Annotated in this window: 58 protein-coding genes (1 of these 58 running past the window's edge); 18 read left to right on the forward strand and 40 right to left on the reverse strand. The window is 59.0% G+C overall.

What is annotated here, in order from left to right; genetic code table 11:
- On the reverse strand, positions 1-174 hold a 174-nt coding region (locus tag ABJP42_RS00770; protein WP_348338038.1), incomplete at its 3' end, for an NUDIX domain-containing protein.
- Between the two features lie 168 nt (positions 175-342).
- Here ABJP42_RS00770 and ABJP42_RS00775 point away from each other — a divergent pair.
- A complete protein-coding gene (locus ABJP42_RS00775) occupies positions 343-2,370 on the forward strand; it encodes an FAD-dependent oxidoreductase (RefSeq protein WP_348337968.1) in 2,028 nt (675 codons plus the stop codon).
- A 170-nt stretch (positions 2,371-2,540) separates the two neighbouring features.
- Here ABJP42_RS00775 and ABJP42_RS00780 read toward each other — a convergent pair whose 3' ends face one another.
- The 3 genes from ABJP42_RS00780 to ABJP42_RS00790 all read right to left on the reverse strand — a co-directional run bounded on the left by ABJP42_RS00780 (position 2,541) and on the right by ABJP42_RS00790 (position 3,861).
- Positions 2,541-2,891, reverse strand: a complete 351-nt coding sequence (locus ABJP42_RS00780) for an antibiotic biosynthesis monooxygenase family protein (protein WP_348337969.1) — start codon at positions 2,889-2,891, stop codon at positions 2,541-2,543.
- Positions 2,892-2,902: 11 nt separating this feature from the next.
- Positions 2,903-3,247: an NIPSNAP family protein gene (locus ABJP42_RS00785; protein ID WP_348337970.1), complete on the reverse strand. Its 345-nt coding sequence runs from the start codon at positions 3,245-3,247 to the stop codon at positions 2,903-2,905.
- A 158-nt stretch (positions 3,248-3,405) separates the two neighbouring features.
- Positions 3,406-3,861 (reverse strand): DUF4399 domain-containing protein, encoded by a 456-nt coding sequence (locus ABJP42_RS00790; protein WP_348337971.1) that lies wholly within the window; start codon positions 3,859-3,861, stop codon positions 3,406-3,408.
- Positions 3,862-4,062: 201 nt separating this feature from the next.
- On the opposite strand from ABJP42_RS00790, the gene ABJP42_RS00795 reads away from it, so the two are divergent.
- A complete protein-coding gene (locus ABJP42_RS00795) occupies positions 4,063-4,980 on the forward strand; it encodes an AEC family transporter (protein ID WP_348337972.1) in 918 nt (305 codons plus the stop codon).
- A gap of 144 nt (positions 4,981-5,124) precedes the next feature.
- Positions 5,125-6,042, forward strand: coding sequence for a LysR family transcriptional regulator (locus ABJP42_RS00800; protein ID WP_348337973.1), 918 nt, complete (start codon positions 5,125-5,127; stop codon positions 6,040-6,042).
- 95 nt (positions 6,043-6,137) lie between these two features.
- Here ABJP42_RS00800 and ABJP42_RS00805 read toward each other — a convergent pair whose 3' ends face one another.
- Genes ABJP42_RS00805 through ABJP42_RS00820 form a run of 4 tightly spaced genes read right to left on the reverse strand, consistent with a single transcriptional unit; the run spans position 6,138 to position 9,203 of the window.
- Positions 6,138-7,154 carry an OmpA family protein gene (locus tag ABJP42_RS00805; protein WP_348337974.1) on the reverse strand — a complete coding sequence of 339 codons (1,017 nt, stop codon included), beginning with the start codon at positions 7,152-7,154 and terminating at the stop codon, positions 6,138-6,140.
- The gene (locus ABJP42_RS00810) at positions 7,151-7,723 is read right to left on the reverse strand and encodes a peroxidase-related enzyme (RefSeq protein WP_348337975.1); all 573 of its coding nucleotides are present in this window, start codon (positions 7,721-7,723) and stop codon (positions 7,151-7,153) included. Before ABJP42_RS00810 ends, ABJP42_RS00805 begins: the two co-directional genes overlap by 4 nt.
- A gap of 5 nt (positions 7,724-7,728) precedes the next feature.
- Positions 7,729-8,484: a GNAT family N-acetyltransferase gene (locus ABJP42_RS00815; protein WP_348337976.1), complete on the reverse strand. Its 756-nt coding sequence runs from the start codon at positions 8,482-8,484 to the stop codon at positions 7,729-7,731.
- Positions 8,481-9,203 (reverse strand): competence/damage-inducible protein A, encoded by a 723-nt coding sequence (locus ABJP42_RS00820; protein ID WP_348337977.1) that lies wholly within the window; start codon positions 9,201-9,203, stop codon positions 8,481-8,483. The genes ABJP42_RS00815 and ABJP42_RS00820 overlap by 4 nt, the downstream gene beginning before the upstream one ends.
- Before the next feature lie 192 nt (positions 9,204-9,395).
- Here ABJP42_RS00820 and sfsA point away from each other — a divergent pair, with 192 nt between their 5' ends.
- Positions 9,396-10,097, forward strand: a complete 702-nt coding sequence (gene sfsA, locus ABJP42_RS00825; protein ID WP_348337978.1) for a DNA/RNA nuclease SfsA — start codon at positions 9,396-9,398, stop codon at positions 10,095-10,097.
- A 170-nt stretch (positions 10,098-10,267) separates the two neighbouring features.
- Positions 10,268-11,137, forward strand: coding sequence for a type I methionyl aminopeptidase (gene map / locus ABJP42_RS00830; RefSeq protein ID WP_348337979.1), 870 nt, complete (start codon positions 10,268-10,270; stop codon positions 11,135-11,137).
- 77 nt (positions 11,138-11,214) lie between these two features.
- On the opposite strand, the gene ABJP42_RS00835 is transcribed toward map, so the two are convergent.
- From ABJP42_RS00835 to ABJP42_RS00845, 3 genes are all read right to left on the reverse strand, one after another.
- A complete protein-coding gene (locus ABJP42_RS00835; protein WP_348337980.1) occupies positions 11,215-11,877 on the reverse strand; it encodes an HAD family hydrolase in 663 nt (220 codons plus the stop codon).
- Positions 11,878-11,978: 101 nt separating this feature from the next.
- The gene (gene rsmD / locus ABJP42_RS00840) at positions 11,979-12,539 is read right to left on the reverse strand and encodes a 16S rRNA (guanine(966)-N(2))-methyltransferase RsmD (RefSeq protein WP_348337981.1); all 561 of its coding nucleotides are present in this window, start codon (positions 12,537-12,539) and stop codon (positions 11,979-11,981) included.
- Positions 12,536-13,747, reverse strand: coding sequence for an NAD(P)/FAD-dependent oxidoreductase (locus ABJP42_RS00845; RefSeq protein WP_348337982.1), 1,212 nt, complete (start codon positions 13,745-13,747; stop codon positions 12,536-12,538). Before ABJP42_RS00845 ends, rsmD begins: the two co-directional genes overlap by 4 nt.
- A 99-nt stretch (positions 13,748-13,846) precedes the next feature.
- Here ABJP42_RS00845 and ABJP42_RS00850 point away from each other — a divergent pair, with 99 nt between their 5' ends.
- Positions 13,847-14,335 (forward strand): peroxiredoxin, encoded by a 489-nt coding sequence (locus ABJP42_RS00850; protein WP_348337983.1) that lies wholly within the window; start codon positions 13,847-13,849, stop codon positions 14,333-14,335.
- Positions 14,336-14,377: 42 nt separating this feature from the next.
- Here ABJP42_RS00850 and ABJP42_RS00855 read toward each other — a convergent pair whose 3' ends face one another.
- The 6 genes from ABJP42_RS00855 to ABJP42_RS00880 all read right to left on the reverse strand — a co-directional run bounded on the left by ABJP42_RS00855 (position 14,378) and on the right by ABJP42_RS00880 (position 20,298).
- Entirely contained in the window at positions 14,378-14,671 is a 294-nt protein-coding gene (locus ABJP42_RS00855) for a 4a-hydroxytetrahydrobiopterin dehydratase (RefSeq protein WP_348337984.1), read from the reverse strand.
- On the reverse strand, positions 14,668-15,879 hold the full coding sequence (locus ABJP42_RS00860) for a GNAT family N-acetyltransferase (RefSeq protein WP_348337985.1): 1,212 nt from the start codon (positions 15,877-15,879) through the stop codon (positions 14,668-14,670). Before ABJP42_RS00860 ends, ABJP42_RS00855 begins: the two co-directional genes overlap by 4 nt.
- A gap of 45 nt (positions 15,880-15,924) precedes the next feature.
- Positions 15,925-16,698, reverse strand: coding sequence for a glycerophosphodiester phosphodiesterase family protein (locus ABJP42_RS00865; RefSeq protein ID WP_348337986.1), 774 nt, complete (start codon positions 16,696-16,698; stop codon positions 15,925-15,927).
- A complete protein-coding gene (locus ABJP42_RS00870) occupies positions 16,695-17,153 on the reverse strand; it encodes a RidA family protein (protein WP_348337987.1) in 459 nt (152 codons plus the stop codon). Before ABJP42_RS00870 ends, ABJP42_RS00865 begins: the two co-directional genes overlap by 4 nt.
- A 98-nt stretch (positions 17,154-17,251) precedes the next feature.
- A complete protein-coding gene (locus tag ABJP42_RS00875; protein ID WP_348337988.1) occupies positions 17,252-18,556 on the reverse strand; it encodes an HlyD family type I secretion periplasmic adaptor subunit in 1,305 nt (434 codons plus the stop codon).
- On the reverse strand, positions 18,553-20,298 hold the full coding sequence (locus ABJP42_RS00880) for a type I secretion system permease/ATPase (RefSeq protein ID WP_348337989.1): 1,746 nt from the start codon (positions 20,296-20,298) through the stop codon (positions 18,553-18,555). The genes ABJP42_RS00875 and ABJP42_RS00880 overlap by 4 nt, the downstream gene beginning before the upstream one ends.
- A gap of 194 nt (positions 20,299-20,492) precedes the next feature.
- Here ABJP42_RS00880 and ABJP42_RS00885 point away from each other — a divergent pair, with 194 nt between their 5' ends.
- Positions 20,493-21,254 (forward strand): MlaA family lipoprotein, encoded by a 762-nt coding sequence (locus tag ABJP42_RS00885; protein ID WP_348337990.1) that lies wholly within the window; start codon positions 20,493-20,495, stop codon positions 21,252-21,254.
- 3 nt (positions 21,255-21,257) lie between these two features.
- The gene (locus ABJP42_RS00890) at positions 21,258-21,848 is read left to right on the forward strand and encodes an MlaC/ttg2D family ABC transporter substrate-binding protein (protein WP_348338039.1); all 591 of its coding nucleotides are present in this window, start codon (positions 21,258-21,260) and stop codon (positions 21,846-21,848) included.
- Positions 21,849-21,938: 90 nt separating this feature from the next.
- On the opposite strand, the gene ABJP42_RS00895 is transcribed toward ABJP42_RS00890, so the two are convergent.
- The gene (locus ABJP42_RS00895; protein WP_348337991.1) at positions 21,939-24,206 is read right to left on the reverse strand and encodes a transglycosylase domain-containing protein; all 2,268 of its coding nucleotides are present in this window, start codon (positions 24,204-24,206) and stop codon (positions 21,939-21,941) included.
- A 279-nt stretch (positions 24,207-24,485) separates the two neighbouring features.
- On the opposite strand from ABJP42_RS00895, the gene ABJP42_RS00900 reads away from it, so the two are divergent.
- Both ABJP42_RS00900 and amt read left to right on the forward strand, forming a co-directional pair.
- Positions 24,486-24,824, forward strand: a complete 339-nt coding sequence (locus ABJP42_RS00900) for a P-II family nitrogen regulator (RefSeq protein ID WP_348337992.1) — start codon at positions 24,486-24,488, stop codon at positions 24,822-24,824.
- Between the two features lie 23 nt (positions 24,825-24,847).
- The gene (amt, locus tag ABJP42_RS00905; RefSeq protein WP_348337993.1) at positions 24,848-26,173 is read left to right on the forward strand and encodes an ammonium transporter; all 1,326 of its coding nucleotides are present in this window, start codon (positions 24,848-24,850) and stop codon (positions 26,171-26,173) included.
- A gap of 154 nt (positions 26,174-26,327) precedes the next feature.
- Here amt and ABJP42_RS00910 read toward each other — a convergent pair whose 3' ends face one another.
- From ABJP42_RS00910 to ABJP42_RS00935, 6 genes are all read right to left on the reverse strand, one after another.
- Positions 26,328-27,512 (reverse strand): amino acid aminotransferase, encoded by a 1,185-nt coding sequence (locus tag ABJP42_RS00910; RefSeq protein WP_348337994.1) that lies wholly within the window; start codon positions 27,510-27,512, stop codon positions 26,328-26,330.
- The gene (gene sseA, locus ABJP42_RS00915; RefSeq protein ID WP_348337995.1) at positions 27,512-28,366 is read right to left on the reverse strand and encodes a 3-mercaptopyruvate sulfurtransferase; all 855 of its coding nucleotides are present in this window, start codon (positions 28,364-28,366) and stop codon (positions 27,512-27,514) included. The genes ABJP42_RS00910 and sseA overlap by 1 nt, the downstream gene beginning before the upstream one ends.
- Before the next feature lie 161 nt (positions 28,367-28,527).
- Entirely contained in the window at positions 28,528-28,929 is a 402-nt protein-coding gene (locus ABJP42_RS00920) for a hypothetical protein (RefSeq protein ID WP_348337996.1), read from the reverse strand.
- A 411-nt stretch (positions 28,930-29,340) separates the two neighbouring features.
- Positions 29,341-29,817: an SsrA-binding protein SmpB gene (gene smpB, locus ABJP42_RS00925; RefSeq protein WP_348337997.1), complete on the reverse strand. Its 477-nt coding sequence runs from the start codon at positions 29,815-29,817 to the stop codon at positions 29,341-29,343.
- Positions 29,818-29,861: 44 nt separating this feature from the next.
- A complete protein-coding gene (locus ABJP42_RS00930; protein ID WP_348338041.1) occupies positions 29,862-30,716 on the reverse strand; it encodes a DMT family transporter in 855 nt (284 codons plus the stop codon).
- Positions 30,717-30,777: 61 nt separating this feature from the next.
- Positions 30,778-31,341, reverse strand: a complete 564-nt coding sequence (locus ABJP42_RS00935) for a helix-turn-helix domain-containing protein (RefSeq protein ID WP_348337998.1) — start codon at positions 31,339-31,341, stop codon at positions 30,778-30,780.
- A 128-nt stretch (positions 31,342-31,469) separates the two neighbouring features.
- Between ABJP42_RS00935 and ABJP42_RS00940 the strand changes: the two genes are divergently transcribed.
- Positions 31,470-32,684 carry a benzoate/H(+) symporter BenE family transporter gene (locus ABJP42_RS00940; protein WP_348337999.1) on the forward strand — a complete coding sequence of 405 codons (1,215 nt, stop codon included), beginning with the start codon at positions 31,470-31,472 and terminating at the stop codon, positions 32,682-32,684.
- 120 nt (positions 32,685-32,804) lie between these two features.
- Entirely contained in the window at positions 32,805-34,655 is a 1,851-nt protein-coding gene (gene ilvD / locus ABJP42_RS00945; RefSeq protein WP_348338000.1) for a dihydroxy-acid dehydratase, read from the forward strand.
- Positions 34,656-35,145: 490 nt separating this feature from the next.
- Here ilvD and ABJP42_RS00950 read toward each other — a convergent pair whose 3' ends face one another.
- Positions 35,146-35,964, reverse strand: a complete 819-nt coding sequence (locus tag ABJP42_RS00950; RefSeq protein WP_348338001.1) for a sulfotransferase family protein — start codon at positions 35,962-35,964, stop codon at positions 35,146-35,148.
- Positions 35,965-36,103: 139 nt separating this feature from the next.
- Here ABJP42_RS00950 and ABJP42_RS00955 point away from each other — a divergent pair, with 139 nt between their 5' ends.
- Positions 36,104-37,681 (forward strand): DUF5928 domain-containing protein, encoded by a 1,578-nt coding sequence (locus tag ABJP42_RS00955; protein ID WP_348338002.1) that lies wholly within the window; start codon positions 36,104-36,106, stop codon positions 37,679-37,681.
- A 35-nt stretch (positions 37,682-37,716) separates the two neighbouring features.
- On the opposite strand, the gene ABJP42_RS00960 is transcribed toward ABJP42_RS00955, so the two are convergent.
- The 6 genes from ABJP42_RS00960 to ABJP42_RS00985 all read right to left on the reverse strand — a co-directional run bounded on the left by ABJP42_RS00960 (position 37,717) and on the right by ABJP42_RS00985 (position 42,815).
- Complete coding sequence (locus ABJP42_RS00960) at positions 37,717-38,358, reverse strand: DUF1523 family protein (RefSeq protein ID WP_348338003.1); 642 nt, start codon at positions 38,356-38,358, stop codon at positions 37,717-37,719.
- A gap of 12 nt (positions 38,359-38,370) precedes the next feature.
- Positions 38,371-38,637 (reverse strand): hypothetical protein, encoded by a 267-nt coding sequence (locus ABJP42_RS00965; protein WP_348338004.1) that lies wholly within the window; start codon positions 38,635-38,637, stop codon positions 38,371-38,373.
- A 223-nt stretch (positions 38,638-38,860) separates the two neighbouring features.
- Positions 38,861-39,484, reverse strand: a complete 624-nt coding sequence (locus ABJP42_RS00970) for a class I SAM-dependent methyltransferase (RefSeq protein ID WP_348338005.1) — start codon at positions 39,482-39,484, stop codon at positions 38,861-38,863.
- Between the two features lie 27 nt (positions 39,485-39,511).
- Complete coding sequence (gene pssA, locus ABJP42_RS00975; protein ID WP_348338006.1) at positions 39,512-40,252, reverse strand: CDP-diacylglycerol--serine O-phosphatidyltransferase; 741 nt, start codon at positions 40,250-40,252, stop codon at positions 39,512-39,514.
- 332 nt (positions 40,253-40,584) lie between these two features.
- The gene (locus tag ABJP42_RS00980) at positions 40,585-41,793 is read right to left on the reverse strand and encodes an aminopeptidase P family protein (RefSeq protein ID WP_348338007.1); all 1,209 of its coding nucleotides are present in this window, start codon (positions 41,791-41,793) and stop codon (positions 40,585-40,587) included.
- Between the two features lie 233 nt (positions 41,794-42,026).
- Complete coding sequence (locus ABJP42_RS00985) at positions 42,027-42,815, reverse strand: alpha/beta hydrolase (protein ID WP_348338008.1); 789 nt, start codon at positions 42,813-42,815, stop codon at positions 42,027-42,029.
- Between the two features lie 187 nt (positions 42,816-43,002).
- On the opposite strand from ABJP42_RS00985, the gene ABJP42_RS00990 reads away from it, so the two are divergent.
- Positions 43,003-44,475, forward strand: a complete 1,473-nt coding sequence (locus tag ABJP42_RS00990) for an NAD-dependent succinate-semialdehyde dehydrogenase (RefSeq protein WP_348338009.1) — start codon at positions 43,003-43,005, stop codon at positions 44,473-44,475.
- Positions 44,476-44,570: 95 nt separating this feature from the next.
- Here ABJP42_RS00990 and ABJP42_RS00995 read toward each other — a convergent pair whose 3' ends face one another.
- The 7 genes from ABJP42_RS00995 to ABJP42_RS01025 all read right to left on the reverse strand — a co-directional run bounded on the left by ABJP42_RS00995 (position 44,571) and on the right by ABJP42_RS01025 (position 51,519).
- Positions 44,571-44,996 (reverse strand): globin domain-containing protein, encoded by a 426-nt coding sequence (locus ABJP42_RS00995; protein ID WP_348338010.1) that lies wholly within the window; start codon positions 44,994-44,996, stop codon positions 44,571-44,573.
- Positions 44,997-45,161: 165 nt separating this feature from the next.
- Entirely contained in the window at positions 45,162-45,761 is a 600-nt protein-coding gene (locus tag ABJP42_RS01000; protein ID WP_348338011.1) for a TetR/AcrR family transcriptional regulator, read from the reverse strand.
- A 217-nt stretch (positions 45,762-45,978) separates the two neighbouring features.
- Positions 45,979-46,449, reverse strand: a complete 471-nt coding sequence (locus ABJP42_RS01005) for an Hsp20 family protein (RefSeq protein ID WP_348338012.1) — start codon at positions 46,447-46,449, stop codon at positions 45,979-45,981.
- A gap of 145 nt (positions 46,450-46,594) precedes the next feature.
- Entirely contained in the window at positions 46,595-47,380 is a 786-nt protein-coding gene (locus ABJP42_RS01010; protein WP_348338013.1) for a trypsin-like serine peptidase, read from the reverse strand.
- Between the two features lie 189 nt (positions 47,381-47,569).
- Complete coding sequence (gene glcF, locus ABJP42_RS01015; protein WP_348338014.1) at positions 47,570-48,895, reverse strand: glycolate oxidase subunit GlcF; 1,326 nt, start codon at positions 48,893-48,895, stop codon at positions 47,570-47,572.
- 3 nt (positions 48,896-48,898) lie between these two features.
- Positions 48,899-50,008, reverse strand: coding sequence for an FAD-binding protein (locus ABJP42_RS01020; RefSeq protein ID WP_348338015.1), 1,110 nt, complete (start codon positions 50,006-50,008; stop codon positions 48,899-48,901).
- A gap of 74 nt (positions 50,009-50,082) precedes the next feature.
- Positions 50,083-51,519 (reverse strand): FAD-linked oxidase C-terminal domain-containing protein, encoded by a 1,437-nt coding sequence (locus tag ABJP42_RS01025; RefSeq protein ID WP_348338016.1) that lies wholly within the window; start codon positions 51,517-51,519, stop codon positions 50,083-50,085.
- A 144-nt stretch (positions 51,520-51,663) separates the two neighbouring features.
- Here ABJP42_RS01025 and ABJP42_RS01030 point away from each other — a divergent pair, with 144 nt between their 5' ends.
- Entirely contained in the window at positions 51,664-52,020 is a 357-nt protein-coding gene (locus ABJP42_RS01030; protein ID WP_348338017.1) for a hypothetical protein, read from the forward strand.
- Between the two features lie 115 nt (positions 52,021-52,135).
- Complete coding sequence (gene rpiB / locus ABJP42_RS01035) at positions 52,136-52,585, forward strand: ribose 5-phosphate isomerase B (protein WP_348338019.1); 450 nt, start codon at positions 52,136-52,138, stop codon at positions 52,583-52,585.
- A gap of 53 nt (positions 52,586-52,638) precedes the next feature.
- On the opposite strand, the gene rlmH is transcribed toward rpiB, so the two are convergent.
- Positions 52,639-53,109, reverse strand: coding sequence for a 23S rRNA (pseudouridine(1915)-N(3))-methyltransferase RlmH (gene rlmH / locus ABJP42_RS01040; protein WP_348338021.1), 471 nt, complete (start codon positions 53,107-53,109; stop codon positions 52,639-52,641).
- 113 nt (positions 53,110-53,222) lie between these two features.
- Positions 53,223-53,654, reverse strand: coding sequence for a ribosome silencing factor (gene rsfS, locus ABJP42_RS01045; RefSeq protein WP_348338022.1), 432 nt, complete (start codon positions 53,652-53,654; stop codon positions 53,223-53,225).
- A gap of 240 nt (positions 53,655-53,894) precedes the next feature.
- Here rsfS and ABJP42_RS01050 point away from each other — a divergent pair, with 240 nt between their 5' ends.
- Both ABJP42_RS01050 and leuC read left to right on the forward strand, forming a co-directional pair.
- The gene (locus ABJP42_RS01050; protein ID WP_245602898.1) at positions 53,895-53,993 is read left to right on the forward strand and encodes an isopropylmalate isomerase; all 99 of its coding nucleotides are present in this window, start codon (positions 53,895-53,897) and stop codon (positions 53,991-53,993) included.
- Between the two features lie 58 nt (positions 53,994-54,051).
- Positions 54,052-54,989: the 5' portion of a 3-isopropylmalate dehydratase large subunit gene (gene leuC / locus ABJP42_RS01055; RefSeq protein WP_348338024.1), read on the forward strand. The gene runs 469 nt beyond the window's last position; the window shows 938 of its 1,407 coding nt (coding positions 1-938); its start codon is at positions 54,052-54,054; its stop codon lies beyond the right edge, outside the window.

Here is a 54,989-nt window from a genome sequence, read left to right on the forward strand (position 1 = left end):
CCGCAGGGCGGCAACGCGCGCATCTTCACCCCGGTCAATCCCGCCTTGCGGCATCTGCCAGGCGTCCTGATAGCGGTCTTTACGTTGCGCCACAAAGACATGATTCTCGGCATTGACCATCATCACGCCCACATTGGGCCGATAGGGCAGTTTTGCGATCTCTTCAGGCGTCATCTGGATCTCCTTTGGGGCTGATAAATTAGGTGTCGGACCTCAGCGCTAACTCTGGCTTGCCCCTTAGACCTCGTGTCGTCGGGGCAGGCAAGGGGGTGACGCCGCGTTTCACGGTGACAAGGCCCCGCCAGACAGGCCATTGTGACGTTAACGTCAAGGGAGAGTATCATGACTGCGTACCCAAATCTGCTGGCCCCGCTGGATCTTGGATTTACCACACTGAAGAACCGCGTGCTGATGGGCTCGATGCACACCGGCCTGGAGGAAACCAAAGACTGGAACCGGGTGGCAGAATTCTATGCAGGGCGCGCCCGCGGCGATGTTGGCCTCATGGTTACCGGCGGCATTGGCCCCAACCTCGAAGGCTCGGTCCTGCCCGGGGCCTCGATGATGACCAATGACGAAGAGGTCGCCAGCCACCGCATCGTCACCGACCGGGTGCATGAGGCCGGTGGCAAGATCGCCATGCAGATCCTGCATGCTGGGCGCTATTCCTATGGGCCCAAATGTGTCGCCCCCAGCCCGGTAAAATCGCCGATCTCTCCCTTCCCTCCGAATGAGCTGGACGAAGCGGGCATCGAGAAACAGATCGCCGATATCGTCAATGCCGCGGCGCTGGCGCAAAAGGCAGGCTATGACGGGGTAGAGATCATGGGCTCCGAGGGATATTTCCTCAATCAATTCCTGGTCACCCATACCAACAAACGCGAGGATCGCTGGGGCGGCTCTTATGAAAACCGCATGCGTCTGCCGATTGAGGTGGTACGCCGCACCCGCGAGGCCGTTGGCACCGATTTCATCATCATCTACCGCCTGTCGATGATCGACCTGGTGCCCAATGGCTCCACCCATGATGAGGTGGTGCAGCTGGCGCAAGAGATTGAGAAAGCCGGGGCCACCATCATCAACACCGGGATTGGCTGGCACGAGGCCCGTATCCCAACAATCGCCACTTCTGTTCCCCGCGCCGCCTTTGCCTGGGTCACCAAGAAACTGATGGGCAAGGTCTCGATCCCGGTGATCACCTCAAACCGGATCAACACGCCCGAAGTGGGCGAAGAGGTGCTGGCCACCGGCTGCGCCGATATGGTCTCGATGGCCCGGCCAATGCTGGCGGATGCGCATTTTGTGGCCAAGGCAAAGGCGGGCAAGGGCGCCCAGATCGCACCTTGTATTGGCTGCAACCAGGCCTGCCTGGACCATACCTTTAGCGGCAAGCTGACCTCCTGCCTGGTCAACCCCATGGCCTGCCACGAGACCGAGCTGGTTCTTGGCAAGGCCGATTTAGCGAAATCCGTGGCAGTGGTCGGCGCAGGCCCTGCCGGGTTGTCGACCGCACTGGCGGCAGCAGAGCGCGGCCACAGGGTCACTGTTTTTGACAAGGCCGATGAGATCGGCGGCCAGCTAAATATGGCCAAACAGGTTCCCGGCAAGGAAGAGTTCTGGGGCTTTGTCGATTGGTATCGCACCATGGTCGCAGAAGCGGGGATCACCCTGGAGCTGGGTCGCGAAGTCTCCGCCGAGGATCTCACAGGCTACGATGAGGTGATCATCGCCACCGGCGTGGTGCCGCGTGACCCCGGCATCCCCGGTCAGGACCGGGAGGAGGTGCTCAGCTATATCGACGTATTGCGCCACAAAAAGCCAGTCGGCAAATCCGTGGCGGTGATTGGCGCCGGCGGCATTGGCTTTGACGTTAGCGAATACCTGTTGCACGAAGGCAAAAGCCCCACTGAGAACCTGCCGCTCTGGATGAAGGAATGGGGTGTCACCGACCCGGCAGAACATCGCGCTGGCCTCGCTCCCGAAGGACCACAGCCCGAGGCTCCCGCCCGCGAAGTGACGCTGTTGCAGCGTAAGAAGCAGGCCCATGGCAAGGGGCTGGGCAAGACCACCGGCTGGATCCATCGGGCAACGCTCAAGATGAAGGGTGTGAATTTTGTTGGTGGCGTGAACTACGAACGCATCGACGACGACGGCCTGCATGTGAGCTTTGGCGAGGCGCGGGAAAACCCCACGGTGATTGCGGCAGATACATTTGTCCTCTGTGCGGGCCAGGTGTCAGATCGTAGCCTTGCGGATGCACTGGAGGCCAAAGGCGTCTCGTGCCATGTGATCGGTGGCGCCGATGTCGCCGCAGAACTGGACGCCAAACGCGCCATCAACCAGGGCACCCGTCTGGCAGCGGGGCTCTAGGCTACCCCAAAAGCCAAAAGCAAGCTCTCCCGCGCTCGCAGCTCTCCTGGCTCCGCCAGGCCAGCTTCCGTGCGACCTTGGGGGTAGCGCCGCGCATCAGCGCGGCGCTACCCCCAACGGGAGACGGCTTTGTCAAAAGCCAACGACGGGCGGGAGCCCCCCCCTTTCATTCAATTGCGATCAGTGATCGATCGACTATCCGCTGGGGCCTCTGCACGGTCCTGCATGCCATAGTCACGCAAAACCCCCGCCACTTTGAGACGGTAGTTGGCAAAGATACCCGCCCGTCCCTTGCCCTGCGCCGCACGGTGTTCCGTCAGCTGACGCCAGCGTTGGACCGCCTGTTCATCACGGAAAAAGGACAGGGAGAGCAGCTTGTTCGGAGAGCTAAGGCTTTGGAACCGCTCCACCGAGATAAACCCTTCCACCTCTTGCAACAGCGGCTTCAGTTCAGCTGCGACATCAAGATAGGCCTGTTTTTGCCCCTCAGCGATTTCAACTTCAAAAATAACGGCAATCACCCTGCACTCTCCTATTTCGACCCATGTTCCAGCCCCTGTACCGCGCTCTGCGATCCCGAAGCCAGTTTCAAAAAACTACGCTCTTCTCGCAGAATAAACTTCTCCTGCTGGGCAAAGGCGTAGTTCTCCCGCCCCAATGGGTCTTCGGCCAGTCTGGTGCGATAGCTCTCATAGGCAGCAAGGCTGGGGATATTGTAGATCCCGTAGGCCTGGGTCGCGGATCCTTCATGCGGCGCATAATAGCCGATCAGATCAGCACCATTGCGCGGAATGGCCTCTCCCCAGGTGCGGGCATATTGCCAAAAGGCATCTGTTTTGGTCGGATCGATCTGATAACGAATAATACAGGTGAGCATCTTTGGGTCCTTCTGTTTTGGTCCCTGCTCATAGCGCCTTCTGCTGGCCAAACACTTCGGTGCGGGTCGAAGCCTCCCACCCCCTGGGTGTTGATTTGTGATCAGATGCTCCGCACCAAGGCCCCTGAAGCGCCCAAAATGCGGAGCAGTCGCAGGGGTTATTCCGTAACCGTAATGGTGATCACCTCAGACACAATCGGCGTACTATGCGGCACATGCCCCATATCCCCCATCACCAACTGCAGCGTATGAGTGACAGGGCTCAGCTCCACCGTGGCTTCAGTCTGGCCACCACCAAAATGCATGTGATGCTCATCCGCCGGGATGCCATAGGACAATTCATCCGCACCGTCTTCGCCCTGTCCAAGCGGAGGGCGGTCAATAAGCAGATGATGATGGCCGGTGTTTTCTTTTTCGGTTCCCGCTGGCGCTACGCCCATGCCCGAGAGGCCAAAGACCACCTTGACCGGCGATGTCACCTCAGCGCCATCCGTTAGATTGACGATATAGACCCTGGCCTCCGGATTAGAGGTCGTCTCTCCGCCCGCCCAAAGCGGCGTCGCAAGGCAAGTAGCAGCGCAGATAACAGCGCCAAGGGTTTTCAAACGATTCATAGTTATTCCTCCCAATATACAAAATTCACCAGGGCAGCTTAGCCGATTGGCTCCAAAAACAAAGCCGAGACAGTCGAGCACGGTCCATGCTGCGAAAAGCACGTCATCTTTGGGATGAAGGCCTGGCGAATTGCGCAATCTGCTTGCCCAGCTACGAGCCAGGCATCAGGGTGCAAAAGTAAGAGACATTCTGAGGCCGACATGATCTTTGCGACAATCCTTTTGGGGCTCACCCCAAGTTTTCTCATGGTCGCTATCGGCGGGCTGGTCCGCAATCGGCTCACCCCCGAGGCCTGGCAGGGACTGGACAGGCTGAACTTTGAAGTGCTGTTTCCGGCGCTGCTGTTCTTTGCCGCCTGTGGCCGCCCGATTGCACCCATCGAGATCCTGCGCATTGGCCCAGCAGTCTGGGGCATCATGGGGTTGGCGCTAGGGCTGGGGTATTTGGGCCGCCGCCTGGGCCCGGATCGTTTTCTGGACTTTGCCGGCGCCTGGCAGACCAGCTGGCGGTTCAACACCGCCATTGCCTTTGTGGCGATCCCAGCTCTGGACCCTGGTCTGGTGGGATCCATGGCGATTGCTGTGGGCATGGCGGTTCCCGTGGCCAATATTCTGGCGGTCACTGCCCTGTCACGTGGCGGCAGCCTGTCACTCTGGGCCACGGTCAAAAAAGTCCTGACCAATCCGTTTCTGATCGCTTCGGTTGCTGGCGTAATGGTTGGGCTGTCAGGATACAAGATCCCCGCCCCTCTGCTGGCCCCGGCAGAGATGCTGGCCAAGGCGGCCATTCCCATCGCGCTCTTATCCATCGGGGCCACAATGAACTGGCGCGCCCTCGCTCGGATGGATCGCTTCAACGGCTATCTTTGCCTGGTGCGTCTGATCCTGGTGCCCGCAGCGGTCTTTGGCCTTTGCCTGCTGCTGCAGCAAAGCGCCCCTCTGGCCGCTGTCTATGTGTTGTTTGCGGCGCTGCCGACTGCTTCGGCGGCGCATGTCCTAGCCTCGGGGTTTGGTGCTGATCGCCAGCTGGTGGCAACCCTGATCGCCCAGTCTACTTTGCTCGCAGCGCTGACTTTGCCGCTGTGGATCCTGACTACAAAGCTGGTTTTCCTCAACTAAAGGCCAAAAACACCGCCATTGTAGCACCGTTTCCACCACAGGAACGATTCACGCAAAACCCCGTAATTATCCCACCAGCGCCCCGTTCTTGCCCGATTTCAACGCCAAACCAAGGTCAACGAGACGCAAACCGAGGACCTGTTGATGGATCGACTGACCGAAATGGAGGCCTTTGCCAATGTCGTGGACCAAGGCGGGTTCACAGATGCGGCAAAGAAGATGGGGATTTCAAAGTCCGCTGTATCAAAACATGTTTCCAGCCTGGAAACCCGACTGGGCGCGCGGCTGTTGAACCGCACCACCCGGCGGGTATCGCCAACGGAAATTGGTCTGGCCTATTATGACCGCGCCCGCCGCGTTCTGAATGATGCAGGCGAGGCCGACGCTCTGGTCTCTTCGATGCAATCGGCTCCCTCTGGTCTGCTCCGGATCTCGGTGGCGACAGATTTTGGCGTCAATCACCTATCGCCAGTGCTGTCTGACTTCCTGCGTGATTTCCCGGATATCACCGTCAATATGGTGCTGAATAACCGCTATGTTGAGCTGATCTCTGAAGGGTTTGACATGGCCCTGCGCATTGGGGAGTTGGAGGACAGCTCGCTCAAGGCACGCAAGCTTACCGAGACCACCAAGCGGATGATCGCCTCACCCAGCTATCTGGAGCAGTTTGGTCGTCCGCAAAAAATCGATGATCTGAACACTCACAAGCTGCTGCATTATTCCAACCAGTCCAGCGGCAATGTCTGGAAGATCACGGCACCCTCGGGTGAAAAGCGCCAGGTGCGGACCACCGGCTGGCTGTCGGTGAATGACGGGCAGTCCCTGCTCAACGCTGCGATTTCCGGCCTCGGCATCGCCTACCTGCCCAGCTATCTCTATTCTGAAGCCATGGAAGAAGGCCTGGTCGAAGACGTCATGCCGAACCTGCCGATGGAGACCCAGGGCATCTATGCGGTCTATCCTCCGGGCAAATTCACCCAGCCCAAGGTGCGCGCCTTTATCGATTTCCTAGCGCATTCCTTTGCCGGCAAAGATTCCATGGACTGGCGACAATCAGCCTAGGCTGCGATTGAAAGTTATGGGAACCACCCCTCAAAACGGGGGGTGGTTTTTTGCATCTTTAGCACAACCCTTTAACAAGGGGCCGCAAAGCACCCTCAGGGCTCTTTCGAAATCAGAACCACCTCGACCCGGCGGTTTTTATCTCGACCCTCGGCGGTTAGATTGCTGGCGATTGGCGCGATAAATCCAGCCCCAGCGACCTCGACGCGGGCCGCGTCGATCGCAAAACCCTCAACCAGCCTCTGCTTAACCACCGTTGCCCGCTCCAGAGACAGAGCCTGATTTTTGACAAGACTGCCGACGCTGTCGGTGTGGCCCACGATCAAGATCTTCGCGGTTGGCTCTGCCGCCAAGAATGAAGCCAGCTGCTCCAAGCCCGGGGTCGCACCTTCACCCAACGTGGCAGCGCCAGTGTTGAACATCACGCCATCCAACACCGCATGACCTTGGCCCAGCACTAACTCGGCAAAATCGCCATGATCCGGCGTTTCAGGCGCAACTGCGACCGGCTCGGGTTCTTTGGATTCCGCTTCGATAATCGCAAGCGGCGAGGTCTGGGGCGGCGAAACCTCGATCACTTGGATGTAATTGGTCGTGCCACTGCGCGACACCAACACTGAGACCTGCGGGCGCTCCGCATCTGCGTCAGTCCCGGGTATGGCCGCGACAGGCCCGGCAGCGGCTAGGAAGTGATAATCTGACAGGCTCACCACCATATCGGGCGCCGGGACCACCTCGATGCCAAAGCGGAAATCAAAGCCGCCACATTGGCGCGATTCACATTGGAACAGGATCTCATAGCCCTGTTCCAGCAACTGGGCGCGCAGCACATTCACCACCTGCAAAACAGTGGCATCCCCCTGGAGCTGCCAGGTGCGGCGTAAAATATGCCCCTCTTGCAGCTGTTGGGGTATCCCCGCCTTGCTATAAGGGCCCACCGGCAGAGCATAGGTGCCCAACGCGGTTTCACGCCTGGAGCGCAGCGTTGTTCCCGCAGGCATCTGCAAACCTGCGTTGCCCTGTGCTGTCGCAACCTCGGACTGGGCCAAAGCAGGAGACAGCGGCAGGCTGAGACAGAAGCCCAGCCCCAGGGTGGCGAGCCGATGCATCATCTGGACTGCGCGTGATAGTCGTCGTTTGGCACCATGCCGGTGGCCGAGGCAACGCGGTTGGACATATTGTAAAACCCAGTGACATTGGCGATGTCCCATATGTCACGATCGCTGAACCCAACTTTACGCAGCACTTCACGATCCGCTTCTTCCACTTCGGCGCTGGCCTTGGTGATCTTGACGGCAAAATCCAACATTGCGCGTTGGCGGGCATCCAGCGGTGCCACCCGGTAGTTCATCACCAGCATCTCACCCAGTTTTGGATCGCCAGACAGGGCACGCACCGCAGCGCCGTGGGCCGCGAGGCAATAAAAGCAGCTGTTCACCGCCGAGACCACAACCGCGATCATTTCACGCTCCAGCTTACTCAGGGCGCTCTCGCCCAGCATCAGCTCATTATAGAGCGCGCTAAAAGTGTTGAGCTTGTTCTCATCAAAAGAATGTGCGCGCAGCACATTGGGCACCATGCCCAGCTTGTCCTGGCAAACATCGAAATACTTCTGCATGCCTGCAGGCAGCGGGTCCAGCGGCGGCAGGTCGAGCGCGGTTGGGGGTGTTTGATCGGTCATGTGATTTAATCTCCTGAAGGCAAATGCCGGTAATGATATTCGCCGCTGCAACGCATGCCCAAGGCAGCATAAAGCCCGTTTGCACCGGCGTTTTCCTTGGTGCAGAGCACCGCCATCTCGCGGGCGCCATTCTCAGCCGCCCAAAAGGCAGCCTGGCGCATCATCCAGGCGCCCATGCCATGGCGGCGTTGATGCGGCAGGATTTCCAAAGCATGTACCATGGCTGTGCCGTCATGCACCGCAACAAAACCCGCCCCGGCGGGTTTGTCATCATAGCGCCCCAGCAGGGCCGCCTTGGGGACTGAGACCCGTTCCATTACCGCCTGGCGTTCGGTTCCGATGCCGCCTGCGATCCAGATCTCACGTTGAATTTCCAGCGGTGACCACAGGGCAAAGGTGGTGACGCGAGGGATCTCCACATCCATCAAGGTTTCAATCGGGCAGAGCCACAGGTTGACCGGATCTTTCACTTGATAGCCGCGCGCGGCAAGCTGGTTGTCCAGCGCATCTTGCCCGTCATAGATCATGAACAGGCAGTCCTGCCCCATGGCGCGCATTGCGGCTTCGGCCGCCTCGATCTCAGCCTCGGTGGCGGCACCTGTGACGCTGGCGGCCGATACCCGACTGCCGGCGCCCTGCCCTTCGCGCAGGGAGACCGGGCCAAGGTTGCGTTTTGCCACCGCTGGCCAGGTCGCCTCCACCACCTCATAATACTTGGGATCGGTATACTTGGAATTCGCCTGGGTGGTTTTTGTATTCACAGCCCCATCTCCTGTGCCAGCTCGCGCATCGCTGCATCCACCCCGGCCCCATCATGACCCCGGATCACCACATTGGCCCCATAGGCGCCATTGTGCTGGAAGGGGTAGCAGCCAATCGACAGATCCTCATACCGGGCCGCAAGATCCGACAGGAAGGCAGCAATATCGCCCTCGCCGCGCATCAGACGCAGGCTTTGCGACAACAGGGGCTCGCCACCGGTCAGCCCGGGCAAAACACTGGCCACCATGGCCTGAAACACCGTTGGCACCCCGGCCATCACATGCACGTTGCCCAGGGTGAAGCCCGGCGCCGAAGAGACCGGATTGTCGATCAGCGCCGCTCCGTCAGGAATGCGGGCCATGCGCAGGCGGGCCTCGTTCAACTCCTGACCCGAGCTTTCGTAATGGGCGGCCAGAATCGCACGGGCATCGTCACGCACATCCAGATGCGCTTCAAAGGCCTTGGCAATGCAATCAGCGGTGATGTCATCATGGGTCGGACCAATACCGCCGCTGGTAAAGACATGGTCATACCCGGCGCTAAGCGCCTGCACGGCAGCGACAATGCCTGCTTCATCATCGTTCACCACCCGCACTTCCTTGAGGTCGATACCCTGTTTGGTCAGCTCTCCGGCGATGAAATGCGTATTGGTATCACGGGTGCGCCCGGACAGGATCTCATCACCGATGACCAACATCGCGGCACTTGGGTTGGGCATCTTTTCTCTCCTGTTTGCGGCTCAAAGCGCGAGCTTGGCTGCAAGATAGCTGCTCCTGCATTAAGGGCAAGCGGGCATCCCGTCTCAGGTATCCCGACAGGCAAATTTTCTGACGGGCAGCCTCCTCCAATAACTTTGCGCTTTTCTGGTCCGTGAGATTGACTTCACCACTGGCTGCGCTACCCAAAGGTCATGGAATTTCCAACGCCCCTGATCCGCGCCACCCTGATCCGACGCTACAAACGCTTTCTCGCCGATTGCCGCCTCGAAGATGGCCGCGAGATCACCGCCCATTGTGCCAATCCCGGTTCGATGATGGGGCTGGCAGAGGCCGGCATGACGGTCTGGCTGGAGCCCAATGATGATCCCAAGAAAAAGCTGAAATTCGGCTGGCGGCTGGTGGACCATGAAAACGGCCATTTCACCGGGGTGGATACCTCAGTGCCAAACCGCGCCCTCAAGGCTGCCTTGATAGAGGGTGAAATCCCTGAACTTGCCGCCTACCAAACCGTGCAGCCAGAGGTGAAATACGGCGAGAAAAGCCGGATTGATTTTCTGCTCACCCAGGAGGGGCTGCCCAATTGCTATGTCGAGGTCAAAAGCGTGACGCTTTCACGTCAGCCCGGATTGGCAGAATTTCCCGACAGCGTCACCGCGCGTGGCACCAAACACCTGAACGAGCTGGCAAATATGATCGCCGAGGGCCATAGGGCCGTGATGCTCTATCTGGTGCAGCGCACGGATTGTGCGCGTTTCTCGCTCGCTGCGGATATCGACCCGGTCTATGCGGCTGCATTTGAACTGGCCCAAAAAGCAGGTGTGGAGCGGCTGATCTACGACACCCGCATCTCACCGCAGGAAATCACTATCGGTCGGGCTCTTCCCGCAGCCTGATCACGGCTGCTACCCCGCGCGTCCTCGCGCCCCTTTGCTTTTGCACAGGCCTCCAGCAAGCTGACCGACAGGAGCGGCACTGCCAATGGTTTTACGGCACTGCCTCTGGTTCTTTTAACCAAATCCGCTTACATAGCCTTGCAAGTGACAAGCCTACGGAGCCCAGCTTGATGAGATCGAAAGACGGCCGCACCACCAAAGACGGCATTCGCATTTACCAGGACGGTGATTTTGCCGGCATGCATGTGGCGGGGAAACTGGCCGCGCAGATCCTTGACGACATCGCGCCGCATGTCTTTCCCGGACAGACCACCGGTGAAATCGATCGCCTGATCACCAATATGGTTGATGAGGCCGGGGCCAAATCGGCCACCATCGGCTACAAGGGCTATCAGCACGCCAGCTGCATCTCGGTGAACAATGTCGTCTGTCACGGGATTCCTGGTGCACCTATTCCTCTACACGGCGGGGAAACCATTTCGAAGAATTTGGAGAAACGACGCTCAGATGATTCCCTCAAAAACGGCGATATCCTCAACATCGATGTGACGGTAATCGTGGACGGCTGGTTCGGTGATACCTCGCGGATGTTTGTCGCAGGCAAGCTGTCACGCAAGGCTGAGCGCCTGATCCAGGTCACCCACGACAGCCTTATGAAGGGCATCGAAACGGTAAAGCCCGGCAATACCTTTGGTGACATTGGCCATGCCATCCAATCCTACGCCGAAAGCCAACGCATGAGCGTGGTACGTGACTTCTGCGGTCACGGGCTGGGGCTGGTGTTTCACGCGCCGCCCAATGTGCTGCACTATGGCAAGCCTGGCACGGGTCCCAAGCTCGAAGAGGGCATGTTTTTCACCATTGAACCGATGATCAACCTGGGCCGTCCCGAATCCGAAATTCTGAAGGACGAGTGGACAGCGGTTACTCGCGACAAATCCCTGACCGCTCAGTTCGAACACTCCATCGGCGTCACCTCAGACGGTAGTGATATTTTCACCCTATCGCCCGCTGGGGTGTTTTTCCCAACCTTAGGTTAGTCAGCCAGTTTGGCACCCGTAAAAGCAAAAGCACCGGCTGCAAAGCTGGGGCTTTGTTTTAGCAGCATCCGCCTTGATTACAGCCCGATCAGCGCAGGCACCTGCGGCATCTGTGCAAAAACCTCTGCGCCCTCCGCCACCAGTTTCTGGCCATCGCCTTCGGGCGCAAAACCCAGGCAACGCATACCAGCCCGCGCCGCTGCCGTGGCACCTGTGGCACTGTCTTCGATCACCAGACAGTCACGGGCCTGGATGCCAAAATGGCTGGCGGCGGCCAGAAATAACCCGGGCTCTGGCTTGGACACCCCCAGGGAATGAGCCGAAAACATCGCACTGGGGTGAAACCGCTCCCAGAGCCCGTTTTGCCCCAGGGTGATGCGCATCTTGCCTTCGCTGCCATTGGAAGCAACGCAGGTGGGAATTTGTTCGGCGTCCAGTAGCACCAGCAGATCCGCCACGCCGGGCATCAGATCAACACCCGCCTCCAGCGCCGCATAGCTCTCGGCATAGATTTCATCGACCCAGCCATCATGCAGATCCGCGCCCAGGGTAACTGCCTTTTGCATCACCCCAGTCATGGTGCCGCCGACAAACAGTTCCATTGACCGCTCCAGGGTCAGCTCCAGCCCATGGCGCGCCAGATTGTCGACCAGCGCCAGATTGGACACCCGCTCGCTATCGACCAGGACTCCGTCGCAATCAAAGATAATCAGCTCTGGCGTTGGAAAGGTTGTCGGCATTTCGCAAAGTCCTGTGGCAAATCCTGTTCACTCTGACCCGGTTACCGAAGTGATGCAAACCCGCGCCAGCACAAAACCGCCCGGCTCGCACCGGACCTGTTTCACTCTGAAGCCATACGCAACAACAGGGTGATATGGCTGTCACCATATTTGCGGGCATCGCGCAGCGCGTAGCCTGCGGGCGCAGACATCGGCGCGTTTTCTTCCCAGATGATCAAGGCATCCTCGGCAATCCAGCCACCCGCTTGTGCCATTGCCAAAGCCTTTTCCCCCAAGGATTTGCCATAGGGAGGATCCATGAACACCACATCAAACGGCGCATCCGGGTTTTCGCCGAGCTTGAGCGCATTGCGCCGCAACAGGGTCGCGGCATCGCTCGCGTGACAGATCTCGATGTTCTTGGCAATCAGCCCCTGCGACACCCGCCCATCATCCACAAAGGTGACGCTTTCAGCGCCGCGCGACAGCGCCTCGAGCCCCAGTGCACCGGTGCCGGCAAAGAGATCCAGCACCCGCATGCCGTCAAAATCAACCTGATGCGCCAGCACATTGAACAGACTTTCGCGCACCCGGTCGGTGGTGGGGCGCAGATGGGCGCCCGCATCCCCCTTGCCCAGGGCCGCCAAGGCACGGCCACGGAAATCTCCGGCGATGATCCTCACGCTTTGAGCAGCGGCTTCAGGTCTGCCGCTGGATCCGCAACAACCGATTTATCAGCGGTTTTCCCCATGTCGATCAACCGCTTGCCAACCATATAGGCGCGCGGATCGTTCATCGCGTCGACTGCCACCAGCTGATCGCCCTTGTAATACCAGAACGAAGTGCTGCGCCCTTCACCGGCGCGGGTGACCACATTGTCAAAACCACTGTTGAGCCCAGCAATCTGCAGCTTTACGTCATACTGATCTGACCAGAACCAGGGCGTGGCCACATAATCTTTACCCGCGCCCATCATGTTCTGCGCCACCACCTCGGCCTGATCGATGGCATTGGGCACGCTTTCCAACCGGATGCGCCCGCCTTTGTAGGGGAAGGACGCACAATCCCCTGCTGACCAGATCGTGGGATCAGAGGTGCGCCCCTGGGCATCGGTCTTGATGCCATTCTCCAGCTCCAGCCCGGCCAGTTCGGCCAGCTGCGTGCCGGGGGTGATGCCAACCCCCACCACGACAAAATCCACCTCAAGAGTTGATCCATCGCCTAGAACCGCGCGGGTCACCTGGCCTGCCGCGCCTTCCAACCGGTCCAGCCCGGTGCCTTCCAGAATGGTCACACCATGATCGCCATGCAGGGCACGGAAATAATCCGAGGTCTCGGTTGCCGCGACCCGTTGCAGGATGCGGTCGCCCATTTCCACCAGGGTCACGTCAACGCCGCGCTTGGCGCAGACCGCTGCCGCCTCCAGCCCGATATAGCCACCGCCAACAATCAGTGCGCGTTTGCCCTCACTCACATGCGGTGCCATGGCGTCGACATCCCCCAGGCTGCGAACTACAAAAACGCCAGCCAGATCCCCACCAATGGCGGCAGGCAGATGACGCGGATCAGAGCCCGTGGTAAGCGCCAACTGATCATAGGCGATCACCTCATCGCCGATGCTCACGGCCTTGGCAGTTGGATCAATCGCCGTCACCCGCGCACCAAGACGCAGGGTAATGTTGTTGTCAGCGTAAAAACTCTCAGGGCGCAGGAACAGGCGCTCCAGCTCCATATCGCCCAACAGATAGGCCTTGGAGAGCGGCGGACGTTGGTAAGGCAGGGATTTTTCAGCTCCAATCAGGGTGATCTCCCCGTCAAAGCCATCCTTGCGCAGTTTCGCCACCAATGACGCTCCCGCCTGCCCTGCTCCGATCACGACGATGTGACTCATTTCGCCCCTTGCCTCCCGCGCATGTTCTGGTCTCCTGTTGCGGTGACCCTATAGGGGCCAAGAACCAAAACGCAATCACCACAACAGAGGAAACGCGCAATGATTTCTGCTGGAGAGAAACTGCCTGACGCCACGCTCACCCAAATGGGCGCCGAAGGCCCCGAACCGGTGCAGATGGCCGCGAAGGTAAAGGGGCGCAAGGTCGCCATTTTTGCCGTGCCAGGCGCCTTTACCCCCACCTGCCATTCCGCCCATGTGCCCAGCTTTATCCGCACCAAGGATCAGTTTGCCGCCAAAGGCGTCGATGAGATCATCTGCATCTCAGCCAATGATCCTTTTGTGATGCAGGCCTGGGGCGAAGCCACCGGCGCCACAGCTGCCGGAATTTCCATGCTCGCCGATGCCGAGAGCGCCTTTACCGATGCCATCGGAATGCGCTTTGACGCGCCACCCGCTGGGCTGATCGGCCGGTCGCTGCGCTATGCAATGCTGGTTGAGGACGGTGTCGTTACCCAGCTCAACATGGAAGAGAACCCCGGCCAGTGCGAACTCTCTGCCGGCGAAGGCCTGCTCGCCTCGATGAGCTAGAACAGACGGGGTTGCATGGTTTTTGCCGTGCAGTCCTGACCTTTAGGCCAGGCTGTCCATTTTGCGCGCCAATTTGGCGTCCTGCGCCGACAGTCCCTCCACATCATGGGTGGTCAGCACCACGGTCACCCGGTTGTAGGTATTGCTCCACTCCGGGTGGTGGGTCCACTTCTCCGCCCAGATCGCGGCGCGGGTCATCCAGCCAAAAGCCTCGACAAAACTGTCAAAAGCAAAGGTCTTGGTGAGCGCGTCTCGCCCCTCGACCATCTGCCAGCCGCTTTGAAAAAGGGGATCCAGCAGCGGGCCGCGGGTCGCTTCTGAAAGTTTCTCGGTCATTCCTGTTCCTCCACTTCTGCTTTGCGAAAGGGGCCATAGCTGGTTAGCACTTCGACCTCCTCGGCCACGGCTGCGCGCTCTGCCTCCAGATAGCGGCCAACCGCATCGGCAAACCCCGGATCACCAATCCAGTGCAGACTATGAGTCTCCACCGGCAGATAGCCACGCGCCAGCTTATGTTCGCCCTGGGCACCGGCCTCGACTCGCGCCAGCTGATGGGCAATGGCAAAATCAATCGCCTGATAGTAGCACATTTCAAAATGCAGGCAGGGATGGTGTTCCAGACAGCCCCAATAACGGCCAAAAAGCGTATTCCGCCCGATGAAGTTCAAGGCCCCCGCAACCGGGTAGCCGTCACGCTCTGCCAGGATCAGATGCACATCCTGGGCCATGGTCTCGTGCAGGATCGAGAAAAACTCTCGCGTCAGATAGGGCGTGCCCCATTTGCGCGATCCGGTGTCCTGATAAAAGGCCCAAAAAGCATCCCAATGCTCGGGCCGGATCTGATCGCCGGTGTAGCTGCGGATCTCGCCGCCGAACCCCTGCGCCTGGGTGCGTTCCTTGCGGATATTCTTGCGTTTGCGCGAGGAGAGCGCTGCCAGGAAGTCATCAAACTGAGCATAGCCCGCGTTGAGCCAATGGAATTGCTGACTAACGCGGGGCATCAGCCCCATCTCAGTGCCGATCTCTGCTTCCTCTGGGGTGCAAAAAGTCAGGTGAAGCGAAGAAACCTGATTGTCCGAGGCCAGCTGCACCGCCCCCTGCACCAGCGCCGACTGACCTATCCGCTCATAGCCCGGTCTGACCAGCAGGCGTCGCCCGGTGGCAGGAGTAAAGGGTACCGCCACCTGAAATTTGGGATAGTAGCGCCCGCCTGCCTGCTCATAGGCATGGGCCCAATTGTGATCAAAGATGTATTCGCCCTGACTGTGCGATTTGGCATAGAGCGGCGCGCAGGCAATCAGGGTGCCGTCCAGATAGGCCGTCAGATACTGCGGTTGCCAACCGGTGCCTGGCCCCACAGATCCGCTTTGTTCTAGCGCGCTGAGAAAGCGATAAGTGGTAAAAGGATCAATCGGGCGCTGCCCAGATGGCAGGACTGTCCGTTGCACTGTCGCGTTTTCGGGACAGGCACAGGCGTCCCAGTCCTGGGCATCAATCTGCGACAGGCTGCCAAGCACACGAATTTCAACCGGTTTCTGATCCATCTGCACTCCCTGCCCTGACACTATTTGAGCAGCATGGCGTCATGATCAACCCGCCAGCGGTGAAAGATATTGTTCAAAGGTCACATTATCGACCCATTGGCGCGCCTCTTGCTCCATCTCAGCGGATGTCACCGTCCAGCACAGGATGGGAACCCCGGCGCTGCGCAGGTCCTGCACCCGTTTACGGGACAGATCACCGACCTCGTGACTGATAAAGCTGGACTGGCTGGCGTCAAAATCAGGGATATCACGCAGCCGCTCGCAGGTGGCTTTGGGAACCGGGATCCAATCGGTGGGGTCATAGGCGCTTGTCACCAGACCCCGTGCAATATCAGGCGCGTATTGCGCCAGGGCTGCCGTGGCATGGGGATTGAACGACATCAGAGCCACCGGCCCGGCATAGCTCTGCAAGGCCTTTGCCGTGGCTTCCTCCAATGGCCCCACATTGGGGCCGAGATTGCCGTCCTGGTCCTTGATCTCGATCAGCAGCGGCACCTGGCCTGCAACAAGATCCAGCACCTCGCAGAGGGTTGGGATGCCCTCGCCATCGCCACCAATCAGCGGAGTTTTAGCCAGTTCTGCCTGACTGCGTGCCATGATCCCACCGCGCGCCTCGGCGAGGCGGTCCAGCATGTAATCGTGAAACACCATTGGACAGCCATCGCTTGAGCGTTGCAGATCAATTTCGATCGCATAGCCCGCCTGGATCGCCGCGCGGATGGCCGCGCGACTGTTTTCAGGCCGTCCGTCCGTCACATCATGGAGCGCCCGGTGGGCCACCGGCAAGGACAGGAATTCAGCAGGGAGTTTTGGGATCATTTGATCTGGAATACCGCGTCGATCTCAACCGCAACCCCCAGCGGCAGCGAAGGCGCGCTCACCGCCGAGCGCGCGTGACGCCCCGCATCCCCAAGTGCGGCGACAAGGAAATCCGAAGCCCCGTTCACCACCTGCGGCTGCTGGGTAAACTCAGCAGTGGAATTGACAAAGGCCCCCAGTTTGACCACCCGGACCAGGCGTTCAAGATCCCCCTCACAGGCAGCTTTGAGCTGCGCCAGCAGCGCAATTGCGCAACGTTTGGCGGCGGTCTGCCCAGCCTCGACATCCAAGTCAGCGCCCAGGGTGCCGGTGATCAGACCGTTTTCATCGGATGAAATCTGTCCCGAGACATAGACCATGTCCCCGGCCACAACAAAAGGCACATAGTTCGCCGCAGGCGCAGGCGCCTCTGGCAGGGTGACGCCCAGGTCTTTCAGCTTTGCTTCGATGCTCATTGTCACGCTCCTTCAACGCCGATGTTTCGCCGCGACGCTAGCGCCGATGGGGGGCGGCGAAAAGAGCAAAAGCGCAGCGCAGCCTTTGGCGCCCCGGATCAATCCTCGCGGAAGGCTTTGACAAAATAGTCCGCCAAGGGTTTGATCAGGTAGGCCATGGGGGATCGATCCTGCGTGCGGATATAGCTTTCCACTGGCATACCGGGGATCAGCACCGTGCCTTCGGGCAGGCGCAGGGCTTCGTCCGGGTTCAGCTCGATCTCGGCCCGGTAGTGCGATAGTCCGGTTTGCTGGTCCTCAAAGGCATCCGCCGAGACCAGAACGACCTTGCCATAGAGATCCGGCGTATTGCGCTGATCCAGGGCGGAAAACCGCAGGGTGACATCCTGCCCGACGTAGATCTGATCAATATCAGTGGGCGCGACCTGGGCTGCAATCACCAGGGGCCGATCCTGCGGCACCAGATAGAGCACCGGATCCGCGGCGCGAATGACCGAACGTGGCGTATGCACCTGCATGTCATAGACAATGCCAGAGACTGGCGCGGTGATGTCCAATCGCTCCAGTCGTTCCATCAGGGTGCGCCGGTTCTCGACCAGCTCCAGCTCCTGGTAGCGCAGATCACGCAGTTGAGAAATTGCCTCTTCGCGCCGGGTAGAACCCAGTTTCAGGATCTCGATCTCGGTCTCGGTGATCCGCCCCAGCGCCTGGGCCTCGGTAGAGATCAGCTCGCCAAGGCGACCGCTCAGATCGGCTTCGGTACGGCGCAGATTGAGGACGGTTCCTGCCTGGGCCAGCCCGCGCTCCAGCAGGGTGGTCTGGTTTTTCAGCTCCTGGGCAATCAACTCCAGCTGCAACTCCATCGAGGCCTGTTGCGCCTTTACGCCGGTGATCTGATCCTGGATCTGGGCGCTACGCTTGTCCAGCTGCTCAATCTCGCGGGCAATGGATTCTTCCCGGGCGGCAAACAGGCGGCGCTGGCCTTCAACCAGATCCGCCACGGCAGGACGGGCAGCGGCCAGAGCCAGCAGCTCGTCACCAAACTGGATCTCAGCGGCGCTGTCGCGCTCCGCCTCAAGCCGTCCACGCCGCGCCATCATTTCAAACAACTGACCTTCGGTAATGGCCAATTGCGAGCGCAGTTCCTTGGCGTCCAGACGCAACAGCACCGCGCCACTGGCAACGCTGTCGCCTTCCTCCACCAGAATTTCGGCAACGATACCGCCATCCAGATGCTGCACCACCTGCCGGTTGCGATCCACTTCGATCCGGCCAGATGCCACGATGGCCCCAGCAATCGAGGACATCACCGCCCAGGTGCCAAAGCCCCCCAACAGGATCAGTAGGCTGATAGCGCCAATCCACAGGGGGCGGCGGGCGGACCATTCTGTGTCCGGGCTCATTTGACGCCTCCCTGTCCACTGGCCTGACTGCTGGCCTGTCGAATGGTCTGATGGTTCGCCACCATTTCCTGCAGGATCTTATCCTTGGGACCAAAAGCGGTTTGTATGCCCTTATCAATGACAAGCAACATCTCACACTCCTGAATGGCGGCCGGGCGATGCGCCATGATCAGCACCGATTGCCCCTCTGCCTTGAGGGTCTTGATCGCCTGATTCAAAGCCACGGACCCCTCGTTGTCGAGGTTGGAATTGGGTTCATCCAGGATCACAATCACCGGATTGTCATAAAGCGCCCGTGCCAGGGCCACGCGCTGCATCTGCCCGCCGGACAGCCGTCCTCCCCCGGCGGAGATCCGCGTATCATAGCCATTCGGCAAGCCGACGATCATCTCATGCGCGGCGGCCTTTTTGGCAGCAGCAACCACTTTCTCTGCATCCGGCTCTTCCGCCAGACGGGCGATATTCTGAGCAATAGTGCCCTCAAACAACTGTACCCGCTGGGGTAGATAGCCAAAATGGCGCCCCAAGACATTCGGGTCATATTGATCCAGGGCCGCACCATCCAGCCGGATGGTGCCCGAAGCCGGACGCCAAGCACCGGTCAGCGCCTTCGCGAGTGTGGATTTGCCAGAACCAGAGGCACCAATCACCCCAACCGCCTGGCCGGGTTCCACCCGGAAATTGACATTGCGCAACTGGGCCCGGCTTTCTCCGGGCGGCACCACCGCCAGGGCCTGCACTTCGACACGGGCTTTGGGCTGCGGCAAGGCAGTGCGCTCGGCCTCTGGCTGAACCTTGGTCAGCAATTCAGCCAGGGAATGCCAGCCTTTGATGGCGCGCTGCACCATGGCCCATTGTCCCAATCCCAGCTCGATCGGCGCAAGTGCCCGGCCCATCAGCACCGACCCAGCAATCATTGCCCCCGGAGAGACTTCTCCGTTCACCGCCAGATAGGCACCAAGTCCCAGCATCGCCGATTGCAAAAACAGGCGGAGCGTCTTGGTCAGGGTGGTGAACCCTCCCCCGGTGTCATTTGCGACCAAGCTGTCCTTTAGCGCCGCCTTGCGGATCTTCTGCCAGCGCTGAAAGGCGGCACCGCGCATGCCCATAGACTGGATCATCTCCGCTTCGCCGCGGATTTCCTCGGAGGAGAGATTGGCACGATGAGAGGAGGCCGCAGCCTGTTGCAAGGGCGCACGGCTGAAAGCCTGATTGAGCAGGGCAATCACCACCAGGAGGGCGCCACCACCAAGGGCAAGCAGCCCCAGCCAGGGATGGAACAGAGCAATTCCTGCGAGAAAGAATGGCGTCCAGGGCAGATCAAAGGCTGCGCCCAAAACAGGGGAAGACAGCAATCGCTGGATTGCCTCGAGATCCCCCGTGGCCGTCTGCGCCACCGGATCCTGCGCCACCGCAGAGCGGCGCACGGCAGCATCAAACACCCGCTTGTCCAACCGCGCCTGAAACCGTGCGCCGATTCGCGCCAACACCCGACCCCGGACATAGTCCAAAAGCCCCATCATCCCATAAAGAAACAGAACCAACAGCGACAGCGCCACAAGGGTTGCCTCGGACCCGGAGCCAAGCACCCGGTCGTAGACCTGCATCATATAAAGCGGGCCTGTGAGCATCAACAGGTTCACAAAAACGCTAAAAATGCCAACCGCCCAATAGAGCCCGCGACTTTCGCGGCGGCAGGCGATCAACTCATTGTAACCTGGTTTGAACGTTTTATTTGTCATCTTGCCTATGCTCTACCTGTTCAATCGGCCTTTGACCCATTAGACCCTTCGCCAACACCCTGCCTTAGAAAGACTGTTCCGAATCTGCCACAATCGGGCAAACAAATTGCCGTAGAATTGGGAAGCCAACGGTTTTTCCCTAAATAGAATGCTCGTGTTTCTCGAAAAGCGACTTTAACTGGACCACAACCCGAATGCGAATTTGCACCAGACCTCGTTTTCTCTTTGCTGCATTGGCCTTAGCCTTGTCAACGGCGGGCTGCGCCACGCAAAGCCCCGAAGCCCGGGCCGCAGGCGAAGTCTTTGATCCCTACGAGAACGCCAACCGCGGCATCCACAAGCTGAACCTGGCGGTTGACCGCTTTGCTTTCCGGCCGGTTTCAAAGGGCTATGTCGCAGTCATTCCCGACCCCATGGTCAACAGTTTTTCCTACTTTGCTGAAAACCTGTCGATGCCTGGTCAGGCCGTCAATGCGCTGCTGCAAGGCAGGCCCAAGGTCGCCGGACAGGCGCTGGGTCGGTTTCTCATGAACAGCACCATTGGCTTCCTTGGTCTTGCCAACCCGGCCTCTGACCTTGGCCTGCCCGAAGTCGATACCGATTTTGGCGAAACCCTGGCGGTTTGGGGCGTAGGCGAAGGCGCCTATGTTGAGCTGCCCTTCTATGGTCCGTCGACAGCCCGCGATGCCACTGGCATTCTGGTGGACTTTTTCACCAATCCGGTGGGCTACGCTCGGAATAATCCTGCCGATAATATCAGTGTCTACGCAGAAGTGGTGCGCCGCATGGGCGACCGTGGCAGATATTCAGATACTGTGGATTCGATTCTCTATGAAAGTGCTGACAGCTATGCCCAGGCGCGGCTACTCTATCTGCAAAACCGCCGCTTTGAACTGGGTGAGACTGCCGAAATCAGTGAAATCGATCCCTTTGAACTTGATACCGAAGGATTTTAGATGATGCATCGCCGTAGCTTTTTGGCTGGTCTGTCTGCCAGCGCCGCTCTTGTTCCTGCTGCCCCCCTTTGGGCCCTGAACGAAGCTGGCGCCAGCAAACTGATCAACGCCCTGGTCTCCGACATCAACAAGGTCATCGCCTCGGGCAAGGGCGAAAACGCCATGTTCCGCGAGTTTGAACGGATCTTCAAAAACTACAGCGATACCTCGTATATCGCCGCCTATGCGCTGGGTGTTGATGCCCGCCGCGCCACCAAGGCGCAAAAACGAAACTTCTCCAAGGCCTTCCAGGGCTATATCTCTCGTAAATATGGCAAGCGCTTCCGTGAGTTCATCGGCGGAACGCTCGAGGTCAAAAGCGTCAAGCGGGTGAAGAAATGGTACGAAGTCAGCACCATTGCCAAACTACAGGGCCAGGCTCCGTTTGAAGTGACCTTCCTTGTCTCTGACCGCTCCGGCAAGGATCTGTTCTTCAATATGTTTATCGAAGGGGTGAACCTGCTGCTGACCGAGCGCACCGAGATTGGTGCCATCCTGGACAGCAACAGAGGCGATATTGACGCGATGATCGCCGATCTGAAGCGCCAAAGCTAAAGCCCGGGCACGACGCCCTCGTCGATCGCAAAACTCAAAAGGCTCCCGCTTGGGAGCCTTTTTGCTTTAGATCTCCTACCTGCGGCGAAACTAGTTGCGGGGGCCAAAGATGTCGCGCAGCAGCCCATCCACTGCCCGACCCAGCTCGCGGCCCGGCTGGATCCGGTCGCGACGGCGCTGCGGCGCTGGCTGCACCGGAGGCGGCGCAATCGGAGCTGGCGCCAGCATCGGCAGGGGCTTGGGGGCAAGACCTTCGTGCACCCGCACCATGGCCTCGTGCCAGATCTCGGCGGGCAAACCACCGCCGGTCACCCCGCTCAGCGGCGTGTTGTCATCATAGCCCATCCAGACACCTGCCACGTAATCAGCGGTAAAACCGATGAACCAGGCATCGCGGGCGGCCTGGGTGGTGCCGGATTTGCCGGCAGCCTGCCAGCCGGGGATTTGAGCGCGTCGCCCCGTGCCCTCGGCAATGACCTTTTCCATCATCCAGACCAATTGCTGCGCGGCCTCTGGTCTGATCACCCGCTCTCCCATGCCGCCACTGCGCCCCATCAGGGCCTCATCGTCCGTCACCAGACGCAGCTCGCTGACCCCATAGGGTGTCACGGATGACCCGCCGTTCAGGATCCCGGCATAGGCCCCCGCCATTTCCAACAGAGTGCTTTCAGAGGCTCCCAGCGCCAGCGCTGGGCCTTCGGCCATGGCATTATCAATGCCGAAATCACTGGCAACGCGGCGCACCAGATCGCGACCCACGGCCTCCGAGAGTTTCACCGCAGGCACATTCAGAGAGTCCCGCAGGGCTCGGGCCAGCGTTACCTCGCCGTAGTATTTTCGGGTATAGTTTTTTGGGCACCATTCACCAGAACCCGGCAGGTCCAGGCAGTACTCAGTGTCCAAGAGGATATCCAGCGGCGAATAGCCGAGCTCCAGCGCGGTGGCATAGACAAAGGGTTTGAAGGCCGAACCGGTTTGCCGCTTGGCCTGAGTGGCCCGGTTGAACACCCCGGACACCCGGGTCTGACGACCACCCACCATGGCACGCACCGCGCCATCGGCGCTCATCACCACAATGGCGGCCTGCGCCTTGGAGCCGGGCCGCACCTTATTGTCGAAAACAAAACTTATCGCCTCTTCGGTGGCTTTTTGCAGCCGCTGGTCCATGGTGGTGCGGATCACCACGTCTTCGGTGGTCTGTGTCCCTAGGAAACTGGGCACCCCGTCCATGATCCAATCGGCAAAATAACCACCAGCCCGTGCCTCTGCCGCCGGGCTGAGCCGCGCCGGATTGTCCTGGCCGGATTTGGTCTCAGCCGCGCTCAGATAGCCTTGCTCATGCATCAGGCGCAGCACCGTGGCAGCGCGATCCTGCGACCGTTTCAGGTTATTGGTCGGCGCCAGCGAGGAGGGCGCGGTCAACAGCCCGGCCAGCATGGCGCCCTCGGCGGCGCTCAATTGGTTGGCAGATTTGCCAAAGTAACGCTGTGCTGCAGCCTCGGCCCCATGAGCGCCACCGCCCATATAGGCCCGGTTCATATAGATCGAGAGGATCTCGTCCTTGGTGAATTTGACCTCCAGCGCCAAGGCATAGATCGCCTCGGTGCCCTTGCGCCACAAAGATCCCTGTCGGCAATCCTTTTCATAGGCCGCCTCATTCTCCCAATCGTTTGGGTCATAGACCCGCCCCAGACAGAGCAATTTTGCCGTCTGTTGGGTAATGGTAGAGCCACCGTGACCAGACAGCGGCCCGCGGCCCTCGCTGAGATTGATGCGCACCGCAGAGGCGACACCGCGCGGCGAGATACCAAAGTGACGGTAGAACCTCTTGTCTTCAGTGGCGACGATTGCGTTTTTCAAATGGGGAGAGACCGTCTGAGCTGTGACAACGCCGCCAAACTGGTCGCCGCGCCAGGCAAAGACCGTGCCCTCGCGATCCAGCAGAGTAACAGATCCATGCGCCCGGCCATCCAGCAAAGTGGTCACCTCTGGCAGGTTGAGGGTCTGATAGCCGACGGCCATGGCCACCAACGAGGCGACAATCATTCCGACCCGCCAGGAAAAGCCCCAGATGAGCCGTAACAGCCAGCGAAACGGCGCCAGTAGTGTGCCTATCACACCGCGCGGCCTGCGCGGTCCGGTGGGTTTGCGCCGCTTAGGGGCCCTGCGTTGGGGGTTAGATTGCGGTTTAGGCTTTGCCCTGGGCTTGCCGGTAAACCAGCCAAAGAAGCCGCCTGAGGATTTGCTGGACCGTTTGGAAGCTGGTTTCGCACCACGACGTTGGGCAGGCCCTTTGGCCCCGCCCTTTGCATAGCGTTTGTCTGCCACCAGTGGCCTACGCCCTGATCCCTGCGCCATCTCGAAAATCCTGCTCGGTTTGCCCGTTTTTCCTACTCTAACCTCTTCGTCCTGCTTTGTAGAGAGGCGGTTTAAGGGGAATTTGCCTTCTTTGGCCGCCTATTCTTTGGGCAGGTTAACGAATTTTCGCTCCTTTTTTAGCCTTCATCCCGCGTGCTGCACCCGCAAAGCCCGCCGCCTGTTTCCCCGACTCGGTGCCTTGGTTTTTCTGCAGGAGCAAATACGCGGGTGCTTTGCCAGACCCCTGGTGACAGGTGCCCCCCAGACGAGGATGTCGAAATGAAAATGATCATCGCAGCCATCAAACCCTTCAAACTGGAGGACGTCCGCGAAGCACTGACAGGCATCGGCGTCTCCGGCTTGATGGTGTCCGAAGTCAAAGGTTTTGGAGCCCAGGCTGGCCATACCGAGATCTACCGCGGTGCAGAATACGAAGTGAATTTCGTTCCCAAGCTGAAGCTGGAAATCGTGGTTTCCGCCAGCCTGGCCGACCAGGTGGTTGAAACCATCGCCAATACCGCCCGCACCGGCAAGATCGGTGACGGCAAGATCTTTGTACTCGACGTTGAGCAAGCCCTTCGGGTGCGCACCGGCGAAACCAATCAGGACGCGCTGTAAGCGCCGCATTTGGAGGAAAACTGATGCGCAAACTTTCCCTTTCCCTGTCAGCCCTGGCGCTGACCACCCTGCCGGGCCTGGCCCTGGCAGAGGAGGCGGCGGCCGCAGCCCCCGCTGATGTCACCCCTTACATCTTTACCACCCTGCTGTTCCTGGTTGGCGGCTTTATGGTGTTCTGGATGGCCGCTGGCTTTGCCATGCTCGAGGCCGGTCTGGTGCGTTCCAAGAACGTGACCATGCAGCTGACCAAGAACATCGCGCTCTTCTCCATCGCTGCCATCATGTATTGGCTGGTGGGTTTCAACCTGATGTACCCTGGCGACGCCTGGTCCATTGCCGGCCTGCTGGGCAGCTTCTCCCCCGCGTCGCTTGAGCCCGTTGGCCTTGCCGCGGCGGACGCCTCGCTGGACTATGCCTCTGTTGGCTCTGACTTCTTCTTTCAGCTGATGTTCTGCGCCACCACCGCGTCGATCGTCTCGGGCACCCTGGCTGAGCGTATCAAGCTCTGGCCCTTCCTGATCTTTGTCGCCATCCTGACCGGCGTCATCTACCCAATCGAGGCCTCTTGGCAGTGGGGCGGCGGTTTCCTCTCGGAAATGGGCTTCTCTGACTTTGCCGGCTCGACCCTGGTACATGCCGCAGGTGGCTTTGCAGCCCTGGCTGGCGCTCTGATCCTGGGCCCACGTATCGGCAAGTACAAAGGCGACAAGACCGTACCAATGCCTGGTTCCAACCTGGCTCTGGCGACCCTGGGCACCTTTATCCTGTGGCTCGGTTGGTTCGGCTTCAACGGTGGTTCGCAGCTGGCGATGGGCACCGTAGGCGACATCACTGACATCTCCCGCATCTTTGCCAACACCAATATGGCCGCTGCTGCCGGTGCCGTCACCGCGCTGATCCTGACACAAGTCATGTTCAAAAAGCCTGACCTCACCATGACCCTGAACGGCGCCCTGGCCGGTCTGGTCTCCATCACAGCCGGTCCGCTTGACCCAACACTGTTTGGCGCCCTGTGGATTGGTGCAGTTGGCGGTGTGATCGTGGTCTTTGTTGTACCGCTGCTGGACAAGCTGAAAATCGATGACGTTGTTGGCGCCATTCCGGTTCACCTGGTTGCAGGTCTCTGGGGTACCCTGGCGGTTCCCTTCTACACAGAAGGAACATCCTTCATCACTCAGATCACTGGCTTTGTTGCCATTGGCGCTTTCACCTTCATCGTCTCCGGTGTGGTCTGGCTGATCCTGAAAGCAACCATGGGCGGCATCCGCGTCAGCGAAGAAGACGAGATCAACGGTCTCGACATGGCAGAGCTGGGCATGGAAGCCTATCCCGAGTTCAAAGCAGGCTAAACGCCGCAAGAACATTGAGCAGAAAACGGAAACGCGGCCCCAAGGGGTCGCGTTTTGCTTTTGTAGAGAGCGGCCCGCCCCCAGGCTGCCCAAAAGAAAACGCGCCCCGCGGGGCGCGCTTTGGTCACTTCTGAGTGTGGTTTTGGTCTGTGCGTCAGACGCCAGCGTCGATGATCGCCTTGGCCAGCACCGGAATGGTCGCCGAGTTCAACCCAGCAATGTTCATCCGGCTGTCGCCCACCATATAGATACCGTTATCGACCCGCATTTTCTCTACCAGATCCGGCGTGGTTCCCAGCAGGGAGAACATGCCCCGGTGCTGTGCCAGGAAGGCAAAGCGATCAGAGCCAGACAGGCGTTGCAGCTCATTGGCCAGATCGGTACGCAGGCCCAACATGCCCAGACGAACCTCTTCCAGCTCTGCCGCCCAATCGGCGCGCAGGGCGTCATCGTTGAGGATCATGGTCACCAGACGGGCGCCATGGTCTGGCGGGAAGGAATAGTTCTGCCGGTTCAAAAACGCCAAGGTGCCCTGGTTCAGAACCTGCGCTGAAGCATCCTGCGAAATGGCCATCAACAGGCCTGTGCGCTCGCGGTAGATGCCAAAATTCTTGGAGCAGCTGGCCGCGATCAACACCTCGGGGCAGCTGGAGGCCACCAGACGCACGCCGTTGGCGTCTTCTTCCAGACCATCGCCAAAGCCCTGATAGGCAATGTCGATCATCGGGATCAGCCCGCGCTCGTTCATCAGCGCGATGACCTCTTGCCACTGAACCTCGTTGAGGTTGGCCCCGGTGGGGTTGTGGCAGCAACCGTGCAGCAGGATCACATCGCCCTTGGCGGCCTGCTTCAGGTCTTCGATCATACCGTCAAAGTTCACGCCACGAGTCTCGCGGTCGAAATAGCGATAAGTGACGGTTTCAATGCCGACGTATTTCAGGATCGACACATGGTTCGGCCAGGTCGGATCCGAGACATGCACCTTGGCCGATGGATTGGCCATCTTGATCATCTCAAAGGCCTGACGTACCGCACCAGTGCCACCGGGGGTGGCCGCGGCTGCGATGTTTTCGCGGGCTACGGCAGCACCGAGGATCAGCTTGATCATCGCATCGCCATAGGCCGGATCGCCAGCCAGGCCGACGTAGGACTTGCTGGTCTGCTCTTCCCAGAGTTTGTGCTCGGCGGCCTTTATGGCGCGCATCACCGGCGTCAGACCTTCGGCGTTTTTGTACACACCGACGCCCAGGTCGATCTTGTTGTCGCGCGGATCTTCGCGGAACATTTGCATCAGGGCCAGGATCTTATCTGCTGGCTGCGGCTTCAGGGTTTCGAACATCAGTTCTCTCCGGTTGCAACGGGAAGTGTCGGGAAGGCGCCCCATTCCGACCATGAGCCATCATAAAGCGCATGATCGGTCTTGCCGATACGCTCCAAGCCGAGACTTAGGACGGCGGCGGTGACGCCAGACCCGCAGGTGGTAATAGCAGGTTTGTTCAGATCAACGCCCGCGGCGGTGAAAATCGCCCGCAGCTCCTCTGGCGCCTTCATGGTGCCATCTGCGCCGAGCAAATCTGTGTAGGGTGTGTTCTTGGAGCCAGGAATATGACCGGCCCGCAGGCCTTCGCGCGGTTCAGGCACTTCGCCACGAAAGCGGGCGGCAGCGCGGGCATCGATGATTTCGTGATCGCCCAGCTTGGCAGCGGAAGACACCTGCGTCACGTCGCGCACCATGTGGTTTTGCACCCGCACGGTCATATGGCGGTCACGGATCACCGGCGGCAGATCCTCGGTCTCGCGGCCTTCGGCGACCCATTTTGGCAAGCCGCCATCCAGCACCGCTATATTGGTCTGCCCCATCAGACGGAACAGCCACCAGACACGGGCGGCAGATTTCAGACCAGCACCATCATAGACCACAACCTGATGACCATCGCCCACCCCCATGGCCCGCAGCCGGGACATGAATTTCTCTACCGGGGGGACCATATGCGGAAGTTCAGAGCGATGATCCGAGATATCATCAATATCAAAGAACCGCGCGTTGGGGATATGACCGGCGTCATATTCCGCCTTGGCGTCCCGCTCTTCCTGCGGCAGATACCAAGAGCCATCCAGAATCCGCAGGTCCGGATCTTTCAGGTGAGCAGCCAGCCACTCAGTGGATACAAGGGTTTTTGGATCGTCGCGCATCAAAGCCTCCCCGCACATGCCAGTGGCCCCTGCGTACTACCCAGCGGGAGGAGTCGCAAGGGAAGCCGGGCCCGCCCGCAACAATCAGTCGCAACAAATCTCCTAATTTCACCGAACCGCTGCGGCAATTCCGCAGCGACTGGCACAGCAACCTAATAGGACTAGCGCACCAATCGTAGAGTAGGACGACCAGGGGTGGTTTTGGGACGCATTTCCCCGGCAGGGAAGCGATCCGCAAAAGAGAGGCCGGCGCGAATGACATCCGGATCCATGGTGCAGCCTGTCACATTGGCAACAGCCTCCCTGGCCTTTGCTGTCTCGTCCCGGCGCATATGATGCAGCATCTGCAAAAAGGCCTGTTCGTCACGGGTCACAAAGGCGCGCTCTTCGATCTGCAAAGGGTCGAGGGCTTCAAACTCGATGCGCCGCGCCTTGGTGGTAAACTGGACCAGTTTGAACAGGGCATTGGCAACCGGTAGGCCCAGGCTCTCGCCCCAGCGTTCCGCCGCAATCTTATATGCAAATTGCCAGGCCTGCCGTTCTGGCCGCGTGAGGCTCATCATAAAATGACGCAAGACCGGCAAAAGCCCTGCCTCAAACGCATCAAAATCACAAAAATCCAGCGGAATTCTATCTGGCCTTGGCGACTCCTGCTGTTGCGCGGCTAGCGAGTCTCGGGCTTGGGTAGTGTTTTTGATAGAGGGCGTCATGGGGGTGTCCTTAGACCGGGCGACAGGCGCGGTGAGAAACAAAGAGGCGCCGGGCGGGATCACGCAGGATCAATCTGACTAGGCTGTTCAACTGATTTTGCATTACCTGACAAAATTTATCAGATTAATCAAGTGCGAATTCCAAGACCCTCTTGTTCGCTCCCAGCCAAGGTCCACCAGCGCGGGCTGCACAAAAAAAGCCTCTCCCTGTTCGAAGGAGAGGCCATTCAATAGCCGATAGGTCGAAGCAGTCTGCGCCTGCGTTCAGCTGTGATCTTTCATCAACCGGCTCTTTTGGCGCGACCAATCCCGCTTTGCCTGAGCCTCGCGCTTGTCATGTGCCTTCTTCCCCTTGGCGATGCCGATCTTCAATTTGGCGCGGCCCTTATGGTTGAAATACATCACGATGGGGACCAGGGTCATGCCCTTACGCTGGGTGGCGTTCCACATATCCGACAGCTGCTTGCGTGAGACCAGCAGCTTGCGGCGGCGGCGCTCCGCATGTTTGAACATCTTGGCCTGCGAATAGGGCGGAACATAGGAGTTCACCAGCCACAGCTCGCCATCTTCCACCGCAGCATAGCTTTCCGCGATATTGGTGCCGCCCTCGCGCAGCGCCTTAACCTCCGACCCTTCCAGCATGATGCCGCATTCCACGTCCTCTTCGATGGCGTAGTCAAACCGCGCCCGGCGGTTTTCGGCAATCACTTTGTAGTTCGGGTCTGATTTTGTCTGGGCCATGGCAGGCAGATGTAAGCGCCCAGGCTGCCGGGTGCAAGATGACTCTAGACCTTGGTGCTGCGGATCAGAGTAAAGATCCCGCTGGCGACAATCACCGCGCTTCCAATCAGGGTCCAGACATCGGGGCGTTCCCCAAAGACCACAATGCCCAGCCCCATGGCGATGACCAGCCGGGTGTAACGAAACGGCGCCACAACCGAGATCTCGCCAAGGCGCATCGCCCCGGTCAGGGCATTGTAGGCAAGCACACCAATGCCGGTGATCAGCGCCAGATGCAGCCATGCGGTGCCACTGGGCCAGCGGGCACCGCCAGTCCAGCTCAGCGCAAGCACCCCAGCCACCGCCAACATGGCAAAACCAAACAGCCCCAGATGCAGGTTGCTCATCGAGGCAGGTGCGGCGCGGGTGGCCAGATCTCGGCCAGCAAAGCCCAGGGTCCCCACCACCGCAAAGAGCGATAGCAGGTCAAAACCGCTGGCCCCGGGTCGCAGAATCATCAGCACGCCCAGAAAACCCAACACGATGGCCAGCCAGCGTCTCCAGCCAACCCTTTCGCCAAAAAACACAACCGCGCCACCGGCCACCACCAGGGGTGTCGCCTGCAAAATGGCCGAGGCCGAAGACATCGGCGTCAGGGCGATGGCCAGGGTGAAGCAGAGCCGACCTGTGACCTCCGCCAGAGACCGCAACATCAGCGGGCGCGTGCAGAATCCAGGGTGCCACAGGCTCTGCCCCTGCGCACGCGCCAGGCCTGCAAAGACCAGCATACCGCCTAGCCCAAACAGAATCAGGATCTGCCCCACCGGCATTTCCTGCGCCACGCGTTTGATGAACATATCCTCCAGCGCAAAGCCCACCATGGCCAAGACCATCAGCACACTGCCGCGCAGCGTCTCCATCTGTCGCGCGCCCTGGTCTTGCGGGATGCCTTTTGCTTTGCCTGGTGTCATTTTGCCAATGTCATATTACTGTCGGCACCCCGACGTGACGCGGGTAATGGTGCATATTGAGGAAGACCGCCCCCATCTCCCCGCCCCGATAGCCATGTGGCTGATCGGCGCGAAATCTAAGGCCCTCTCCTGCCTTCAACGCCACCCACTCCTCTTCGCGCAGAACCTCCATCTCGCCCTCCAGCACAAAGACCTCTTCGGTCACGCCCAACTCATGCGGCTGCGAGATATGGCTCTGGCCCGGCGTCAGTGCGATCTGAAAAGTCTCGCCGCCCATTTCCGGATCAAAAGGGAAGACAATCTTCACCGAGATGCTGCCGGGGAACTGCACTGTTTTGTACCCTTCCTTGCTGTCCGGGCGCACTGCCAGCGCCGCTCCTATCAGGGCGGAAAGTGGCAGGTGAAACCCTTTGGCGATCTTCCATAAGGTCGCAATGGTCGGGCTGGATTCGCCGCGCTCGATCTGACCCAGCATGGCCTTACTCACACTGGTCAGTTCCGCCGCCTTTGACAGGCTCAGGCCCGCCGCCTTGCGGATCTTTCGCAGATTTGAGGCAATGGCATCCTCGGTCATGTCGCAGGCTCCTGGGTCTTCGTTTTCAACGTCAAAAAAATGGGGCTTGTGCGCTATAGCGCACAAAGGCAATATGTGCGCTATAGCGCACGCCACCCTAGCGCAGGCGCATGGTAAGGAAAACCCAAATGCTGTCTCAGCTGAAACTCTCCCATCTGGCCGCCGGAGCCATTGCGGTTCTGGTGGGCTACACCAGCTCGGTCGCCATCATCTTTCAGGCAATCGAGGCAGTCGGGGCCAGCCAGGCCCAGGCCAACAGCTGGTTGATGGCACTCGGGCTTGGCATGGGGCTGACCAGCCTTGCCCTGTCGCTGTGGTTTCGCATGCCGGTGCTCACCGCCTGGTCTACACCGGGGGCCGCGCTGCTCGCTGTTGGCCTCAAGGATGTTCCAATTGAGCAGGCCGTGGGAGCGTTTTTGTTCTGCGGCGCGTTGCTGACGCTGACGGGTCTCACCGGCTGGTTCGAACGTCTGGCTCGGCTGATCCCCGAAAACCTGGCCAATGCGCTTTTGGCCGGTATCCTGTTCAACTTTGGCCTCGCGGCCTTTACCGCCCTTACAGATGATACCGCCTTGATCGCCGTGATGGGGCTCAGCTTTCTGGCCGGGCGGCTCTGGTTTGCCCGCTATACCATCCTCGGAGTACTTCTAGCCGGGGCGCTCTGGGCTGGTTTCGCGGGCAGTTTTGGCGATATGGCCCAGCTCGACACCAGCCTGCAGCTGCCCGAAGCGGTTCTGCCCGCCTTTTCCCTGCCGGTTTTGATCGGCGTTGGGCTGCCGCTTTATATCGTCACCATGTGTTCGCAAAACATGCCGGGCGTGGTGACCCTGCGGGCGGCGGGTTACCGCCCTCCGGTCTCGGCAAGTCTGACCACCACTGGCATTGCCACGCTAGTGTTTGCGCCTTTTGGTGGCTTTGCCTTCAATCTGGCTGCCATTACAGCCGCCATCTGCGCCGACCCCGAGGCCGACGATGACCCCCAAACCCGCTATCTGGCCAGCGCCGCCGCTGGGGTGTTCTATTGCCTGGTGGGACTGGGCGGCGCCACAGTGATCAGCCTGTTCCTGATCGCGCCTCCTGAACTCATCGCTGGTGTCGCCGGTCTGGCGCTGCTCTCGACCATCGGAAATAGCCTGTCACAGGCTCTGCAAAATCAGTCCGGCCGCGAAGCCGCGCTCATCACCTTTATGACTGCGGTCTCTAGCATCAGCTTCTTTGGCATCGGCGCCGCCTTCTGGGCGCTGGTTATTGGCCTCGTGGTGAATCACCTATTCAATCGCTCCATAGACCTCAGCCAACCGGCAAAAAACACCCAGACCGAGGCCGATAAAAACCATCCATAGACCTCAAATCCTCTTCCGCGCCCCGGCGCGTAGACGGAAAAGAACCAAAACACGCCTCCGGATATTGCCTTTATTGCGCAAATGATGTGTCTGAGGGCAAAGACAAGGGAAACAGCTCACATGCCAATGTACCGATCCAGAACCTCCACCCATGGCCGCAATATGGCGGGCGCCCGCGGACTATGGCGCGCCACCGGCATGCAGGACGATGATTTCGGCAAACCGATCATCGCCATCGTCAACTCTTTCACCCAGTTCGTGCCGGGCCACGTGCACCTCAAGGATCTCGGCCAGATGGTCGCCCGCGAGGTCGAGGCCGCTGGCGGTGTGGCGAAAGAGTTCAACACCATCGCGGTGGATGATGGCATCGCCATGGGCCACGACGGCATGCTCTACTCGCTGCCCTCGCGCGAAGTGATCGCCGACAGCGTCGAGTATATGGTCAATGCACACTGCGCGGATGCCATGGTCTGTATCTCCAACTGTGACAAGATCACGCCCGGCATGATGATGGCCGCCATGCGCCTGAACATTCCGGTGATCTTTGTTTCCGGCGGCCCGATGGAGGCCGGCAAGGTGGACCTTGAAGGGCTGGACATCAAAAAGGTCGATCTGGTCGATGCCATGGTTGCTGCCGCAAGCGAAACCATGACCGACGAGCAGGTCCAGCACATCGAAGAGAACGCCTGCCCTACCTGCGGGTCGTGCTCCGGCATGTTCACCGCCAATTCGATGAACTGCCTGGCCGAGGCCCTGGGCCTCGCGCTGCCCGGCAATGGCTCCACTCTCGCCACCCACGCAGACCGCAAGCACTTGTTCCTCGAGGCTGGCCGCAAGATCGTCGAGATCACCAAACGCCACTACGAGGGCAATGAGGCCGGTCTGCTGCCGCGCGAAATCGCCCGGTTTGAGGCCTTTGAAAACGCCATGAGCCTGGATATTGCCATGGGCGGCTCGACCAATACGGTATTGCACCTGCTTGCCATCGCGCATGAGGGCGAAGTCAGCTTTACCATGGATGACATCGACCGGCTGAGCCGCAAGGTGCCCTGCCTGTGCAAGGTCGCACCCAATATCGAGAACGTTCATATGGAAGACGTGCATCGTGCCGGTGGCATCTTCTCCATTCTGGGAGAGCTGTCGCGCGCAGGCCTGCTGCATGATGACTGCAGCACAGTGCATTCGGTCACCATGGGCGAAGCCATTGGTAAATGGGACATCAAGGTCGCCAATAACCCCGCGGCCGAGCAGTTGTTCAAAGCCGCTCCCGGCGGCGTGCGCACCACGCAGGCGTTTTCCACTGAGAACCGGTTCAAAGAGGTGGATGTTGACCGCGAAGGCGGCGTGATCCGCTCCAAGGAACACGCCTTTAGCCAGGACGGTGGCCTTGCGGTTCTGTTTGGCAATATCGCGCTGGACGGCTGTATCGTAAAAACCGCCGGCGTGGATGCCTCAATCCTGAAGTTCACCGGCTCTGCTTATGTCTGTGAAAGCCAGGATCAGGCGGTAAGCGATATTCTCACCGGCAAGGTCAAGGCAGGCGATGTGGTGGTGATCCGCTATGAGGGCCCGCGTGGAGGGCCAGGCATGCAGGAGATGCTCTACCCGACCTCCTATCTGAAATCCAAAGGTCTGGGCAAAGACTGCGCCTTGCTGACCGATGGGCGTTTCTCTGGCGGCACCTCCGGTCTGTCAATCGGCCATGTTTCGCCTGAGGCCGCCGAGGGTGGCACTATTGGTCTGGTTGAAATGGGTGACAAGATCGAGATCGACATCCCCAATCGCTCCATCCATCTGGTGGTCTCGGACGCGGTTCTGGAGACGCGTCGCGCAGCGCAGGAGGCAGCTGGCTGGAAACCTGCCAAGCCCCGAAAACGCAAGGTTTCCAAGGCGCTGAAGGCCTATGGCATGCTGGCAACTTCCGCTGCCAAAGGCGCAGTGCGGGAGCTGCCCGAAGACTACGACGGCTGAGAAAACAGCCCTTGCGAGAATCGAGACCCTCCGCATCCTGGATGTGGAGGGTTTTCTTTTGCCACGCGTCCGATCTGAAATCTGGCCACAAACGCTCCCGCCCCTCTACAGGCTTTCTGCCAAAAGGCAGCCCTCCTTAGAGGCCTTGGGCATAGCGCCGGGCTATGCCCGGCGCGAAAGAGGTTGCCAATTTGGGTTTGCAACTCTGAGCGCGGTGCCAAGCCTCAAGCCTAGAAAAAACTTGCTGAGAAGCGGTTCAGGGGCAAGTTTGCCCCTGAACGCGCCATACCAATTATGGGTAGAAACCCGCCTCAAGGGTAACCCGCGCCTGCGTGCGGCGGCTTTGCCGCCCTTGACCCCGGGCAGAAAGACGAGACCAGCAATCCTGGGCGGTTCCGCGCCGCGCCTGCGCGGCGCAGGGCCCAACGGGACAAGGGCATTTCAATGCCCGTCGGACGGGCGGGAGCCCCCCCCCCTTTTTGTCTCAGGCTTATTCGCCCAGTTTGGCGTGCACTTCGTCCAGATCGATTTCCCCAATCGGCTTCTTGTTGGAGGGATCTTCAAAATCGTATTTGAACAGCTCAAAATCGCGTTTGTAGATCTCATAGATCAGATGCATCGAGAGGTCGTCAAAATAATCCTCAACCGGATGCGCCCGCTTGGGGCCATGGCCTTCGCTCTCATTGAACCGAGGGATATTGGCCAGATCAACCCCATGCGGCGTCTCAATCGCATTCAGCACATCCTGCATGCCGCTGTTGAAATCCTCGGTCCAGAAGATCTTGTTGTAGCGGCCACCATTCCAGATGAAGGTGGAAACATGGCCGGACATCGCTGACCAGTGAATGTCAGGATCCATTGGCCGACGAAACCGAATGCTGTCGCGCACAAACAGAAGGAACCGCCGGAAGCTCTGGATCTGGTCGAACTCCTGTTTGCCGTCATCGCCGCCGACTTCGATACCATAGTCATAGATCAGCTTGGGCACCAGATTGCCGCGATAGCGCTTGCCATTGCGCTGGATGCCACAGATTTTGTCAAAAAAGGAGCTGAGCACCCGGGTATAGGGATTGCGCACGCAGGTGAAAGCATAGGTCTTTTGCCCGCGCACATTGCGGGTAATCGGTCCCTGGCTATGATCCAGCGCCCATTTGTGGATGCCCTTTTGCGCATCATGGATATCGCCGTCAAAAAAGGCTCCGTGATCCGAATAGTGCAGGATCTGGCCAATGGTCGAGCAGGCGCATTTTGGCACCACGCGATAAATGACGCTTTCAGTCTCGGTCATCCAGGTGCCCGGAAATCCCATGTAAGCCTTCCTCCAGTCGTACAGCTTTGACTGCACAATCCACATCTACGCATAAAATTCAAATAATCTGGTTTATTCAATGCGCCCGCGCCTTTATCAAGGGGACAATCAGGTCAAATCAGGGTGCATCGTCTCCAAAATGGCAAAAATTGCGTATATTCTGCTCTGCCACAAGGATCCCGAGGCGATCATTCAGCAGGCCGAACAGCTGACAGCGGCCGGCGATTACATGTCGATCCATTTTGACCGCAGCGCCAAAGCGGAAGATTTTGACAGCATTCAGGCCGCGCTGGCGGACAATCCAAACGTCTGTTTTGCCAAGAAACGCATCAAATGTGGCTGGGGAGAATGGTCCCTGGTACAAGCCACAATGTATGCTCTCAGCAGTGCAATCGATGAGTTCTCCCGAGCCACCCATTTTTACATGCTGTCAGGCGATTGCATGGCGATCAAGACCGCCGAATACGCCCATGATTTCCTGGACCGCCACGACTGTGATTTTGTCGAGAGCTTTGATTTCTTTGAAAGCGACTGGATCAAGACCGGCATGAAGGAAGAACGGCTGATCTACCGGCATTTTTTCAATGAGCGCAACAACAAGGCCCTATTCTATGGCAGCGTCAATTTGCAAAAAAAACTCGGGCTAAAACGAGAGGTCCCTGCCGATGTGCAGGTCCAGATTGGCAGCCAGTGGTGGTGTCTGCGTCGCCGCACGGTTGAGGCGATCTTTGACCTTCTGGCGCAGCGCAAGGACATCATCCGCTTTTTCCAGACCACCTGGATCCCGGATGAGACCTTCTTTCAGACGCTGGTGCGCCATCTGGTACCCGGATCTGAGATCGACAGCCGCACCCTGACTTTCTTGATGTTCACCGACTACGGTATGCCGGTGAATTTCTACAATGATCACTACGATCTTCTGCTCAGTCAGGACTTCCTTTTTGCCCGTAAAATCAGCCCAGATGCCAAGGAGTTGAAACTCCGGCTTGGGCGTTTGTATGCAGCCCAGGGCGTCAGCTTTCAGATCTCCAACGAGGGGCGTAGCCTGTATAAATTCCTGGTCAAACGCGGCCGAATCGGGCGTCGCTTTGCCACCCGGTTCTGGGAGAAGGAAAGCTCGCTGGGACGCGAGCGTGAGCTGATGATCGTCATCTGCAAAAAATGGCACGTTGCTAAGCGCCTGATCGATCAGCTGCGCAAGAGCACCAATATCCCGGCAATTGAATACCTGTTCCACGAAGAAGGTACGCCGCTGCCGGATCTTGGCGGCATTCAGGCCTCATTGGGCAAACGCACCCGGCACCGACGGGCGCTGATGCGGATGCTGTTTGAATACTACGATACCGACCGGCTGGTGATCTGTATGGACCCTTCGGCGCTGGATCTGATGAATGATTTCAATTCTGACCGCTCCACCACGCGGACCCTGCAGATCGAGTGCGATTTCACCGATGACTATCTGATTGGCCATGCCCACCGGGTGGGACTGGCAGGTGAACGCACCCCGCAACAAACCCTGGAGCGATTGCTGCCAACCATTCGCAACGACATCATCTACGAAGCCGACCGCATTCGCGATTCAGGCTATACAAACTACAGCATCATCCGCGAAGCCGACAGCCCGGAAGAAAATGCGATCCAATTGGAACAGTTCTTTAGCCTGCACTTTGAAACGGCCAAGGAACTGGCCGAGACCCCGCATCTCTTTGCCGACTAGTACCCGCCCAGGGGGAACCTGAACGGAGGGAGGTGTTACCCCTTCCAGCTGGCGAACCAACGGCGCAGGCGGCCACGGCGCTCTGAAATCGCATCGCCTGCCGCATAAAGCCCATCTTCGACATCTTCCAAAACCGGGTCGATGCGGTTGCGGCGGAACCGACGCCAGCGCACGTAGACCGCCCAGGATAGCGCCGCCAGCAGGGTCAGGAAGACGATATTGAACCAATTGACCGGCTTGTCCTCTGGGCCGGTTGCGGGCGAGATTGAAATCGCATTGGGAAAGCTCGACAGGAAGATGCTGCGCCAGCCGTAGTGCAAGACCACAACCCACTCCGGATCATCCTTGGTCGAAATGGCGTCATTTGCCTCAGTATAAAGATTGGCAGTGTCAAATTTGAAATAGGGCGGCCAGTGCCAGCCAGTGTCTTCATTGCGGTAGACAGCGGCATCGCCACTGGCGTTAAAGGCCTGAATGAACTGCACATCCCGAGTAATTGCAGCCTGGGACTGGCTATCAGGGGTGGACCAGAAAATCCGCTTCCAATTGTCCAGCTCCTGGCGTTCCTCATAGGTACTGACGATCCGCACCACATCGTATTGCGGTAGGGTGTAGTGCAAAAAGGCCGCAAAGCTGGCCCATACCGAGATCCAGAAGCCCCATTTGATATAGGCCATATAACATGTCCTTTAGCTGAAATTTACCACATAGATGACCAGTGCAATCGCCCCCAGCGGCAGGATATAGACCAACAGGATCAATTGGCGCCTCAGGGACTGGTCGTATTGTCTTAGCCCCCGCTGGATGAAGGCCCGCCGGTCTCCGGTCAACCCCTTGTCTTGCCACCGCCGTTTCAACTTGGCGCGACGCCGCTCACGGGAATAGAGCGAAACCGCACCATAGATCAGCGTCAAAACTACCAAGAGCAGCAACAGAAGGCGCAGAAAGGCAAACATGGTCCAACTCCGGTTTTGTGACCTTTCAAAACCCCTGGCCTGATGGCAGGGCTAGCTTTCGACGCGCCCCTCCCTGGCTGGGCTCTATCACGTCTTCACAATCTGACTATGCCCTGGCGCCCGCAGCAAGGCCAGATCAGCCCCGGTGCCAAATAGACGCGCCCCGGACGCGTTAGGGCCGAGGCGCTGGGTGTTTGCAAATCTAAGACCTGAGGGCCGCAGATTAGTTGTTGCGCAGTTTGGACAGCACCAGAAAGGTCATCATGCCAAAGGGCGGCAACGCCTGTTGCTGTTCGATCTTCAACCGGTCTTCTTGCAGCACTGTTTCGATGGCAAAGTCGGAATGCCAGCCCAGCACATTTGCAAAGGGGGCAGAGAACTTTTCAATCGAGGCCAGAACCCCTTGGGTGCTTTTGAAATGGTTCGAGATCACCACCTTGCCGCCAGGGCGCAGCACCCGCGCGATCTCTGCCATCACCCGTTCTGGTTCTGGCACCACCGACAGCACATGCATCGCCGCCACGGTGTCAAAACTATTGTCAGGAAAATCCAGCTCTCGCGCATCCATCTGCCGCAGGGCGGCGATGTTTTTCAGACCTTTTTCCGCCACCCGGCGGCGTGCCTTGGCCAGCATGTCTTCGCTGAAATCAATACCGGTGACGGCAATTTCAGGGGCGTAGTCTGGCAGCGACAGCCCAGTTCCGACCCCAACTTCGAGGACCGAACCGCCATGTTTGTTGATATAGTCTACAGTGCGTTTTCGGCCTGCACTGGTAACCGCTCCAAATGTCTTGTCATAGACCGGTGCCCAGCGGGCGTACGAGGTCTCAACAGATTTAATATCCAAAACAAAAGTTCTCCCAAATCGTCAGGTTTATCCCGACGGTTTTTTAAACAGCCCCCAAATCACCAGCACCACATAGCTCAGACAGAGGACCACTAATGTCGTCCAAGCGTAGGTTAAAACCGCAGCCCCTGCAAAGGCACAGGCCACCAAAAAATATTTCACGTTTTCGCGTGATATCCGAACCATCTTTGGCGACCAGGTTGGTATTCTGCTGATCATAAGAAGTCCGATGACAACCATGTGAAAACAGATCAAGAGCTTTGGAAATCCGGTACCCGCATCAAAGGCAAAAGAGATAAACATCGGCAGCATCGCCAAAAGCGCACCTGCTGGCGAGGGAATGCCGACAAAATAGCCACTGGCCACTTCACTCACTTCTTCGGATTTGGTGGCGACATTGAACCGGGCCAGGCGGACAACACAGCAGACCGAAAACACCAGAACCGAGATCCAGCCCGCGTTGCTCATGTCCTGCAGCGCCCAAAAATAGATCACCAATGGGGCGGCAACGCCAAAGTTAAGGAAATCCGCCAGCGAATCCAACTCCGCTCCCATCTTGCTGTCGCTGCCCAGGGCCCGGGCCAACCGCCCGTCGAGCCCGTCCAGAATGGCGGCGGCAAGGATCAGCTGCACTGCCAGCACATAGTTGCCCTGCACCCCAAAACGGATTGCCGAAAGCCCCGCACAAATGGCTCCCACCGTCATGATATTGGGCAACAGCTGGATCAGCGCAAACTCGGTCAGTCTTCTATCGTGAGGTTCTTCCATGGCGCGGCTTGATCACTTTGTTGAGACGGCAGTCTGCGGTAAAACTTAGGCCCCACCCGCGTTAAACCCAGACCCGGGAAATCCCTACGAGCCCTGTTTCAACAAAAAGGTGAGGTGGCCACTCATAAGTGGTTTGGCCTTGAAAGCAAGAGGGCAAGCCCGCCCCTCCTCCAATTCCAACCGCAAGCAGGTCGCGATTTGCCCCGCCGTTACATTCCCCAGCAAGCCAGCAGGAATACGCAAAAGCACCGCGCCAAAGGCGCGGTGCCGGGCCCAACGGGGCTTGATCCCTTTCGGGATCAAGCCTGGGCGGGAGCATTTGGCTCTGCTTGTCAGCCGACGACGTTGAACGCCGGGCCATAGGGGTATTTGGTGATATTCTCATTATCCTCATCGTGGATAATCAGGATATCATGCTCGCGGTAGCCGCCAGCGCCCGGTTCTCCATCGGCGATGGTCAGCATTGGCTCCATCGAGATCACCATGCCAGGCTCCAGCACCGTGTCGATGTCTTCGCGCAGTTCCAGCCCAGCCTCACGACCATAGTAATGCGACAACACCCCAAAGGAATGGCCATAACCAAAGGTCCGATACTGCAGCAGATCCCGCTCTTCAAAGAAAGCGTTGATCTTATGGGTGATCTCGGCGCAGCTGGCCCCCGGCTTCAGCAAGGAGATGCCATATTCATGGGCCGCCACATTGGCCTCCCAGATCTTCAGGCTCTCGGCATCGACTTCGCCGACAAACATGGTGCGTTCCAGCGCGGTGTAATAGCCAGAGATCATCGGGAAGGTGTTCAGCGACAAGATATCACCGCGCTGCAGTTTGCGCGCTGTCACCGGGTTATGGGCGCCGTCGGTATTGATCCCCGACTGAAACCAGACCCAGCTGTCGCGATACTCCGCATCCGGAAAGCGCTTGGCGATCTCCAGCTCCATGGCATCGCGCCCGGCCATGGCCACATCAATCTCGCGTGCACCTTCCTTCACCGCCTCGCGAATGGCGAAACCACCCACATCGGCCACCGCTGCACCGGCGCGGATCATCTCCAGCTCGGCCTCGGATTTGCCCATCCGCTGCACCATGGTGGGCTGATACAGATCCACCAATTTAGACGGGCTAAGGAACCCTTCGAGCTTGGATTTTTGCAGCAAGGTCAAGTGGTCGCTTTCAAAGCCAACCACCACGCCTTCGCCCGCTACCGACTTCACCGCGCGCCAGAAATTGTCGCGCTGCCAATCGGTATAGGTGATGTTGTCACAAAAAGACCGCCGCCAGGGCTGGCCCGCGTCGATACCAGCCGAAATGGTCACGGCCTCAGTAGCTGTTACCACCAAACCATAGGGGCGGCCAAAGGCGCAGTAGGTAAAGCCGGAGTAGTAAGAGATATTGTGCATTGAGGTGAAGACAGCGGCGCTCACGCCGGTGTCCCCCATGATTTTGCGCAGGCTCGCGATGCGCGCCTCATATTCAGAAACCGCAAATTGCAGCGGGGCTTTTTCACCATTGTGAAAACGATACATGTCAGGACGTGCAGTCATGCTGGATCCTTCCTTTGCTCAAGAAAGGTCCTGGCGTACAGGACGGAATGTTGAAACGGACCCATGGGCACAGGCTGGGCAACCTTCAGGCTCCGCCCCCGTGAATGACCCCATGTGGCGACGCCATCGCCCGGTCTGGGCAGAAAATGCGCCCGAATGCAAAAGGAGGCAAGCGTTTTTTCAACGCCGCCTCCTGCACGTCCTTTTGGGGCGATAGATCAAACCATTTCTGCTTAGCTCGTGAGCAGCCGCACCAGATCACTTTCAGGATCCGCCAGCGGATCCACCACATTGAAATGATGTTTGCCAAAGGCAATCACATGATCCGCATGCCAGGCATCTGCCAACCACTGCGCCTGATCCAGAAAGGCCGGGCGTTCCTCGGCACCAACCCAGACGGTGACCTCGGTCTGGTAGCGTTCCTGCATTTCCACCGGGCTTTCCGCCTTTGCCGTTTCGCAATTCATCTGGAACTTGTCATTCATCGAGGTGCGCAGCAGTGGCAGCAGATCCGCCAGCGGCGAAATTGGCACCACCATTTGCAATCGCTCACCAACCTCTGCCGGGATCACCTGCGGGTCCAGCATTCGGGCCACCAGATGGCCGCCTGCAGAATGCCCGGCCAGCGAAATCGGCACCTGAGGTACTTCTTCGGCGATCCGCACCACTGCCGCGGCGACCTGCTGGGTGATATCGGCGATCCGCACCTCGGGGCACAGATCATAGGAGGGCATTGCCACCGCCCAGCCATGGGCCAGCGCCCCAACCGCGAGATGTGACCAGGAGCTTTTGTCAAAGGCCAGCCAATAGCCGCCGTGCACAAAGATGAGCACCCCCTTTGGGCTACCCTCGGGCAAAAAGAGGTCAAAGCGGTGACGCTCCCCTTCCCCATAGGGGATATCAAGACGCGCGCGCTCATGCAGGCTGTTGCGAAAATCCTCTGCAGAGGCCGCCCAACGCGGCGGGAACTCTTCAGCACCTGCGATATGCGCCCCGTTTGCGTAGGCGTCGTCCAATTCCATGCTCGTGCTCCCCTTCTTTGTACAACAGGTGACTATCTGGGTCTGCTATTGTCAAACACTCTTCTCTCGATCAGGATGTAATAAACAGGTTAAGTATAATCTGATCAAATCTGGACTCATGGTTCTTTCTGGACATCTTTGAACCCAGCTGTTTTTCATGCGCCCAATGACACCTCGGGAGGTCCCTATGTTGCAAACAACCACCGCACTAAAAACGCTTTTGAGCGACCCCAGCCTGCTGGAAACCCGTGCCTATATCGGCGGCGTCTTCGTCGCTGGCGACGCCACATTTGACGTTGTGAACCCGGCGCGCGGCGATGTCATCGCCCAGGTGACCGACCTCAGCCGTTCCCAGGTGGCTGGCGCCATTTCTCAGGCTGATGTGGCACAAAAGGAATGGGCCAAATGGACTGGCAAGGAACGCGCCAATACCCTGCGGAAATGGTATGATCTGATGATGGAAAACCAGGAAGATCTGGCCATCATCCTGACCGCAGAAATGGGCAAACCCCTGGCCGAAGCCCGTGGGGAAATCGCCTATGGTGCCTCCTTCATTGAGTTCTTCGCCGAAGAGGCCAAACGCATCTACGGTGAGACAATTCCGGGCCATCAGCGCGACAAACGCATCACCGTGTTGAAACAGCCCATTGGGGTGGCCGCGTCAATCACGCCCTGGAACTTCCCCAATGCGATGATCACCCGCAAGGCAGGCCCGGCGCTGGCTGCTGGCTGTGCCTTTGTTGCCCGCCCGGCAGAATTGACGCCACTCTCTGCCACGGCGCTGGCCGTTCTGGCGGATCGCGCTGGCATTCCGGCGGGCGTTTTCAGCGTTGTCCCCTCGTCAGATGCCTCTGAAATCGGCAAGGAGTTCTGCGACAACAACGCGGTGCGCAAGCTGACCTTTACTGGCTCCACCCAGGTCGGCCGCATCCTGATGCGCCAGGCCGCTGATACAGTGATGAAATGCTCCATGGAGCTGGGCGGCAATGCACCCTTCATCGTCTTTGACGACGCCGATCTCGATGCAGCTGTCGAAGGCGCTATCATGTGCAAGTTCCGCAACAACGGCCAGACCTGCGTCTGCGCCAACCGGATCTATGTGCAGGCCGGAGTCTATGACGCCTTTGCTGCCAAGCTGAAAGAAGCAGTCGCCAATATGAAAGTTGGCGATGGCATGGAAGACGGCACCCTGTTTGGGCCGCTGATCAACGCCAAGGCCGTCACCAAGGTTCAGGACCATATCGCCGATGCCACCGCCAAGGGCGCAGAGGTCATTCTGGGCGGCAACCCATCCGAGCTTGGCGGCACTTTCTTTGAGCCAACAATTGTCACCGGAGCTACCCGCGAGATGGCCTTTGCCACGGATGAAACCTTTGGCCCACTGGCGCCCCTGTTCAAGTTTGAAGACGAGGACGAGGTGATCGCGATGGCCAATGACACCATCTTTGGCCTGGCCTCCTATTTCTACGCCAAAGATCTGAGCCGGGTCTACAAGGTCGCCGAAGCGTTGGAATATGGCATTGTTGGCGTCAACACCGGCATCATTTCCACCGAGGTCGCTCCGTTTGGCGGCGTCAAACAGTCCGGTCTGGGCCGCGAAGGCAGCCACCATGGCATCGAAGACTATCTGGAAATGAAATACATCTGCATGTCGGTCTGACACGCTAAATCCCTTCCGGGCCCGGCGTTCTAGCTATGGGCCTGGAGGGTACCAAGGATACGAAGGCTTTTAAGTCTTCGCCCGCTGGGCTGCAATCAGGTCGATGCCCGTTGCTCAGCTTCCTCGCCCTGTAGGAACATCCGCATCACCCGCGCGATTGCCTGTTGCCAGACGATGGCCTGCGCGGCACTTAGATCATCTCCCAGAACATCCACCAGGGCGGCCATCACCGCTTTGCCTGCCATCTCTGCCTCGCGCGGTCCAAGGTTGTACTGGGCATGAGTTTTGGCCAGAGTATCCCCCGCATGGATCAAGCTCCGATTGTCCACCGCGCCTCTCAGGCAATAGGTCAACATCGAGGCAAACATCTCTTTCTGTTTGGCGAAATCATCGGAGAACAGCGCTTCGATTTCTGGCATCTGGTCAAAAAGATGGACATAAAAACGTTCTGCCAACTCTGCCTTTTTGGCGTAAATCTCTGAAAAACTGGACTGCATTTCTTTGACGTCCATCGATTCCATCGCGTGGCCTTTCACCAAAGAGTTAAAACAATCATTTTCAGTACACCTTTTAATGCGCCAACGCACAAGGGCCAAAATACCGGGAGTTCCCCCTAAACGAGTTCCGTCAGCACACAGGGATCCTACTGAACACTACCCGCATAGACTGTGCGGAGGGGCTTGATGCTAACGCAGCAACCGGGTCCGAACCAAATCCCCTGTATGTGCCACGGCCTGGTTCAGCCCTTCGTCTATAGGCGCAGGTCCAAACCGGCGCGACAGTCCTGCCTGGGATGCGGGCAGCAGGCAGACCGCGCCGAGCAATTCAGTGGCAAGGCCCAGCGCCGCGGCAAAACCGGCCTGTTGCCACCCTGCTGTTGCCTGAACCAAGGCCACAAGGGGCTCCAGAACCTCCTGCAGGGGCAATGCGCCCTCTATCGCTGCGGGCTCGGACTCTTCCAACAAAACCCGGATTAACAGTGCTGCAACTGTTGGATCCTGCACAGCGCAATGGCAGAGCGATACAAAGAACCCCTCCAGCTGAAGCTCTGCCTGTTCGGTTGCTTCCATCGCCTCAAACAACAGGTCGAGCAGCTGCTGTTTCAGCTGCCCCATCACCGCGTGGTACAGCAGGTCCTTGGATTTGAAATGATGCAGCAGCGCCTGTTTGGTCAGCCCCAACTCCGCTGCAACCCCGGCCAGGCTGGTGCCATGATAGCCCCGCGCAGCCAGATGCTGCCTGGCGATTCGCAACAAATCCAAACTGGTTTGGGAGGTGACAGTCATCGTTGGATCCCTGAGCGTTTGTCAATCCATAGCATGGGCCCGCTCGACTTACCATCTGGTAAGCAACTAATCCTACCAATCGGTAAGTGTTCGCTCGTTTCACTCAATCCCAATTGACAAAAACATAGCCCCAACCCTCTTGCGAGGGCTGGGGCTATGCTCACTCCATGCAGGCTCCCTGGAGAAAGCTCATGAACGGAACGGAGTTTGGTTTAGGTTAGTTGAGCGCCTGCGCCTCTGCTTCGATGGCGGTCTGCTTTGGTCCGGTAGAGCTGATCTCGATGCGGCGCGGCTTCAGTGCTTCGGGCACTTCGCGGTGCAAATCGATATGCAACATACCGTCCGCATGGCTGGCGCCGGTGACGCGGACATGATCGGCCAGGGTAAAGCGGCGCTCAAAGGCGCGGGTGGCTATGCCGCGATGCAGAAAACTGCGACCCTCGACCTCGTCACCCCTGCGGGCAGAAACCACCAAGGCGTTTTCCTTCACTTCCACGGTCAGGTCTTCTTCGCCAAAACCGGCTACAGCAATCGAGATCCGATAGCTGTCGGCAGCAGTTTTTTCGATGTTATATGGGGGGTAACTGGGTTGCCCGACATCATTGCTCAGGGCGCGGTCCATCAGATCAGCGATCTGGTCAAAACCAATGGTTGCACGGTTCAGCGGTGCAAAATCAAATCTACGCATGTTCTATCCTCGAATATGAGCGACATTCATTTCACCCTCCCAAAGGGACGGGCGTTTGTCATCTGAGCCCCGGTGACCGGCGACCCCGACTAGAAATGAAATATGCACGCCACATCGGATTACAAGACCTGCGGCCCGGAACAGGTTAGTCGCCGGGCCGAACAAACTTGGCCCCACCAGAGGGACGTGCGCCGCCCACCTGCACCCGGCCGACGCCTTCGGGCATACGGCTGCCGATCCGCGCACTGGTCAATTGGGTTTTCAGGATCTGCAACTCCTCTGCCAGTGCCGCCCCCAGGGACACCCGCCGGCCTTCGACCTCCGCCTTGGCGGAAACCACCGAGACAATGCGCGGCATGCCACCCTCAAAGGAGAACACAGGCGCACCGGAAGAGCCAAAGTCCACATCGCAGGACATGATCAACACCCCCTCCTGCCGCCCCATCACCGCACAAAGCTCCTGGATCGAGGGGGCTTCGGAGCGATCATGAGCATAAGAGACCACCCCCACATCGGCACCTTTGCGGGGCCGACTGTCGGTTTGGAACGGAATGACGGTGGTGTTGCGGATCGGTCGTTGCAACTGCAACAGGGCAATATCCTTGCGCACACGGTCGGTAGAGACCTCGCCGTCAAAAACATAATCCGGGTGAACCACCGCCCGCGCAACCGTCCGATAAGCCGAGGCCCGACCATTGCGCCAACCGGCCAAAAACTCGATGGCCTGTGGCTTGATCCGGGCACCGCTGTGCGAATCAAAGAGGCAATGCGCCGCTGTCAGCACCAGATCCGGGGCAATCAAGGACCCGGTGCAAAAGCCTTCACCATTGACATCCAGCCGCCCAACCGCTTCCCAGCCACGCCCGGAATCCGAGGTGTCCATACGCTGCAACCGGCTGTCCTGAGCCTGCGCCATAAGGGGCAGCAGCATGACAAGACTCGCCAGTCGCGCGACACCTCGTCCCAAATATTGCAAACCCTGCACGCCGCTCTCCTCACCCGATTGCAGATAGATATACCTGCAAGCTTCGGCAAAAATACGGCAAGCCCGCGTGAATGACAGCCCACAGAAGAAATAATCCCCAAAGGCCTCAGGTTTGTTGCCCGCAAAGCAGGGTTTTCAGCGCAGCATCGGCACATTGTCCTGTGGCTGCACCTGCCCGCCAATCAGCGCTGGTGGTATTGGCCCGCCCGTGGCCCAGTCCAGCAATTCCACCGTATGCACAATTGGCACGGACGTGGCCGAGCCGATCTGCATCATGCAGCCAATGTTGCCCGCCGCGATCAGATCCGGGGATTTGGCCTCCAACGTCTTTACCTTACGCGCCTTCAGCTCACCCGAAATTTCCGGCTGCATCAGATTGTAAGTCCCGGCAGAACCGCAACACAGATGGCTATCCGCAGGCTCCACCACCTTAAAGCCCGCGCGTTTCAGCAGGGTTTTAGGATGGGTCTTGATCTGCTGGCCGTGCTGCAGGGAGCAGGCGGCATGATAGGCAACGGTTAGCGCCTTGTCCGACCCTTCGGGCAGCTCCAGCTTCATCAAAAGCTCAGAGATATCCATGCAGCGCTCAGAGATCCGTGCCGCATCCGCGGCCAGCGGATCATTGCGGAACATATGACCATAGTCCTTGACCGTGGTGCCGCAGCCCGAGGTATTGATGACAATGGCATCTAGCCCTGCGCCATCAATCTCGGCACTCCAGGCCCGGATGTTCTTAGCAGCAGTGGCATGGCTTTCATCTTCGCGCCCCATGTGATGGGTCAGCGCGCCACAACAGCCAGCGCCTTTGGCCACCACCACCTCACAGCCCAACCGGGTCAGCAGCCGAATGGTGGCATCATTGATATCGGTGTTCAGCGCCTTTTGTGCACAGCCCGTCATCAACGCCACACGTTTCGTTTGCGCCGCCTTTGGCGCAAAGCTTTGCGGATCATCATTGCGGCTGACCGGGGGGATATGTTTGGGCGCCATCTCCAGCATTGCCCGCAGACGTGGATCCGGCATCAGGCCTTTGAAGGGCCGCGCAATTTTGGCCCCCAGCAGGGCCAAGCGAAAGCGTCCAGGATAGGGCAGAATCCGCGCCAGAACCGCCCGCAACAGGCGATCCGTCAGAGGGCGTTTGTAATTTTTGTCGATGTAAGCCCGCGCGTGATCCACCAGATGCATGTAGTGCACCCCCGACGGGCAAGTGGTCATACAGGCCAGGCAGCTCAGGCAACGATCGATATGTTTGACCGTCTTGGCATCGGGTACCCGGTTGTTCTCCAGCATATCCTTGATCAGGTAAACCCGCCCGCGCGGACTGTCGAGCTCATCCCCAAGCACCTGATAGGTCGGACAGGTTGCAGTACAGAACCCGCAATGCACACAGGCGCGCAAAATCTCATTCGAGCGAGCGATGCCGGGATCTTTCAACTGATCTTTGGTAAAGGTCGTCTGCATGATTTACCCCATCAACCCTGTATTCAGCAGGCCGCGCGGATCAAACCTCTGCCGCAACCCTTTTGAAATTTCTTCCAGTGGCGCTGCCTGCGGCTGGAACCGCCCCAAAGCCGCTTTGGTCTCAGCACTGCCCCGCACCAGCGTGGCATGTCCAGTCACCCCTGCCTGGGCCATTTTCGCCCGCAAATCAGTGCCTTCAGTGCTTAGGGCCCAGATTAGCCCACCGCCCCAGTCGAACAGCAATCCTGCTGTACCTAGAAGCGGCGCCAAAATCACCGCATCCGAAGGTTTTACAGAAATCCGCCAAACATCGCCGACCCGGCCCTCAAACTTGGAAACATCCCGAATCCCCCGCCACAGGTTGGCATCACTCCCCTGCGCGGAGACCTCGCCAAAAGCGGCCAGTACCTCCACAAGCCTGTCCTGACGATAGGCAACCGAGGGCGCAAAACCTTCTACCCGGATATGCACCAGGCCTGTCTCCGGATCATAACTCGCCCCCGTCACATCAAAGGGCGAGCCCAGTGCCGCAGACATCGCCTGTACGGCAACCGAAAGCTCCGCAACTGCAACGCTGAGGGTAGCAACAGCCTCAGGAATGGGCAGCACCTTCAACGCGACCTCGCTCAGCACCCCCAGGGTTCCATGGGCTCCCGCCATCAGCTTCACCAGATCATAGCCGGTGACGTTTTTCATCACCCGACCACCATTCTTCACCACCTGTCCCATGCCATCAACAAACCGCACCCCCAGCAGATAATCGCGCGCCGCGCCCCCTTGAATGCGGCGCGGACCAGATGCATTGGTAGCAAAGGCACCGCCAATGGTGGGCTCACCTCCCCCGCCCAATAGTCCACGGGCATCCATTGGCTCAAAAGCCATGCGCTGACCTTCGCTGGCCAACAAGGCCTCAACCTGTGCGATCGGCGTCCCCGCCTTGACCACCAGGGTCAGAGATCCCGGCTCATAAAGCTCAATACCGCTCAGGCCAGCCAGGCTCAAAACGGAGCCTTCGACTTCAAATCCACGCGTCCCTCCGCCTTTGATGCAGAGGGGAGTATCCGTGCCAACAATCGCCTCAGCCAGTTCGGCCTCATCTTTCGGAATAAGCATCATCATCTTTCCAAAAATATTCTGGGGGTTTGGGGGCAAAGCCCCCATCATGATCGTCTCGTCTATTCTGCTGCCTAGGCCGCCGACCGCCGCGCCTTGGTTGCGCCAAGCGGAAAGACCTTTGCCGGATTGAGCAACCACTTGGGATCAAACACATCCTTGACCAGCAGCTGCGCTTCCAGATCGACGGGCGCATATTGATAGAGCATCAGATCCCGCTTCTCGATGCCAACGCCGTGCTCGCCAGTCAGACAACCGCCTACATCCACACAAAGCTTCAGGATTTCAGCGCCAAAGGCCTCGCACTGCTCCAGATCTCCTGGCTTATTGGCATCAAACAGGATCAAGGGGTGCATATTGCCATCTCCGGCATGAAACACATTTGCCACCTCCAGCCCGTAGTCCTGAGACAGCTCGCCAATGCGGCGCAGCACGGCGGGCAATGAGGCCACCGGAATGGTGCCGTCAAGACACATATAATCGTTGATCTGCCCCATGGCGCCAAAGGCGGATTTACGTCCCAGCCAGATCCGCGCCGCCTCATCGGCGTCACCGGCCTCGCGCAGCTCTACCGGGTTATGTCGCCGCGCGATCTCCACGATCAGACTCAACTGATGGGCAATCTCTGCTTCGCTGCCCTCAACCTCGATGATCAGCAGTGCCTCACACATCGGATAGCCCGCCTTAGCAAAGGCCTCACAGGCGGCAATGCAGGGACGGTCCATGAATTCAATCGCCACTGGCAGAACGCCCGCCTTGATGATGTCACTGACACAGGCACCGGCCACCTCATTGCTGTCAAATCCAATCAGCACTGGCCGTGCGCCTTCCGGTTTGCGCAGGATGCGCAGCGTGGCCTCGGTGACCACGCCCAGTTGCCCTTCGCTGCCACAGATCACCCCCAGCAAATCAAGCCCGCCCGCATCCAGATGCGCGCCGCCAATTTCCACCACGGTGCCATCCATCATCACCATGGTCACCCCCAACAAGTTGTTGGTGGTAACGCCATATTTCAGACAGTGAGCGCCGCCCGAATTCATTGCGATGTTGCCGGCAATGGCGCAGGCTAGCTGGCTGGACGGATCAGGCGCATAAAAGAACTCTTCTTCCTCCACTGCGCCAGAGACGCTGAGGTTGGTGCGTCCAGACTGCACCCGGATCACCCGGTTGTTATAATCCGTCTCCAGCACCTCATTCATCCGCGCCACCCCAAGGATCACGCTATCCGCCGTGGGCAGCGCCCCGCCTGCCAGCGAAGTGCCCGCCCCGCGCGGCACCACAGGCACGCCTTCCTCATGACAGATCCGCAAGATGTCAGAGACTTCCTCGGTGGTGCGCGGCAGCACCGCCAGCATCGGCGGACAGCGATAGGCCGCCAGCCCGTCACATTCATAGGCGCGGGTTTCCCGTTCATCCTCGATCAGCGCATCACCTGGCAAAACTGCGCTCAGCCGAGTCACCAGATGCGCTTTGCGGGTCAGAATGGCGGGATCGGGGACAGGCATCTCCATGGAGCTCTCCTAAGGTTGCACTGAGTTTGGTAAAGTAATATTACCAATTTAACCCCTCTGGCAAGAGAGAAGTTGTCACAGCCACCTCCCCGGCCCACACGGCATCGTGATGTCCACACCATTTCAGAGAGGTTAAGCTGCCCTATGATCAAACCAACCTTAGCTTTTTTCGCCGCTCTGATAGCGTTCCCCGCTCTCGCTGACCCGCCAACAATCCAGGCGGCCACAGCCACTCAATCCGGCGACACCTGGCGGTTTGATGTCACCCTCTCCCATCCCGATACCGGCTGGGATCACTACGCCGATGGCTGGCGGGTGCTTGACATGCAGAGCAATGAACTAGGGCTGCGGGTGCTGGCCCATCCACATGTACAGGAGCAACCCTTTACCAGATCGCTGAGTGGCGTCTCGGTCCCTGCGGGCAGCAAGCAGGTCCAAATCCAAGCCCGTTGCCTGGTTGATGGCTGGGCTGATGATCTCTTTGTGGTCGCGTTAAAATGATCCGGTCGTTGAGCTGAGGGAAAGCTACGCCCGCCTCTTCCTTGCGGCGCGAGGCATCTTGTGACACAGGTCTGGCAATCCGCCCCCTCCTCTTTTGCTACAGGACACCCCCGCCATGACTGCCAAAAAACGCGTCGTTCTTTCCAGCGATCACGCCGACATCCAACTGCGCCAGACCATTGCTGAGCATATTGCCGGTCTTGGCTATGATGTGCTTGATCTCGGCCCCACCACCTCGGAAAGCACCGATTACCCCAAGCATGGCCGCGAAGCCGCCGAGCGTGTGGCCTCCGGCGATTATGATCTGGGCGTTATCGTCTGCGGCACGGGCCAGGGCATCATGATGGCCGCCAATAAGGTCAAAGGCATCCGCTGCGGCGTGTGCGCCGATACCTTTTCGGCGCGGATGATCCGCCAGCACAACGATGCCAATATGCTGTCAATCGGCGCTCGGGTTGTCGGTAAGGGTCTGGCGCTGGATATCGTCGACGCCTTCCTGTCGGCTGACTTCGAAGGCGGCCGCCACGCCACCCGCATGGAAATGATCGAACCTTCCGAAGCCTAGGCAGATCCAGCCTGCGCGCCTGGCCACCGGCCCGGCGCGCAGGCTGTACCCGGTCAGCTCCGATGATAGGGGCTACCGGAGAGTATGGTTGCGGCGCGATAGATCTGTTCGGCCAGCATCACCCGCACCATCATATGCGGCCAGACCATCTTGCCAAACGAGATCGAAAAATCGGCTTCAGCCCGCAGGCTCGGGTCAATGCCATCAGCGCCACCGATGATCAGCGCCAGATCCTGACGCCCCGAATCGCGCCAATCGCCCAGACGGTTGGCGAAATCCGGTGAGCTGAGCAACTTGCCGCGTTCATCCAGGGTGCAGATCACCGCGCCCTTGGGCAGGGATTTACGCAGCAGGGTGGCTTCGGCCCCCATGCCGGCATTCTTCTTGTCCTCAACCTCAACAATACGGGCCGGGCCAAGGCCCAGCGCCCGGCCGGTGCGGTCAAAACGCGTGAGGTAGTCGTCAATGAGGGACTTTTCAGGCCCAGCACGCAGCCGTCCAACCGCGCAGATATGAATACGCATCGGAAAAACCCTCGCTGGAAATTACTGGCGCAGACAAAGCCAATGACAGGGCCGTCCCGTCAATGCGCAGGAGCGGCCCCAACAAAGGGCCACCCTGTCACTTTAGTCCTGGTTTAGGACTCTTCCTGGCCTGGGGTCATACCGGGCTGCCAGAGCTTTTCGATTTGGTAGAACTCGCGCACTTCAGGGCGGAACAGATGCACAATGACATCGCCGGTATCAATCAGGACCCAATCGCCGGTATCGCGGCCTTCGATCTTGCTGAGAATGCCATATTCATGCTTCAGCCGGTCGGCCAGCTTTTCCGAGATCCCGGCAACCTGGCGGCTTGAACGCCCCGTGGCGATGACCATGAAATCGGCAATAGCCGTCTTGCCGCGCAGATCGATCTGCACGACATCTTCAGCCTTGTCTTCATCCAGAGAGCTCAGGATCCGCTCCAGCAATACCACATTGGTTGGGCGGCTCTTGGCAGCGGTCTCCACTGCCTCGCTATCAGCGGCAGCAGCCGCTTGAGGTTCGGTCGACAGAACACTGTCCTCCATAAGGCGCGCCGACTCTCCCCCGGCGCTGGGGATATGCCAAAAATAGCAATTCCCGCGCCATATTTCAATGAAAGCGGCAGCGGGCTTCGAATCATCGGCACTCTCTGCCTGATCTCGGCGGCTACCGAAAGAGGGAAGCCGCCCTATTTACAAGGATTCAAGGGAAAGAATGCCCCGATTGCGGCAATCCCCCCCCTTCGCACCCTTGATCGCCCGCCCCCCCGCCTGTATCTGACGGGCATGACCCTCGTATTGGCCCAGAAGATTGAGTTGCAAGACCGCGCCCGTCTGCGCGAGCGATTCTATGGTGCCGCCCGCACGGTCCTGGCGCGCCTATAAGGCTGCAGCCTAAGCCCTACGCCAGCTATATACACCTGACACATACGGGAGAGGACACATGTCCCCCAAAACGCTCTATGACAAAATCTGGGATGCGCATGTTGCGCATGAAGCAGAGGATGGCACCTGCCTTCTTTATATCGACCGCCACCTGGTCCACGAAGTGACCAGCCCGCAGGCCTTTGAAGGTCTGCGCCTGGCCGGCCGTTCGGTGCATGCACCGGATAAAACCATCGCAGTGCCGGATCACAACGTGCCCACCACCGCAGGCCGTGAAGATCCGTCGCAGATGACCGAGGAAAGCCGCATTCAGGTTGAAGCCCTGGATAAAAATGCCAAGGAATTTGGTGTGCACTACTATCCTGTTTCTGACGTCCGTCAGGGCATCGTGCATATCGTCGGCCCCGAACAGGGCTGGACTCTGCCCGGCATGACCGTGGTTTGTGGCGACAGCCACACCGCCACCCATGGCGCCTTTGGGGCTTTGGCCCATGGTATCGGCACCTCCGAGGTGGAGCATGTGCTGGCCACTCAGACCTTGATTCAGAAAAAATCTCTGAACATGAAGGTCGAGATCACCGGCAAGCTGAAGCCCGGTGTGACCGCCAAAGACATCACCCTCGCGGTGATCGGCGAAACCGGCACCGGTGGCGGCACCGGCTATGTCATCGAGTATTGCGGCGAAGCGATCCGTGATCTGTCCATGGAAGGCCGTATGACCGTCTGCAATATGGCCATCGAGGGCGGTGCCCGCGCTGGTCTGATCGCGCCGGATGAAACCACCTACGCCTATGTGAACGGCCGCCCCCACGCCCCCAAGGGCGCGCAATGGGAAGCCGCGCTGAACTGGTGGAAGACGCTCTATACCGATGAGGGCGCCCATTTCGACAAGGTTGTCACCCTGAAAGGTGAAGACATCCAGCCCGTTGTGACCTGGGGCACCTCGCCCGAGGACGTGCTGCCGATCACCGGAGTTGTGCCCAACCCCGAAGATTT

The organism is Pseudophaeobacter sp. (assembly GCF_039971195.1).
Classification (GTDB): domain Bacteria; phylum Pseudomonadota; class Alphaproteobacteria; order Rhodobacterales; family Rhodobacteraceae; genus Pseudophaeobacter.

Excerpts from the sequence above, each read along its gene's own strand:
- ABJP42_RS00775 (WP_348337968.1), top strand. The coding sequence starts at position 343 with ATGACTGCGTACCCAAATCTGCTGGCCCCGCTGGATCTTGGATTTACC.
- ABJP42_RS00785 (WP_348337970.1), bottom strand. The coding sequence starts at position 3,247 with ATGCTCACCTGTATTATTCGTTATCAGATCGATCCGACCAAAACAGAT.
- ABJP42_RS00790 (WP_348337971.1), bottom strand. The coding sequence starts at position 3,861 with ATGAATCGTTTGAAAACCCTTGGCGCTGTTATCTGCGCTGCTACTTGC.
- ABJP42_RS00795 (WP_348337972.1), top strand. The coding sequence starts at position 4,063 with ATGATCTTTGCGACAATCCTTTTGGGGCTCACCCCAAGTTTTCTCATG.
- ABJP42_RS00800 (WP_348337973.1), top strand. The coding sequence starts at position 5,125 with ATGGATCGACTGACCGAAATGGAGGCCTTTGCCAATGTCGTGGACCAA.
- ABJP42_RS00805 (WP_348337974.1), bottom strand. The coding sequence starts at position 7,154 with ATGATGCATCGGCTCGCCACCCTGGGGCTGGGCTTCTGTCTCAGCCTG.
- ABJP42_RS00810 (WP_348337975.1), bottom strand. The coding sequence starts at position 7,723 with ATGACCGATCAAACACCCCCAACCGCGCTCGACCTGCCGCCGCTGGAC.
- ABJP42_RS00820 (WP_348337977.1), bottom strand. The coding sequence starts at position 9,203 with ATGCCCAACCCAAGTGCCGCGATGTTGGTCATCGGTGATGAGATCCTG.
- sfsA (WP_348337978.1), top strand. The coding sequence starts at position 9,396 with ATGGAATTTCCAACGCCCCTGATCCGCGCCACCCTGATCCGACGCTAC.
- map (WP_348337979.1), top strand. The coding sequence starts at position 10,268 with ATGAGATCGAAAGACGGCCGCACCACCAAAGACGGCATTCGCATTTAC.
- ABJP42_RS00835 (WP_348337980.1), bottom strand. The coding sequence starts at position 11,877 with ATGCCGACAACCTTTCCAACGCCAGAGCTGATTATCTTTGATTGCGAC.
- ABJP42_RS00845 (WP_348337982.1), bottom strand. The coding sequence starts at position 13,747 with ATGAGTCACATCGTCGTGATCGGAGCAGGGCAGGCGGGAGCGTCATTG.
- ABJP42_RS00850 (WP_348337983.1), top strand. The coding sequence starts at position 13,847 with ATGATTTCTGCTGGAGAGAAACTGCCTGACGCCACGCTCACCCAAATG.
- ABJP42_RS00855 (WP_348337984.1), bottom strand. The coding sequence starts at position 14,671 with ATGACCGAGAAACTTTCAGAAGCGACCCGCGGCCCGCTGCTGGATCCC.
- ABJP42_RS00860 (WP_348337985.1), bottom strand. The coding sequence starts at position 15,879 with ATGGATCAGAAACCGGTTGAAATTCGTGTGCTTGGCAGCCTGTCGCAG.
- ABJP42_RS00865 (WP_348337986.1), bottom strand. The coding sequence starts at position 16,698 with ATGATCCCAAAACTCCCTGCTGAATTCCTGTCCTTGCCGGTGGCCCAC.
- ABJP42_RS00870 (WP_348337987.1), bottom strand. The coding sequence starts at position 17,153 with ATGAGCATCGAAGCAAAGCTGAAAGACCTGGGCGTCACCCTGCCAGAG.
- ABJP42_RS00875 (WP_348337988.1), bottom strand. The coding sequence starts at position 18,556 with ATGAGCCCGGACACAGAATGGTCCGCCCGCCGCCCCCTGTGGATTGGC.
- ABJP42_RS00880 (WP_348337989.1), bottom strand. The coding sequence starts at position 20,298 with ATGACAAATAAAACGTTCAAACCAGGTTACAATGAGTTGATCGCCTGC.
- ABJP42_RS00885 (WP_348337990.1), top strand. The coding sequence starts at position 20,493 with ATGCGAATTTGCACCAGACCTCGTTTTCTCTTTGCTGCATTGGCCTTA.
- ABJP42_RS00890 (WP_348338039.1), top strand. The coding sequence starts at position 21,258 with ATGCATCGCCGTAGCTTTTTGGCTGGTCTGTCTGCCAGCGCCGCTCTT.
- ABJP42_RS00895 (WP_348337991.1), bottom strand. The coding sequence starts at position 24,206 with ATGGCGCAGGGATCAGGGCGTAGGCCACTGGTGGCAGACAAACGCTAT.
- ABJP42_RS00900 (WP_348337992.1), top strand. The coding sequence starts at position 24,486 with ATGAAAATGATCATCGCAGCCATCAAACCCTTCAAACTGGAGGACGTC.
- amt (WP_348337993.1), top strand. The coding sequence starts at position 24,848 with ATGCGCAAACTTTCCCTTTCCCTGTCAGCCCTGGCGCTGACCACCCTG.
- ABJP42_RS00910 (WP_348337994.1), bottom strand. The coding sequence starts at position 27,512 with ATGTTCGAAACCCTGAAGCCGCAGCCAGCAGATAAGATCCTGGCCCTG.
- sseA (WP_348337995.1), bottom strand. The coding sequence starts at position 28,366 with ATGCGCGACGATCCAAAAACCCTTGTATCCACTGAGTGGCTGGCTGCT.
- ABJP42_RS00920 (WP_348337996.1), bottom strand. The coding sequence starts at position 28,929 with ATGATGAGCCTCACGCGGCCAGAACGGCAGGCCTGGCAATTTGCATAT.
- smpB (WP_348337997.1), bottom strand. The coding sequence starts at position 29,817 with ATGGCCCAGACAAAATCAGACCCGAACTACAAAGTGATTGCCGAAAAC.
- ABJP42_RS00930 (WP_348338041.1), bottom strand. The coding sequence starts at position 30,716 with ATGGAGACGCTGCGCGGCAGTGTGCTGATGGTCTTGGCCATGGTGGGC.
- ABJP42_RS00935 (WP_348337998.1), bottom strand. The coding sequence starts at position 31,341 with ATGACCGAGGATGCCATTGCCTCAAATCTGCGAAAGATCCGCAAGGCG.
- ABJP42_RS00940 (WP_348337999.1), top strand. The coding sequence starts at position 31,470 with ATGCTGTCTCAGCTGAAACTCTCCCATCTGGCCGCCGGAGCCATTGCG.
- ilvD (WP_348338000.1), top strand. The coding sequence starts at position 32,805 with ATGCCAATGTACCGATCCAGAACCTCCACCCATGGCCGCAATATGGCG.
- ABJP42_RS00950 (WP_348338001.1), bottom strand. The coding sequence starts at position 35,964 with ATGGGATTTCCGGGCACCTGGATGACCGAGACTGAAAGCGTCATTTAT.
- ABJP42_RS00955 (WP_348338002.1), top strand. The coding sequence starts at position 36,104 with ATGGCAAAAATTGCGTATATTCTGCTCTGCCACAAGGATCCCGAGGCG.
- ABJP42_RS00960 (WP_348338003.1), bottom strand. The coding sequence starts at position 38,358 with ATGGCCTATATCAAATGGGGCTTCTGGATCTCGGTATGGGCCAGCTTT.
- ABJP42_RS00965 (WP_348338004.1), bottom strand. The coding sequence starts at position 38,637 with ATGTTTGCCTTTCTGCGCCTTCTGTTGCTGCTCTTGGTAGTTTTGACG.
- pssA (WP_348338006.1), bottom strand. The coding sequence starts at position 40,252 with ATGGAAGAACCTCACGATAGAAGACTGACCGAGTTTGCGCTGATCCAG.
- ABJP42_RS00980 (WP_348338007.1), bottom strand. The coding sequence starts at position 41,793 with ATGACTGCACGTCCTGACATGTATCGTTTTCACAATGGTGAAAAAGCC.
- ABJP42_RS00985 (WP_348338008.1), bottom strand. The coding sequence starts at position 42,815 with ATGGAATTGGACGACGCCTACGCAAACGGGGCGCATATCGCAGGTGCT.
- ABJP42_RS00990 (WP_348338009.1), top strand. The coding sequence starts at position 43,003 with ATGTTGCAAACAACCACCGCACTAAAAACGCTTTTGAGCGACCCCAGC.
- ABJP42_RS00995 (WP_348338010.1), bottom strand. The coding sequence starts at position 44,996 with ATGGAATCGATGGACGTCAAAGAAATGCAGTCCAGTTTTTCAGAGATT.
- ABJP42_RS01000 (WP_348338011.1), bottom strand. The coding sequence starts at position 45,761 with ATGACTGTCACCTCCCAAACCAGTTTGGATTTGTTGCGAATCGCCAGG.
- ABJP42_RS01005 (WP_348338012.1), bottom strand. The coding sequence starts at position 46,449 with ATGCGTAGATTTGATTTTGCACCGCTGAACCGTGCAACCATTGGTTTT.
- ABJP42_RS01010 (WP_348338013.1), bottom strand. The coding sequence starts at position 47,380 with ATGCTGCTGCCCCTTATGGCGCAGGCTCAGGACAGCCGGTTGCAGCGT.
- glcF (WP_348338014.1), bottom strand. The coding sequence starts at position 48,895 with ATGCAGACGACCTTTACCAAAGATCAGTTGAAAGATCCCGGCATCGCT.
- ABJP42_RS01020 (WP_348338015.1), bottom strand. The coding sequence starts at position 50,008 with ATGCTTATTCCGAAAGATGAGGCCGAACTGGCTGAGGCGATTGTTGGC.
- ABJP42_RS01025 (WP_348338016.1), bottom strand. The coding sequence starts at position 51,519 with ATGGAGATGCCTGTCCCCGATCCCGCCATTCTGACCCGCAAAGCGCAT.
- ABJP42_RS01030 (WP_348338017.1), top strand. The coding sequence starts at position 51,664 with ATGATCAAACCAACCTTAGCTTTTTTCGCCGCTCTGATAGCGTTCCCC.
- rpiB (WP_348338019.1), top strand. The coding sequence starts at position 52,136 with ATGACTGCCAAAAAACGCGTCGTTCTTTCCAGCGATCACGCCGACATC.
- rlmH (WP_348338021.1), bottom strand. The coding sequence starts at position 53,109 with ATGCGTATTCATATCTGCGCGGTTGGACGGCTGCGTGCTGGGCCTGAA.
- rsfS (WP_348338022.1), bottom strand. The coding sequence starts at position 53,654 with ATGGAGGACAGTGTTCTGTCGACCGAACCTCAAGCGGCTGCTGCCGCT.
- ABJP42_RS01050 (WP_245602898.1), top strand. The coding sequence starts at position 53,895 with ATGACCCTCGTATTGGCCCAGAAGATTGAGTTGCAAGACCGCGCCCGT.